Genomic DNA, 42,556 nt, shown 5'->3' with positions numbered 1-42,556 from the left:
CCCGCGGCGGGCGCTGTTTAAAAGGACGAAACGAGTTTCGTCCTGGGGTTTCGCCCCCCTCATCAGGCGAAAGGAATTTCGTCAAAGCCGACCTCCTCCCCGGCGATGACGAATACGGTCGATCTTCACCTCCTCCCGAGGATCGGCCAGCAAAACGACACCCGCCGGACCTCCTCCCCCGGCGGGTGTTGTTGTTTTCAGGGTCAGGCACTCTGAGGGGGATTTTGGGAGAGCCGTTTTGGCGGGACGTCCCTGTCGTCAGTCCAGCGCACCGCTTTCCAGCACGCCCCGTTTCTTCCACTGGCTCAGCGGAAAAATGTCCGGCGCGCCGCCCATCGCCGCATACCAGGAATCCACCACCCATTCGGTGCCCCGGCGGTCGCTGATCACCGCCGTCCAATGGGGATAGCGCCCATCGACAAACAGGCCTCGCGAGGCATTGTCCTCGACCTGGTGAAACCTGAGCAATTTTCGCTCGGCAAGGTAGACCAGCAGCGCATGCGTATTGGTCGCTTCGTCGACACAATCCATCTGGCCCCCGATGCGCGATGCACCGAATTCCGACTGCGGCAGATCGCGAACGCCGATGGCCCGGAAAATGCGCTGCTCGAAATAGCGGACAGCTTTCTTAACAGCGGAACGCTCGGCTTGGGGCGAACCCGCGCCCGCACGCAGGATGGAGCGGAAACGCGCGCCGTCGCCGGGGCCAAGCGCCAGCATCGTGCGATAGTTGCAGCTGTAGCCGTGGCATATGGGGATCCGCTTGGAGGCCGTCGCGGCCAGTTCGCCGGCGGCCGCTGATCCGCCCATGGCGATCACGACTGTCAGAAAGGTCGCTCTGGCAAATATCCCGAGGCTCCCGTCCATTCTCCAACAGTAGACGATTGCAGCACTTGGCGCCAACAGCGCGGCGACCTCGGGCGATTGCAATCGCAGCTACAAGCGACTATTTCGGCGCTCATGAACAAGAACCCCATTCACGTCATCGGCGGCGGCCTCGCCGGCTCCGAAGCCGCTTGGCAGGCGGCCGAAGCCGGCGTTCCCGTCGTCCTGCATGAAATGCGTCCCGTGCGCGGCACCGATGCGCACAAGACGGATGGGCTGGCCGAGCTCGTCTGTTCCAATTCCTTCCGTTCCGACGATGCGCAAACCAACGCCGTCGGCCTGCTGCACGCCGAAATGCGGCTGGCCGGTTCGCTGATCATGAGCGCTGGCGATGCCCACCAGGTGCCGGCCGGCGGCGCGCTTGCCGTCGACCGCGACGGGTTTTCGCAAGCGGTGACCAACAAGCTCGAAGCGCACCCGCTCATCACCATCCAGCGCGAGGAAGTGCCCGGTCTGCCGCCTGCGGACTGGGACCAGGCGATTATCGCCACCGGCCCGTTGACCGCACCTGGGCTCGCCCAATCGATCGCCGAAGTGACCGGCGCCGATGCGCTCGCCTTCTTCGATGCTATCGCACCGATCGTCCATTTCGACACGATCGACATGGACATTTGCTGGTTCCAGTCACGCTACGACAAGGTCGGGCCCGGCGGCACCGGCAAGGATTACATCAACTGCCCGATGGACAAGGAGCAGTACTTTGCTTTCGTGCAGGCGCTTGTCGATGGCCAGAAAACCGAATTCAAGCAATGGGAAGGCACGCCCTATTTCGACGGCTGCCTGCCGATCGAGATCATGGCCGAGCGCGGCGTCGAGACACTGCGCCATGGGCCGATGAAGCCGATGGGGCTGACCAATGCGCACAATCCATCGGTGAAGGCCTATGCCGTCGTGCAGCTTCGCCAGGACAATGCGTTGGGCACGCTCTACAACATGGTCGGCTTCCAGACCAAGCTGAAGCACGCCGAGCAGGTGCGCGTGTTCCGCACCATCCCGGGGCTCGAAAACGCCGACTTCGCCCGCCTCGGCGGCCTGCACCGCAACACCTATATCAATTCGCCGACGCTGCTTGACCATTCGCTGCAGTTGAAATCGCGGCCCGGCCTGCGCTTTGCCGGCCAGATCACCGGCTGCGAGGGCTATGTCGAAAGTGCCGCCATCGGCCTGCTTGCCGGGCGCTTTGCCGCCGCCGAGCGGCTGGGCCACGCGCCGGCGCTGCCGCCGATGACCACAGCCTTTGGCGCGCTGCTCAACCATATCACCGGCGGTCATATCGTTTCCGACGACGAACCGGGAAAGCGCTCCTTCCAGCCGATGAATGTCAATTTCGGCCTGTTCCCTCCGGTGGAAGCACCGAAATCCGAGGGAAAGCGCCTGCGCGGCAAGGACAAGACCGTCGCCAAACGGCGTGCAGTGACGTCGCGCGCGCTGGCCGACTGCCGCGAATGGCTGCGGCTACCTTCTCGGGCGGAAGCAGCGGAGTAGCGAGCTTTTCGGTTTGATTGAGCCGAGCAAACAGTGGGATTTTATCCTGCTTTATGCCGCATGGGAGCAATTCCATGGAATCCGCCGAGAAACTTTCCGTCACCGTGACGACGCATTCTCAGTCCCAGAACGGCCGCAAACCCTCACGGTGGGCATCGGAGCGGGAGATGCCTATGTCCTTGAGCTGATCGTCCGTCATCTCCAGCAGTACCAGCCGGCTCCGCCGACGATCGACCATGGTGCCGATCCACATGAAAAGCGATCTGACCACGCGGACGAGACGATTGACATAGGTCCTCCGACCTGATGGCCGCGCAGTCCGTAACTCAGCTTCTGCATAGTGAGTTGTGTCGATTGTATCCATTGTTTTCCGCCAATATCTGCGATTGTACCCTTTTTTTGCCAGACGTTTCATATGTATTGACTCATATTCCGGCGCAATATAGAAAATTGTTACCATGACAAGTTGGCTTCCAGATCTCACCACAGGCACCGGCCCGCTCTATCAGCGGTTGGCGGATTCCATTGAAACGGACATCGATCGGGGCGTGATCGATGCAGGGACAAAACTGCCGCCGCAACGGGATCTGGCATACGATATCGGCACGACCGTCGGCACTGTCGGCAGGGCTTACCAGCTGCTGCGGGAACGCGGACTGGTCAGCGGCGAAGTTGGGCGCGGGACCTATGTCCTGACGCAGCGCCCGGATGTCGCGAAGCCGGATTTCCTGGAACCCGTCGAGCAAGGCACGCGCTACTTCGATGCGCCTCGCGACAAACTGCGCCTCGACAGCACGGCCGCGCCCGACATTGGCCAGGGCGCCATTGTCGCCGATATGCTTTCGCGCACAACGCAGGACTACCCTCACGAGATTTCAAGCTACACGCGCGATTTCCCGGACCGCTGGTTTGAGGCCGGCAGAAGCTGGCTGTCGCGCAATTCCTTTCGCCCGACCGCGGATACCATCGTTCCGACGCTCGGCACCCATGCCGCGGTGATGGCAGCAATTGCAGGGCTCACCACTCCCGGCGACTATGTTGTCTTCGAGCACCTCACCTACTCGCAGATTTCCCGCAGCGCCGGCCTGATCGGGCGCCGGACCGCATTGGTGGCGGCGGACGACGAAGGCATCGATCCCGATGATTTCGAGCGCGTCTGTGCGCAAAAACATCCGAAAATAATGTTCCTGATGCCGACGGCCAAGAACCCGACATTGGTGACGCTGTCGGCAACGCGCCGCGAGGCCATCGCGCGCGTCGCCCGTCAATACAATGTCGTCCTGATTGAGGATGATCTCTATGGCGGCATGACAGACGACCCAACACCGTTGCTCGCCGAATATGCGCCGGAACGGACAATCGTTGCCGGCGGCCTGTCGAAATCGGTCGCGGCGGGTGTTCGTAGCGGCTGGCTAGCCTGCCCGCCGGCCTATCGCCACCGCATCAGGGTCGCCCACAAGATGATGACCGGCGGCCTCGCCTTCCTGCTGGCAGAGGTGGGCAGCCGGCTGGTGCTGTCCGGCCGGGCCAGCGAGATGCGCAAACGCAGCATTGCCGAAATCAGCGCGCGCATAGGGATCGTTCGCGAGACACTCGACGGCTTCGACTTCAAGGCGTTGGATAACGTGCCCTTCGTTTGGCTCACTTTGCCCGATCCATGGCTTTCCGGCACCTTCAAGCAAGCCTGCCTCGAGCATGGCGTGCTGATCGACGATGAGGACGAGTTCAAGGCGGGGCGCTCCGAACAGGTTTTCCATGGCGTCCGCTTTGGCGTGTCACAGCCCGAACGGCGAGAGGACTTAGCGCATGGTCTCGCGGTGATCAGGCGGCTTCTCGACGAGGGCCGTGCCGGCTACGACAGCTTCTCCTGAACCGGCTTGAAACCGGCGGGTCGAGTGGCGATCTTTCGCTACTTGCTGCCCCTGTGGCTATTCATCGTTTTCGTCGCTTGGTGGGGTGTATCGGCTGCAAAGCTTGCGATAAGACGGGACTCGATCCCAAGGATATAAATTGCCGCCCATGACCATTTCCAATTCCGCCCCGATCACTCCGGAACTTATTGCCGCGCACGGGCTGAAGCCCGACGAATATCAGCGCATCCTCGACCTGGTCGGTCGCGAACCGAGCTTCACCGAGCTTGGCATCTTCTCGGCGATGTGGAACGAGCACTGCTCCTACAAATCCTCGAAGAAGTGGCTGCGCACGCTGCCCACCACCGGGCCGCAGGTCATCCAGGGTCCGGGCGAGAATGCCGGCGTGGTCGATATCGGCGACGGCGACTGCGTCGTCTTCAAGATGGAGAGCCACAACCACCCCTCCTATATCGAGCCCTATCAGGGGGCGGCGACCGGTGTCGGCGGCATCCTGCGCGATGTCTTCACCATGGGCGCGCGACCGATCGCGGCGATGAACGCGCTGCGCTTCGGTGCGCCGGACCATCCCAAGACCAAACATCTGGTTGCCGGTGTCGTTTCCGGCGTTGGCGGCTACGGCAATTCCTTCGGCGTGCCGACGGTCGGCGGCGAGGTCAATTTCGACGCGCGCTACAATGGCAATATCCTGGTCAACGCCTTCGCGGCGGGGCTCGCCAAGACCGATGCCATCTTCCTGTCGGAAGCCAAGGGCGTCGGCCTGCCGGTCGTCTATCTCGGCGCCAAGACCGGCCGCGATGGTGTCGGCGGCGCGACCATGGCCTCGGCCGAGTTCGACGACAAGATCGACGAGAAGCGGCCCACCGTCCAGGTCGGCGACCCCTTCACCGAAAAATGCCTGCTCGAAGCCTGCCTCGAGCTGATGGCGTCCGGCGCCGTCATCGCCATCCAGGACATGGGTGCCGCCGGCCTCACCTGCTCGGCGGTGGAGATGGGCGCCAAGGGCGACCTCGGCATCGAGCTCGACCTCGACAAGGTGCCGGTGCGCGAGGAGCGCATGAGCGCCTACGAAATGATGCTGTCGGAGAGCCAGGAGCGCATGCTGATGGTGCTGCGCCCCGAAAAGGAAAAAGAGGCCGAGGCGATCTTCCACAAATGGGGCCTCGACTTCGCCATCGTCGGCAAGACCACCGACGATCTGCGCTTTCGCGTGCTGCACCAGGGCGACGAGGTCGCCAATCTGCCGATCAAGGACCTTGGCGACCAGGCGCCGGAATATGACCGTCCGTGGACCGAGCCGAAGAAGCCGGCGCCCCTGGCGGCCAGCGATGCACCTCAAGCGGACGTCCCCGAGGCGCTGCTGAAACTGCTTGGCGGACCCGACCTGTCATCGCGCCGCTGGGTATGGGAGCAATACGACACGTTGATCCAGGGCAATTCGCTGCAACTTCCGGGCGGCGATGCGGGCGTGGTGCGCGTTGAAGGTCATCCGACCAAGGCGCTCGCCTTCTCCTCCGACGTGACGCCGCGCTATTGCGAGGCCGACCCTTACGAGGGTGGCAAGCAGGCGGTAGCCGAATGCTGGCGCAACCTTACCGCCACCGGCGCCCTGCCGCTTGCCGCGACCGACAACCTGAATTTCGGCAATCCGGAACGGCCCGAGATCATGGGCCAACTGGTCGGCGCCGTGAAAGGCATCGGCGACGCCTGCCGCGCGCTCGGCTTTCCGATCGTCTCCGGCAATGTCTCGCTCTACAACGAAACCAACGGGCAAGGCATCTTGCCAACGCCGACCATCGGCGGCGTCGGACTGATCGCCGACTGGTCCAAAATGACGCGGATCGGCTTTGCCGCCGAGGGTCAGATGATCCTGCTGGTCGGCGCGCCGTCCATGTGGGGAACGCATCTCGCCCAGTCGGCCTATATGCGCGACATTCATGGCCGCACCGACGGCCCGCCACCGCCGGTCGATCTCGACCATGAAAAACGCGTCGGCGACCATGTGCGCGCCCTGATTGCGTCCGGCGTCGTTACATCAGCACATGATGTCTCCGATGGCGGCATTGCGGTCGCGCTGGCTGAGATGGCGATGGCGTCCGGCATCGGCGCGACCGTCCCGGGCCTGGTCGGGACCGATCCGATCCCGGTCTGGTTCGGCGAGGATCAGGGCCGCTACCTCTTGGCGCTGTCGATCGATCCGCAGAGCAAGGAATGGGACGCCATTCGCGAACAGCAGAGCAAGCTCGGTATCTTCGCGCCGTGGATCGGCTCGACCGGCGGCGGTGAATTGAAACTCGGCGCGGCGCGGGCGATCCCTGTCGTCGAATTGACCGCTGCCCACGAATCCTGGTTTCCTCGCTTCATGGCAAATGAGGTCGTGGACCCGTGATATGATCGAGTGGGGCTGTTTCGGCTTGGTTCATCCGCCATTTCGATCATATCTATGAGATCACGACCTGAACAAGGAATCCTCGCATGGCAATGGACGCGCACGACATCGAACGGCTGATCAAGGAAGGCATTCCGGACGCCAAGGTGACGATCCGCGACCTGGCTGGCGACGGCGACCATTATGCGGCCGAGGTGGTGGCCGAAAGCTTTCGCGGAAAAAGCCGCGTCCAGCAGCATCAGATGGTCTACGACGCGCTGAAGGGCAATATGGGCGGCGTGCTGCACGCGCTCGCCCTGCAGACCAGCGTGCCGGACTGAGTTTCCGCGTCCAACCCCTTCGTCACCTTTTCGCTGAGACGGCAATGATCGGCCCTGCCGGATAGTTTCCGCCGACGATCATCCTCTCGCCATTCGACAGCGCCGAGACTACGCCGTCGAAGAAAAGCGCGTTGGGGCAATGCAGCTCATCACGAAACAGGCGTGCAAAGCTGCCGAGACTGACTTGCGAGCGTGAGATCGCCAGCACCACCGTGTTTTCGTCACGCACGCCGACGCCGTTGCGGATGTAACGCGACGTGCCGTTCGCCTCGAAGCGGGGATGGAGCCGGCTGTCGATCACCAGCATCGGGCCGGACTGCGTGGCGAATGCCACATCCGGCTTTGCGGCGGCATAGGCGTTCGTTTCCATGATCGCCGCCTTGCCGTCGTTGCGGACCAGAAAAACGCCGTTCGGCTTCAGGAAGAAATTGCCCTCGCCGTCGGCGAGGTTGAGCGGCGCCACCTCGTGACCATTTTCGACGAGAAGGCCGACCGGCGCCATATCCTCATGATACATGCCGGCGTTCATGGCGAGCAGCACGGGCCGGCGCTTGCCCGACATCGCCTTGTCGAACTTTTCCAGCGAGCCGAAGGCTTTGCCGTCGTCGCCGGCGTGGAAGACAGCGACGTCGTAGCTGCGAAGATCGATCTCGCAGACGATGTAGGGAACCGCCTCGAAGCTAAAATCCCGGCATGGTCCGGGCAGCTCGCCGCCGACGGTGACAGACGGGTGCTCCGACGGCCAAAACCACCAGATCAAGGCCGTTGCGACAAGCAGAACACCAATCAGGATCGCCGCGCTATGTCGCCTTTTCATCGCTTCCCGGGGAAATAACTGGCCGATGCTCTTGGCCCAATATCAGGCCATCCTTTGCGCCATTTGCGTGACGAGGCGGCAAACGTCTTGTTTCAGGCAACCTATGGGTTTATTTGAAAGGGTATGTTTCGAGCCCGACTCCCGCGGGTATGAAAGGATTCTCTATGAGCGGTATCAACGACTACATCGACAGCGAAGTGAAGGGCAACGACGTCGTCCTTTTCATGAAGGGCACGCCCGGTTTCCCGCAATGCGGATTTTCCGGTCAAGTCGTGCAGATCCTCGACTACATCGGGGCCGACTACAAGGGCGTGGACGTGCTGACTTCGGCCGAGCTGCGGCAAGGTATCAAGGAATACTCCAACTGGCCGACGATCCCTCAGCTCTACGTCAAGGGTGAGTTCGTTGGTGGCTGCGACATTATCCGCGAGATGTTCCAGGCGGGCGAACTTCAGACGTTCCTCGTCGAAAAGGGCGTCAGCGTCAAAGGCGCCGCCTGAATTTGTTTGCGCATGATCCTTTCCGAAAATCGATCCCGGTTTTCGGGGTCATGCGCTAAACGCCGGGCCAGCCCCCACCTCGGCAACCTCCCCGGTATCGGGGCATAAGACGAATGAATGCGCCGGCGCGCCGGCGCTTTTTCGTTTGAAGATCGGACTTTGCCGTGGATCAGCATGCACAAGCGCCGCAACGGGCAAGCACCTTGCCTATTCCGCGCTGGGAATTCATCGCACTGTGCGCGGCGCTTATGGCGCTCAACTCGCTGGCCATCGATATCATGCTGCCGGCGCTTCAGCAAATCGGCGCCTCGCTGGGCGTGGAAAATGAAAACCACCGCCAGTATGTGATTGCCGCCTACATCCTGGGCTTTGGCGGCGGACAGCTCTTCTTCGGACCGATCTCTGACCGCTTCGGGCGCCGTGCTCCGCTCGTCGTCGGGCTGGTGATCTATGTTGCGGCAGCGGCTGCGGCGGCAATCGCCCCATCGTTCGCTATTCTTCTTCTGTGCAGGCTGGTGCAGGGCATCGGTGCGGCCGCCACGCGCGTCATCGCCGTCTCGATCGTGCGCGACGCGTTCGACGGCCGGCGCATGGCTGAGGTGATGTCGCTGATCTTCATGGTGTTCATGGCCATTCCGGTGGTGGCGCCAGGCATCGGCCAGTTCATCATGCTGTTTGCCTCCTGGCACTGGATCTTCATCACCATGGCGGCAGGCGCGCTGATCGTCTCGGCCTGGTCGCTGCTGCGGCTGCCGGAAACACTGCATCCCGAATATCGCCGGCCGCTGACGACATCGTCCGTCCTTGGCGGTTTCCGCATCGTGCTGACAAATCGCATCGCGCTCTGCTACGCCTTTGCCAGCACCTTCCTCTTCGCGGCCATGTTCGGCTTCATCGCCTCGGCACAGCAGATCTACGTCGATGTGTTCAAAGTCGGCGAGCTGTTTCCCGTCATCTTTGCCGGGGTCGCGGCGGTGCTTGCCTTCTCCAACTATCTGAATTCGCGTCTTGTCGGCCGCATCGGCATGCGCCGCCTCTCGCAGAGCGCGCTGCTCCTGTTTCTGGCCATCAGCCTCGCCTGGCTGATCGTTTCCATCCAAATGAAGATGCCGCTCTGGCTTTTCATCACCTTCTTTGCCTGCGCGATGTTCCCGTTCGGCGCCCTCGGCGCGAATTTCAACGCGCTCGCCATGGAGCCGCTTGGCCAACTGGCCGGCACGGCATCGTCCATTCTGGGGTTTATGCAGACCTTCCTCGGCGGCCTGCTCGGCACGCTGATCGGCCAAGCCTTCAACGGCACGGTGACGCCCTTGGCCGCCGGATTCTGCAGCGTGTCGCTTGGCGCATTGGTGATGGTGCTGATCGCCGAACGCGGCAAATTCTTCCAGCCGCAAAACCCGCCGGTTTAATGCACATTGCCGGACGCGCTTTAGGATGCACGCCCACTCGCTGCTGTGAAGCGAGGGAACAGCGTACGCCCTGCAATCGCACCACCCATGCTGTCCGAAACGGGCAGTGGCAGAGCCTTGTCGAGAGCATCGAGGACGGAAGCCACGAAGGCCCGGTTGAGGGCGCCATCATTCCCGAGACGGGAGTAAGTGGCGCGAGGCTTGCCGATAAGTGTGCCGTTTCGGCGAATTGAGAACTGCAGCGTCAGGGTCATGCCCGCGGTTCCGGGCGGCGGCTCCCAACAGGCGAAGATCGCGGAGAACATCTCGTTTATGGTGTCGATGGGAGCGGGACTGCGACATGCGCGTTCCTGCGATCTTGCCTCGTTCGGGCCGGCAACCAAGGCGAAGACAACGGCCAGTGCGCCAATTGCGGGCCGAGCTTTCATATCGGGTCTCCGGTTTCGCGCGAACAAATATAATTAACGAGCTTCGCATGAATCCCTTCAGACGCGACGCGCTTTTAGTGGCGCACCATCCCGGCGTCGACATTCAACGTCTGGCCGGTGATCCAGCGCGCGTCATCCGAGGCCAAGAACGACACCACATCGGCAATATGTTCCGGTTGCCCTTTGCCTTTCATCGCCTGCAGCATCTCGACGAAGCCGAACGCCTCGTTATGCGGGCTCGCTTTGACGCCGTCGCTCTCGATCAGGCCGGGCGTCACCGCGTTGGCGGTGATGTTGTATTTGCCGAGTTCTGTGGCCATCGCCCTGGTGAAGCCTATGACGCCACCCTTGGCCGCGACATAGGCCGCCATGTTCGGCGTCCCGGCAAAGAAAGTGTTGGAGGCGATGCTTATCACCCGGCCGGCCTTGCCCGCTGCACGCATCTGGTCCGTTCCTGCGCGGCTGACGATGAAGGTGCCGGTCAGATTGACGTCGATGATCTTGCGCCAATGGTCGAGATCGACATCGTCCCAGGCAATGAAAGGCACGATGCTGGCATTGTTGACCAGAATATCGATGCCCCCGGTCAGCACCTGGATCTCGGCGAAGAGTGCCTTGACGGATGCAGGGTCGGAGATGTCGGCGGCGATCGCCTTCGCTTTTCCGCCGATCGACGCGGCCGCCGTTTCGGCGCCTTCCGCGTTGATGTCGCTGACGATGACCGTCGCGCCATCGGCGGCCAAGCGCGCGGCGATCGCCTTTCCGATGCCTTGTGCGGCCCCGGTAACCAGGGCCGTCTTTCCCGCCAGCCGTTCAGTCATGACAACGCTCCCTCAATTTGTGAACTGGTGATTTTCGGCGTCGATAACGGCCAGCGCCGCGTCGATGCCTTTGCCGACCGCGAGTTTCTGGCCCAAGGAATTCATCGCGCCGCCAAGTGCCGTCAGCGCCGCGACCGCATAGATCGGCTGGGCGGTCGGGCCCATATGGCCGATGCGTGTCAGCTTCCCTAATGTTTCAGCACGGCCAGACGAAAACACCACGCCGTAGCGGGCGCGCGCGGCCTGGCGAACCGCCTTCTCATCGATGCCTTCAGGCGTCCGGACGGCGGTCGTGGTCGGCGACGCGATATTGTCGCTGGCGGCCCAGATCGACAGGCCCATGGCCGCGACACCTGCCCGCATGGCCTTGGCGGTGAGCGCGTGGCGCGCCCACACCGCCTCCGCTCCCTCATTGAGATAGAGGTCGAGCGCGACGTCGAGCCCGTTCATCTCCGCGACGGACGGCGTGAATGGAAACGGCTTGTCCTTCGACCACGCATGCTCCCAGTCGACGATGCTGAGCATCGACGCGCGCGGCGCCAGCGGGTTTGCCTTCATCTTGGCCCACGCCCGCTCGCTGACACCCATCATCGTGAGGCCGGGAGGCGCGCCCAGGCATTTGTTCGGGCCGGTGACGTAGATATCGGCCTTGCAGTCCTCCGGATGCGTTTTCATGCCGCCGAAGGACGAAACGGCATCGACGATCAGATAGGCGCCATGCGCCGAAACCAGCGCGCCGATTACGTCGATCGGGTTGATGGTGCCCGACGGCGTGTCATGGTGGCAGACGGAAACGATGGTGATTTCCGGATGCGCTTTCAGCATTGCCGCAACCGCCTGCGGATCGATCGCCTCGTTGTAGGGCACCTCGATTTCGAGCAGATGCGGCGAATAGCGCTTCGCCCAATAGCCAAATCCCTTGCCGTAGACACCGGAGGCAAGGTTGAGCACGACGTCGCCCGGCGTGATCAGGGAGGCTGCGGCCGCCTCCAGGCCAAGCACCGGCTCGCCATGAAGAATGACCGGCTTGTTCGACAGCCGCATCGCTTTCTGCGACTTGTCGACCACCCTCTCGTAAAAGAGCTGGAACGCCGGGTCGTAATCGTAGAGTACCGTGCGGCCGAGGCCGCGCAGTACGTCGGGATAGGCGTTCACCGGCCCTGCGGTCAGCGTGATGACCGGTTCGGCGTGTTCGAAATAGCGCATGGTCTTGTCTCCGGTCGGTGGCGATCAGCCGTAGAATTGCGTGCCGGTCTTGTAAGTTTTGAAGTTTTCCATGTCGTGCGAGTACATCAGCTCGGCGCCATAGTCTTCGGCCAGCTTCTTCACCTTGCGCATCGAGTTGACGCCCGCCACCGGGTCGATGTGGAAGGCCGCCTGGCAAAGCGTTTCAAGGCTCTTCTGCGTGTAGGCCGCATCGATAGTGAACATGATCGGCTTGCGCTTGGGAAACTCGACCAGCAGGCTGTAATGGCCGATCGAATGACCCGGCGTCGAGATCAGCTTGACGCCCCTGGCAAGCTCGACATCGCCCTCTACGCCCTCAAAGGTCGAGTTGGCCCGCGTCGTCCCTTCCAGCAATTGCGCGGTCGCGCCACGCGCTTCGGCAGCCTCGGCCGAGAAGCTCAGATCGGAATAGCCGAGATGCTCGAAAGGCTGGGGATTGCAGGCCTGCGGCACCTCGGTCCGGTGGCAGATCTTCCTGGCATGCGGAAAATACTTGTTGCCGCCGCAATGGTCGAAGTGGAAATGCGAGTTGACGACAACGTCGATGTCCTTCGGCTCGAGGCCGAGCAGCGCCAGGGCGCCGGGAATGGTCTGGTGCTTTTCCTGGATCGGCTTTTCGAAAGGCAGCACCTTCATGACGTGATCGTAGTCGTAGCCGGTGTCGATGAGAAACCGGCCCTCGGCATGCTCGACCAAGATCGAATAGACGGGAAAGCGCACCTCGCCGCCGGGGCCGCGATTCCAGAACACGTGATAGCCGTCGAGCACGAGCGAGCCGCCGTCGAGTAGGTAGACCTTGGTATCCGACATTTTTGTCTCCTCTTTTGGCGCGGGTCCCGTCCGCGCATTAACCTGTGATCAGCGCGCCCCGCGCTCGTATGGAATGCCGAGCGCTGCCGGCAGACTGGCTCGCCGGCCGAACAGCACCAGCATGACCATCACCGCCAGGAACGGCAGCATCTGGATGACGTCGGTCGGTATGTTGATGCCGGCTACCTGCATGGCCGTCGTCAGCGACAGGCAGACGCCGAACAGCAACGCGCCGAACAGCACCCAGACCGGGCGACCACGCGCCAGCATGGCCAGCACGATGCCGAGAAAGCCTGCGCCATTGGTGATGAAGGGAATGAACAGGCCGGCGCCGACATTGGCAAGAAAGGCACCGCCGAGCCCGGCCAGCGCTCCAGTCGTCAGCACGGCAATGGTACGAGTTCTGACGACGTCGATGCCAGCAACGTCAAGGGCTGCCGGCTTGTCGCCCGCGGCCTGCAGGTTGAGGCCAAGCTGCGTACGCCGGTAGATGTAGCCCATGGCGAAAACCAGCGCGACCGCCAGATAGACGATGAGATGCTGCCTGAACAGCGCTGGCCCGATGACCGGAATGGCCGACAGCAACGGAATGACGGTCACATCCACCGCCGGCAGGCGGGGGTAGCTGCGCGAAAACTGGAAATGGTGGAGCAGTGCCGTCAGGCCTTCAAGTCCCAAGGTCAGCGCAATGCCGATGACGATCTGGTTCAGCCCGATGCGCACGCAAAGCAGCGCCATGACCAGGGCCACGGCGATACCGCCGCCCGCGCCGGTGAGAAAGCCCAGCCACAGCGATCCGGAATAGAAGGCGCCGACGAAGCCGAGATAGGCGCCGGCCAGCATCATGCCCTCGATGCCGATATTGAGCACCCCGGCCTTCTCGGACATCTGTTCGCCGAGGCCGGCCAGCAGCAGCGGAATCGCCGCGGTGACCGCGCCAAACAAAAGCGCGCTGAGAAAGACTTCGCTGAACAGCCCGGTCATGGCTTCAGGCCTTTCGCGACTGGTTATAGCGGTGATCGATATATTCGGCGAGCGCGAGCACGATCAGCACGATGGAGACGAGCACCAGCGTGAAATGGTTAGGCACGCCGAGGCGGCGGGCAGCACTCTCGCCGCCGATCGACAGCACCGAAAGCAGGAACACGAAACCGATGGCGGCAAAGCCGTTCATGCGGGCGAGGAACACGACGGGGATGACAGCCAGCCCGTAAGCGGGGTTCCAGTCGGCGCGGACGTTACCCTGGACGCCGAGGATATCGACAGCCCCCGCAAGGCCGGCCAGCCCGGCCGAAATGGCGAAGACGGCAATGGTGAGCTTCGGCACGCCGAGCCCCGCATGGATGGCTGCGCGTGGGTTAGCCCCGACGATCCTCAACTTCAGGCCGAAGGCCGTGCGTGTCATCACCAGATGTACGGTGATGATCGCCACCAGTCCCAGAAGCAATCCGCTGGTGATGGTCGTGTCGAACAGGCGCGGCAGCCGGTCCTCGACCGGTAAGGTGCGGGTCTGCGGCACGGTTGTGCCCGGATCGCGAAACATCAGCTTGACCAGCACATTGGCAAGCGAGGTGCCAAGAAACGTCATCATCAGCGTGGTGATGATCTCGTTGACGCCTTGATAGGCCCGCAACAGCGCCGGCACCAGTGACCAGATCATCGCGACCACCATGGCAATGACGAATGAGCAGATTAGCGCCAGCCAGGCCGGCATGACCTCCACGAGAACCGGAGCGCTGGCCGCCGCCGTTACCGCGCCGAGCAGGAACTGGCCATCGCCGCCGAGATTCCACATGCCGGCGCGAAAGGCCACGATCAGGCCGGCGGCAAGAAACAGCAGCGGCGCCATGCGCGTCAGCGTCTGCTGAATGCCGAGCGGCGATAAAAGCCCTCGCTTGAGCACAAAACCATAATAGGCGAGCGGATCGACACCAACGGCAAGCAGGATACAGCCGGCGATGATCAAGGCGGCCAGTATAGGGCCGAGCGTCATCAGCAGCCGATGCTGGATGTCGCGGCGCGTAGCCATCGCAGCCGTGGCATCGAGTGCGGTTGCGCTGGTGGCTGGGGCGATGTCGATGCTCATGCGGCAAGTCCGATCATCAAGCGACCGATCTTGGTGCGGGCGTCGTCGGCATTCTCAACGGTGCCGACGAGCGACCCGTTCGAGATGACGGCGATGCGGTCGCACATGCTGAGCAACTCCTCGAGATCGGTGGAGATGAGCAGCACGGCAAGGCCGCGAGCCGCCGTATCGCGGATTCGCTGGCGCGAAGCCAATGTGTTGGCGAGATCGAGCCCGTAGGTTGGCTTGTTGAAGATCACCACTTTTGCGCCTTCGGCGAGTTCGCGCGCCAGCAGCACCTTCTGGATGTTGCCGCCGGAGAGCCGGGCAACCGGCGTTTTCAGGCTTGGCGTGCGCACGTCGTATTCGCGGACCAGTTGAGCGGCGCGCTTGTCAATTTCGGCGCGCTGCTCGACGCCTTTGCGCCAGAAGGGCGCCGCGCCGACCTGCTTGAGGAAGAAATTGATCGAGACCGGGAAGGTGCCGACCGTCCCCTCACCGAGCCGGTCGTCGGTCAGGTAGCGAAGGCCTCTCTGGCGACGTTCGCCGACGCTCAGCGCCTCGATGGGCGCTCCCTGCAGCCGCACCGAACCGCCCACCGTCGCACGCTGGCCGGCCAACGCCTCCGCCAGTTGCTTCTGGCCATTGCCGTCGATACCGGCGATGCCCAGCAGCTCGCCTGGACGGATGTCGAACGAAATCGACGACAGGCCCGGCGCATCGTCTGTCGGTGCAACGCCGAGATCACGGACTTCAAGCAAGGGAGCCGCTTCGGCACGGATGGTACGAACGGCACGCTCGGCCGCTTCCGGGTCGTCCTTCTGCTTGCCGAACATCAGTTCGACGATCTCCCCAATGATCGCCTGCTCGCCCAGCGCGCGAAACCGCTCGGGAGGAATCTCGCCGACCTTGCGGCCGAGTTTCAGCACCGAGATGCGATCGCCGAAGGCCGCCGCCTCCTTGAGCTTGTGGGTGATGAAGACGATCGCCAATCCCTGCTCGACCAGGCGGCGCATCAGCGCGCCCAGCTCATCAATGCCCTTCGGCGTCAGCATCGAGGTCGACTCGTCGAGGATCAGAAGTCGGCTGTTGCGCACCATGGCGCGCAGGATCTCGACCTGCTGCTGCTCACCGAGCGAAAGTTCGGACACCTTGGCATGCAGCTTAACCGTGATGCCAAGCGTTCTGGTGATTTCAGCGACACGCGCTTCCAACTCCTCGGTCTTGGGGCGCTGCCACCACGGCCCGCCCAGCAACAGGTTTTCCGCGACAGTCAGCGTCGGCACCAGCATCATGTGCTGGAATACGGTTCCGATGCCGAGCGCCAGTGCATGGCGGGGCGAAGTGATCGTGGTCGGCTCGCCGCCGACCAATATGCGCCCCTCGTCCGGCTGCTGCAGGCCCGACAGCATGCCGATCAAAGTGGATTTTCCGGCGCCGTTTTCGCCGAGCAGCACATGCACTTCACCTGGACGGATCGCCAGATCGACGCTGTCGTTGGCGACGACGCCGGGGAACCGTTTGGTCACGCCTTCAAGCGCGACGATGTCGCGCTTGGCGACCGACAATGAGGAAGCACTGCTCATAAAAGCCAAGGCCTTGAAAATATGAAATCGGTCCGGAGGGGCGAACGGATCGCCCCTCCGGCAGCCTGCTGTTAATCGCCTTACTGGGCGACGCTGGTCATCAGCGCCCTGACGGCGGCTGCATCATAGACCGGATCGACCTTGGTCTTGCCGGAAATGACGTCTTCGCGCAGCGCCTGGATCTCAGCCCAAACATCGTCCGGGATTGCAGCGGTTTTCAGAAGCTTGACCGAATCGTCCTTGAGGCCGATCGAGTAGCTCTTGGTGCCGAACGTGTCGGCCTTCAGGTCGGCGATCATCGCCGCATAGACCGGCTCGATGTTCCAGACCACCGACGACAGCAGGAAGCCTTTGTCGATCGGCGTCTTGTCGCCGATGACATCGATGAAATAGACCTTGCCGCCATCGCCGGCCTTGGTCGTCTCGACCGCCTGCAGCATGCCGAAGCTCGAGCCGTTGCCCTGGCCGAAGATGATGTCGGCGCCCGATGCGATCACGCTTTCGGTGACGCGCTTGCCGCCGGCCGCATCGCTGTAGGCGGCGGGCCCGATCACAGCATAGGTAACCTTGACGTCCGGGCTCTCGGCCTTCACCCCCTGCGCGAACGCCGCCGACTGCGAGTTCCACGACGGAGGCTCGCCGGACACGACGATGCCGACCGACTTGGAGCGCGACATCTTGGCCGCTAGACGGCCTGCAAGATACGCGCCTTCGTGACCGCTCAGCGTGTAGTCGGCGACGAGGCCCTTCTCCAGACCGGTCGGCGTATCGACGATCGCCACCGGCACCTTGGTTTCCTTGGCGATTTCGGGAGCCGAGGTGTTGTAGCCGCTGGCGTGAGCGATCAGCAGGCTGGCGCCGTCAGCCGCCAGTTCGCGCAATGTCGGCCGCACGTCGCCATAGCCGAGCCCCTGCGCCACGACTATCTCGACACCGGCAGCTTTCGCCGCCGCCTTGGCAGCGTCGATACCTTGCTGGTTCCAGCCATAATCGGTGCCTTCTTCGGGCGTCAGGATGGCAATGGACTTGACCTCGGCGGCAAGTGCATTACCGAGGAAGAGGCCGCTCAATATAACAGCGCTTACGCTGTTCTTCAGAAACTTAGACATGTTACCCTCTCTGTTCGGTTGACCCAAGATATTCTTATTGTTATTGCGCAAAAGCGAGGTAGACTGCCTGACCAATTGTATCAGGAGTTCAAGCAAGGTGGTTGTGCGGTACGTCCTTCCAATAACGCTGGCGTTCACCTCGTTCGCCAACGCGGTTGAATTGCGGCACATTACTGTGCGAACCGGCACCGACGGGCTCGATCCCGTGCCGCTGACGATTTCGAATGCGGGGCGCGAGGCGCTTTCCTGCAACGCCGACTTCGCCCACTGGTATTCGGCCACAATCGCCACCGCGGCGCCCGGCAGGAGCGCTCGTGTCGAGCTGTGGTTCGATCCAAAAACCGGGACGTTTGCGATCCTCAACGACAAGCGCGAGAACCTGCCCGTCGAGCGGCTGTGGTGCGGCCTGGTCGGCCACGCCTACACCACGCGGGTGCAGATCGCGCTCGACCGGGCCAGCGCCGCAAAGGGGCAAGTGGCCGTGACATGCGGCAGCGCGGACGGCAGGTTGGCCTGCCGGTAGACGCTGACTGTTTGCCACTTCAGACATCGCCCTGAACCTTTACTCTGCCGCCAGGAACTTGTCGGTGAAGACGTCGTCTGCCGACAGCGCCGTTTTGAGCACGCCCTGATCCGTCAGCGTCTTCAAGGTCTCTTCCCACTGGGCCTTCGTCATCCAGCCGAGACCGTGTTCCTTCGTCGCTGGGCTGTTGAACGTCGAGGCGATGTCGGCCTTGAGCTGGGCCAGCAGCACGTCCTTCTTTTCGGCATAGCCAGGAACGGCCTTCGCGGTGATCTCGGCGGCTTCTTCCGGATGGGCCGCGACATAGTCGAAAGCTTCCCTGTAGGCCTTCACGAAACGGCGCACGACATCAGGCTTGTCCTTGATCATCGCTTCAGAGGTGAACAACCCCGAGCCATAGGCTTTCCAGCCGTGATCGGCGCCGAGCATGATGCTCAGCGACCCCGGGCCGCCGGCCTTGGCTTCAAGTTCGGGCACTTCAGCGTCGAGATAGCCGACCACTGTCTGCACACGCCCGAGCAGTAGGTAGCTTTCGTAAGGCGGCGAAACGCTGTTCAGCGTCATGTCCTTCTCGCTCATGCCGTTGGCAGCCAGGAAGCCCCTGAAGAAGATGTAGGTCGATCCTGCCGGGTGGATGCCGATGGTCAGGCCCTTGAGGTCGGACGGCTTGGTCAGCTCGAGCGTCTTGGCGAGCGAGATGATGCCCAGCGGCGACTGCTGGTTGACCGCCGCCAGCGCCACGACGGGAACATTCTGCGACCTTGCCACGGCAAGCGTGGGGAGATCGCCGAAGCCGAATTCAGCGTTGCCGTTGCCCACCAGCCGCATGGCGTCGGGCGAGCCGGAGCCCTTGCGGACCTCGCTCACATCGATGTCATTCTTGGCGAAAAAGCCCTTTTCCTTGCCGACAAAGAACATGGCGTGATTGCCGCGCACTACCCAGTCGAGCTGGACGTTGACCGTGTCCGCCGCCAGCGCCGCATTCGAGAAGCCAAGCGCGCCGACAAACGCCGCAAAGGTGGCTGCCTTGATAAGAGAGCGTCTCAGCATTGTTTGTTCCCCTTGTTTGTTGGTTGTTCGAAAGTTCCTAGGCCTGGCTGAATTTCGGTGCCCACGGCACCACGACACGTTCGAGAATTTCGGCTGCGTAGTAGAAGGCGATGCCGAGTACGGAAACGAGCAGCAGCGCCGCAAAGACCAGAGGCGTATCGAGCTGGGTCGACGCGAACTGGATGACGTAGCCGAGCCCGTCCGAGGCTCCGGCAAATTCGCCGACGATGGCGCCGATGACGCTCAGGGTTGCGGCGATCTTGGTTCCGGACATCAGGCTCGGAAGCGAGTGGGGAACGCGGATCCTGAACAGGATCTGGGTCGGGCTGGCACCGACCGAATTCATCAGCGACAGAAGCGACCGGTCGACCGACTGCATGCCCGCCAGCATCGACAGCGTCACCGGGAAGAACGCGATGACCAGGATCAGACCGATCTTGGGTGCAAGCCCGTAGCCGAACCAGAGGATGAAGATCGGCGCCAGCGCAACTTTCGGCACGTTCTGGAACAACACGACGAGCGGGTACAGTGCGCGCCCTAGCCAGTCGAAACGCACGATGACGAGAGCAAGCGCAATGCCGACTATGACCGAGACAAGGAAGCCAAACAGGATTTCACCCGCCGTGACCACCGCCGCCTGCACGAGAACGTCCCATTGCGCGACCAGCGATTTCGCAATCTCGGATGGGGCAGGAACGATAAAGGAGGAAATGGAGAATATCCGCACCGCGGCTTCCCACAACACGACCGTCACCAGCAGAAGGATGACCGCCGGAAGCCAGCTGCTGGTCGCCGCGGTCCAGCCCGAAGCAGGCGGGGAGATATCGATGACGGGTTGCTTGCTCAAGACGCGCCTCCCGGCTGATGGCTGGAGCGCAGCATGGTCCGAAGCTGAAGCACCAGCCTGACGAATTCGGGGACTTCGGTCACGGAAGTGTCGCGCGGATAAGGCAACGGAATGTCCAGGCTCTGGGTAATGCGTCCCGGGTTGATTCCCAGCACATGAACCTGGCGCGACAAGTGAATGGCTTCGTCGATGGAATGCGTCACGAGGACGATCGTCTTGCCGGTCCGCTGCCATATCTCCAGCAGCGACTGGCCCATCGAATCGCGGGTGATCGCGTCAAGCGCGCCAAACGGCTCGTCCATCAGCAAGACCGCCGGATCGAGCGCCAAAGCCCGGGCGATGGCGACCCGCTGCCGCATGCCGCCAGACAGTTCATTGGGGCGCTTGTGGGCGGCATCGCCAAGCCCCACCAGCTCCAGCATCTCTTGTCCACGCGCCCGCAGAGCCGAGCGCGACATCGACTTGTCGGCGATGCCCAACAGCATCGAGGCATTGTCGACGGCATTTTTCCACGGCAGCAGATTGGCGTCCTGGAAGACGAGACCGATCATCCGTTTGCGCGCTGCTTCGCCTGGCGAAAGGCCCGCGATCGAAACGCTGCCGCTGCTCGGACTTACCAGCCCGGCCAGCACTTTGAGCAATGTACTCTTGCCACAACCGGACGGACCGATGAGGGAGACGAAAGACCCTTTTGGAACCGAAAGGTCGATGTCCCTAAGGATCAGCTGCCGGTTTTGATCCGCGCCCATGACGACCGAAACGCCTTTGGCGGAGATGAGGTCGTCGTGCCGGATGTGGGTCGGTCTGCCACCGGCGGGTCGAATGGTTTCAACCTGCATGGCTTGTCGTCCCATGCACATTCGCTGCTTGAACATCCGCCTTCACGGCGATGTTCCCGGCCCCATGCGCACAAGTGGCCAACCGGCAGAACTCCCCAACCCGGCTGCGCGCAACTTGTGCCATCGCCTACTCCCGGCCTTCGAGGATGCGGCGCACCGCGACGAGCTTGCGCGCCCGTTCGCCTTGCAGCGTCTTTATCTGCTCGGGCGTGTAGGAGAACATGCCCTCGCCCGACTTGATGCCGAACTTCGATGCACCGGTCTTCTCCAGAACCATCGGCGCGACATCATCCCGATTGGAGAGATCGGCGTTCAGGAACGACGAGACGGATTTGTAGATATCGAGGCCGGCCATATCGAGCAGCGCCATTGGCCCGATGACGGCGATCTTGTAGCCGATGCCCCAGGAGACGCAGGTATCGAGATCCTCCGGCTCGATGACGCCGCGCTCAACCAGATCGACCGCTTCGCGCAGCAGCGCATAGAGCACGCGGTTTTCGACGAAGCCCGGGACGTCCTTCTTCACCACCACCGGCAGCAGCCCGATCGAGCGGATCAGCTCGCGGATCGTCGCCACGGTTTCAGGCGCGGTCTTCTCGCCGCCGATCACCTCGATCATTGGAATGATGTGCGGCGGGTTCGACCAATGCATGCCGACCATCCGCTCAGGATGCGAGATATGGGCCTGCAGCTTGGTGATCGGAATACCTGAGGTGTCCGAGGCGACGATCACCGAAGAACCGATCAGCGGGTCGATGGCGCGATAGGTTTCGGCCTTGATGTCGATATTCTCAGGCACATTCTCGATGACCAGCTCCGCACCATGGACGGCCTCGGCGATGGTGTGCACGAAGCGCACCGTGCCGGCGCCCGCTGTCGGCGCCTCGATGTCGAGACGGTCCAGCACTCCGCCGGCAAGATCGAGCATGCCGCGGGCGCGTTCAATTGCAGCTTCGGAAATGTCGTACGCCGTCACGTCGAGCCCGCCGCGCGAAAGCCGCGCGGCGATGCCCGGACCCATCGTTCCCAGTCCGATGAGGGCGGCGCGCTTGATCATCATGCGGCCTTTGCGGGAGCTGCAGCGGTCGCCGCCTTGAAGGCCGGACGAGCGGCGATCGCGGCGACCCAGCGCTCCAGATTCGGCAGCGACGGCCGGTCGATCTTGAAGTCGATGCAGCGCTTCAGGATCGGCGCGCAGGCGATGTCGGCAATGGTCAGCTTGCCCAGCGCCAGGAAATCCTTGCCGGCCAGATGCCCGTCAATGATCTTGAGTTGCGCCACAAGGTCCTTCACCTGTTCCTTGTATTCGGCGGTCTGCTCTTCGGGCGTCAGCTTCGCGCCCTTGAAAGCGGCCAGATAACCGGGATTGACCGCCGCCAGCAGAAAATCCATCCAGCGCTCGACCTCGGTCTTTTCGGCAGGGGTGGCGCCGTTCAACTGCTCGCCGCCGGATGCCGCGAGATAGCGCAGGATGGTGTTGGACTCCCAGATCACGGTGTCGCCGTCGACCAGCGTCGGAACCTTCGACGTCGGGTTGAGTGCCTTGTATTCGGCAGTCTGGGTGTTTTCGAACTGGCGGCCGTAGTCCTCGCGCTCATATGGCGCGCCGAGCTCTTCGAGCATGAAGAGCACCTTTTGAACGTTGCCCGATGTCTGGCGTCCCAAAAGCTTGTACATGTCGTCTCCTCGATTGTGTCGTGGCCTACTTGCCGGCCGGCAGCGGCTTGTAGACGATGGCGTCCATTTCGATCTTGGTGTTGATGACGGCCTTTGCCTCGACGGTCGTGCGTGCCAGCACCGCGTCGCCGATGCCTTCGAGGAACGCCTTGTTGTAGCGGCCGAAGTCGCGCGTATCCTCGAGATACGTCGTTATCCGCACGACATCGGAGAGCGTTGCGCCCTCATCGGCAATGACGCGCGCGATGGTCTTCAGCGTCGCTAGCGTCTCTTCCTCGATCGTGCCGCTGATCATGTTGTTGTTCTCGTCCTTCGGCACCTGGCCGGAGACGAAAATGAAATCACCGGCACGCACCGCCGGATGAAACGGCAGGTTCGGATTCTTCTTGCCGACGGCGTAGTGACTGGCGGATTTTCGCGTGCTGTCGCTCAACCTGTCCCCCTAGAGAACGCTGGTTTCGATGATGTCGACGCCACGGATGCGGTCGATCAGGTAGACGATGCCGCGGTCGTCGATGGTGACGTCGTTGGAAGATGAGCGCTCGGCGCCTTCAGGCGCATCAGGCATGAAATGGCCGACCTCCTTGGGTGCGAACGGGTCGGCGATGTCGACCAGCCGCAGCCCCTGCGCGAACCATGCAAACGGAATGATGGTGCCCTTGAACCGCTCGGAAGGCTGATGGCATCCGGTCATCGGCGGTTGTGGTTCGCCATCCGGGTCGAGGCCTGGCACCTGGAAGGTCGAGATCGGCAGCGGGTTCGTCTCGTCGGTGATGTCGTAGATCCAGGTGAAGGCCGGCGGCGAAGGTCGGAGCTTGGCGACATCCTCGTCCGCCACCACCATGATGTTACGGCCCTTTAGCGGCTGCGGGATCGGCAGGCACGTATGCGTGGGATGCGGAAAACTCGGGCTCGAATTGATATGCGAGACAAGCTTCGGCTTCGAAATGTCCGAAATGTCGAGGATGAACAGGCCGTGATGCCAGTAGCTGACATAGAGCCGGTCGCCCATGCGCAGCGGATGGTGGCAGCGCGGCGTGACGTAGTCATGCCACGGGTATTCTTCACCGCCGCCGGTCCACTGACCCGGTATCCACCAGCGCCCGACCTCGACCGGGTTCACCGGATCGATCAAGTCGAGGATCATCACGATATTGCCGACATAGCCGTCGGCGGTTGGCGAAATATAGGCGTAGCGGCCGTCATAGTCGTAGCGATGCACGCCATGACCACCGGTCATCCACTTCGATATGAGCTTCGGCTCTGCCGGTCGTGTCGTGTCGTAGACTGCCAAGCCACCGCCGAATTCGGCCGGGCCCGCATCGCCGAAGCGCTCGTGGTTGATGATCATCAGACCGTCCTGGGCGCGCACCTTGTGCGAGTGCCAACCCGGCGGAACGTCGATCGTCGCGATCTTCTTCGGATTGCGCGGATCGGAAATATCGACCAGCGTCGTGCCGCTCGGCGGACGCATGTGGCCGATATAGAGAATGTTGCCGTCGACCCAGACCTGACCACCGCCCGGACAGTCGACATGGCCGATTTGCTTTGTGTTGAACGCCGAAACCAAATGCATACGCCCTTGCTGCTGAAACGTCTTTTTCGGCGTCCGCGCCACAGTGGCGGCGCGGACAGTTTCCGCTGCAAAACTAGACGATGCGGAGCAGATCGCCGGCCTGGTTGCGGCCCCAGCGCTTGTAGAGGAGCAGCGCCTTCTGGGTCGGCGCATCGGTCGCGCCGAAGAAGATGACCGGCTCGGACGAGGAGCCGTTGACGTGCTCGACCCAGGAACCACCGGGTATGGCGATCGTGTCGAACTGGTTCCAGTCGTAGCGCTTGCCGTCGATGATCGAATGGCCATTGCCGCGGAACGGCGCCAACAGCAGGCTGGCGGTCTCGCGCTGCGGCAGCGTCTTCTCTCCGGGCCGCAACATCTGGACGTAGAAGTTGATCGTGTGGAAGACCGGGCCGCCGGTGGTGGGGTCGACATAGTCGATGACGATGCCTTCGTGCGGGTCGCCGTCCCAATCCTTGTGGGCATCGAGGATCGCTTCCATCTTCTCCCAGCGATAGACATACATCGGCGACGACAGGCCACCGCCGCGCTTGTGATCGACGAAGCGCGGCATCAGGCCGCCCTCGCCGTAGATGCGCTGCGAATAGTCGCTCGGGAAACGGGCGGTCTGCACCTTTTTCTCGACTTCCTTGCCGTCGACCATCTCGGTGTATTTGTGGTCGAAATGCACGGCGTGCAGTGTCTCGACCAGCGGCAGGTCGAGAACCGAAAGGTTGACTGCCTGTTCGCCGCCAACCGTGCCGTGATTGTGCCAGGCGTCGTTCGGTGTCAGCACCATGTCGCCAGGGCCGAAAACCACATCCTCGCCTTCAACGCCGGTAAAGTTGCCTTTGCCGGTCAGGCCAAAACGGATGGCGCTCGGCGAATGCTTGTGCGGCGGCATGATCTCGTCCGGATCGTTCAGGCGGTAGGCGGTGTACATGGTGCTGACCGATGCGCGCTTGGGCGCAAGACCCGGATTGACCAGGATCAGCGAGCGGCGCTCGCTATCGTCCATGGTCACCAGTTCGGCGGCGCGCTGCAGCAGCGGCTCGATATCGGCATAGGACCAGACGAAGGGGATCGCCTTCGACGTCGCCATGAGCTGCTTGATCTCGTCGTGATCGACGCCTTCCGATGTCGCCCAGAACGGAAACATGTTCTTTTCGTAGAGGGCGTCATAGAGACCCTTCAGCGCGGCCTTCTTGTTGGTGACGGTAAGGTCTGCTGGTTGCGCCATGGACATGTCTGACACCTCTCTTCGCGAAGAAAATGCGTTTAACCAACTCAACCGTATTCGGATTGGTTTTGCTCGACAATCCCAAAACTGAGAATTTTTGAAGTTTTTGGTTGAGAGCTCTTCTGAAAGGCAAATGCCACGAAAAGCGGCAGAAAAACTCAGAAATGTGCGAGAAAACGGATAATTCGGCAGATGCAGATCAAGCTACCGCGGCCGTAGCAATTGCTCGGCGACCCAACCAACTCGAATTTTTCTTTCAACCAAAGGATTTTGGTTGAATGCCGGGCGCTACCGGTCAGGCGGCCATGCTTTGTTCGGCACGGCTGCGGATCAGGTCCGAGGCCTTTTCAGCGATCATGATGACCGCCGCATTGATGTTGCCGCAGACGAGGTCCGGCATCACGGAAGCATCCACAGCGCGAAGACCGGCAACACCGCGCACCCGCAGTTCGGAATCGACCACCGACCCGGTGTCGACGCCCATGCGACAGGTACCGCCGGGATGGTGCACGGTGATCGAGGTCTTGCGAATATGCTCATCGATCTCGTCGTCACTCTGGCATTGCGGCCCCGGAAAGAATTCCGAGGCGATAAACGGCGTCATCGACGGTTGGGCAGCGAGGTTGCGCGCCACGCGGAAGCCGGCGCGAAGCGACTGCCAGTCACGCGGCGAAGACAGGAAATTCTGGTGGATCAGCGGCGCCGCCGACGGATCGCTCGATGCCAGCTTCACGCTCCCTCTGCTCTCCGGCTGGACGGCGACGATGCGGGTCGCAAAACCATCGGCGAACGGCGCCTTGAATGGCGACAGGTAAGGCCATGCGGCAAGCGGTGCAGCGGTGAAAAGCAGCTGGACGTCCGGCAATGGCCGGCTTGCATCGCTTTTCAGGAATGCCACGACCCCGCCTGGCACATCGCCAGAAAAGCCCTTACCGGTGAGATAGGTCTTGACAAAATCCAGCCCGATACGATCGGCCCGCATCATTTTAAGGAATGGTCCCGGCTGCTTGCGCCGATACATCAAGATCACCGAAACATGGTCCTGCAGGTTCTTGCCGACCTGCGGACGGTCGACTTTCGTCTCGATGCCGTGCGCGGCGAGCTCGTCGCTATCGCCGATCCCCGACAGCATCAGCAGCTGAGGCGTATTGATGACGCCGCCGGCAAGCAGGACCTCACGCCGCGCCAAAACCTGGTGGGTAGCGCCGCCTCTGGTATAGGCTATGCCGGTCGCGCGCCCATCCTTCAGCAGGATCCGCGTCGCCAGCGCGCCGGTCAGCACCTTGACATTGCTGCGGCGCATGGCGGGGCGCAGATAGGCGGACGCGGTCGAACACCGGCGGCCGTTTGCGATCGTCATCTGCAGGCGGCCAAAACCTTCCTGCATGGCGCCATTATAGTCGTCGGTCTGGGGATATCCCGCATCCCGGCTGGCCGCGGCGAAAGCATCGATCAGCTCGTCCTTGTAGCGGCAGAACTGGGTGTTCAGAGGACCGCTGCCGCCGCGATAGTCGCTCTCACCCTTTTCCCAGCGCTCCTGCTTCTTGAAATAGGGCAGCACCTTGTCGAACGACCAATCGGTGAGGCCGCTGGCTGCCCAGCGATCATAGTCGCCGCGATTGCCACGCACATAGGCCATGGCGTTGGTGGAGGAGGAGCCGCCGATGACCTTGCCGCGCGCGCATTCGACTTTACGCCCGCCGACATTGGCCTCCGGCTCGCAGAAATACATCCAGTCGTGACGGCGCTCGGTCAGGATCTTGCCCCAGCCGAGCGGGATGTGGATCATCGGATCGCGATCCCAATCCCCGGCTTCCAGGAGCAGCACGGAAACATCAGGATCTTCGCTCAGGCGGTTGGCAAGCACGCAACCGGCCGACCCGGCTCCGACAATGACATAGTCAAATGTTTCCCCAAACGGCATGCACAGTCCTCGGGAGAAGGACGGCCCCACCGAGATGTGAGCCGTCAAAGAAACAACTGCCGCACTCAACCATCGCGCAACTGGTGTTGTCAACCACCCGGCGCAGATGTAGATTGGTTGAGTTGGTTGAATGCCGTGTTCATCGATTCCACGTCACAATGTGATATCGGGACGTTGAGTCGGCGGCTGCCGATCAGACAGGAGATTTGGTTTTGAACGCATTCGAGCCGCAGATCGTACCGTCGGACCTCGACGACATCATTGCAGCGGTCCGCCGGTTGCAACAGGGTGGCGGCAAGCTGCCTTCCGAGCGTGACCTTGCCGAACATCTGAACGTGAAGCGCCACCAGCTTCGCAAGGCGCTCGAGGTGCTGCGTCAGTCAGGCGATTTGAAACCGGCGCGCGCCAGGCGTGCGCCAACCGCCTTGCCCCGATATGGCGAGGAGCTTGTCAGGGTAACCAATCCAATCGAGGTTCTGGAATTGCGCCTGCTGATGGAGCCGGGCCTCGCCCGGCTGGCATCGCTGCGCGCCTCCTCGTTCGAGACCGCCCGGATCATCGATGCAGCCACAACGCCGGAGAATGCCTCGTCGGGCGCGGTCGATTTCGCATTTCATTCCGCCATCGTTGCTGCCGCCCGCAACCATCTTGCCGCCGAATTCTACAAGATGCTGCGCCAGGTCGGCGTCGATGCGCGGGTGAAGATCGCACGTACCGCGGCACCCACCTGCCCCAAGCGGATCGCAGAGCGCGACGGCGAACATCGCCTGATTGCCGAAGCAATTTCGCAGCGTGACCCCGAAGCAGCCGAGGCGGCCATGCGCGCGCATTTGCTGTCCGTGCAAAGACGGATCACGGAACGATCGAATGCCGGCGCCTTTGCCGCATAAGCGTGTTTTCCTATTAGCCAGACAGCCTGCGCGGGGTCTTCAAAAGTGAAACGTCATTTCGACGTGCTGGTCGTCGGCGCGGGATCTGCCGGCTCGGTTATAGCTAGCCGGCTAAGCGAGGACAGATCCTGCCAGGTCGGCCTGATCGAAGCCGGGATGATGCCGTCCGATCCCGATATCGCCGACCCGCTGAAATGGACGGTGCTGCAAGGCCGCACCTATGACTGGGCCTATCGGACAGTGCCGCAACCCTTTACCGCAAACCGCGTGCATGAATGGCCACGCGGAAAGATCGTCGGCGGTTCGAGCTGCCTGCATGCCATGGCCTATGTGCGTGGTCATCCCGATGATTTCGAACCCTGGGCGGCAGCCGGCGGCGAGCGCTGGTCCTTTTCGGGCTTGTTGCCGGGCTTTGTCCGCAGCGAAGCTTTCACCGCCTTCGATGCGCCGTCGCGCGGCCGCAGCGGACCGTTGGATATTTATCTGCCGGATACGGAAGTCAGCCCCGTCGTCCGCGCCTATATGGCCGCCGGACAGGCTATGGGGATCCCCGTCCTGACCGACCACAACAGCGGCGAGCTGGCCGGCACGAGCCCCAATTCGCTGAACATCCGCGCCGGCAAGCGGCTGAGCGTCGCCGATGCCTATCTGCCGCCGGAGGTGATAGAGCGACCGAACCTCGCTCTGCTCACGGCCCACGAGGTTGAGCATCTCGTGCTGAAGGGCCAGCGGGCCACGGGTGTGGCTGTCGTGTGCGACGGGGAGAGCATGACGATCTCCGCCGACAGGATCGTTCTTTGTGCCGGCGCGCTGTCCTCGCCGCTCATCCTCATGCGATCGGGCATCGGCGATGCGGATACGCTGAAGCAAGCGGGGATACGCTGCCTGGCCGACCGACGCGATGTCGGCCGCAACCTGCAGGACCATCTGCTGGTCCTTGGAAATGTCTACAGCACCAAAAAACCGCTGCCGCCGTCGCGCCTGCAGCACTCGGAATCGCTGATGTACCTGCACGGCAGCGATCCGACCCGTTCGACGGGAAGCCCCGATATCGTGCTCGCCTGCGTCGTCGCTCCATCAGCCGCAGAGGGTCTGAGTGCCCCGCCCTATGGCCGGCTTTCACGATTCTAAGCGGCGTCACCCATCCGACCAGCCGTGGGCGCATCGCACCGAGCGGGCCGGGCCGAAACGATGCACCCATCATCGACCCGCATTATCTCGAAACCGAACACGACCGGGCGGTTTTCCGGTTGGCATTGAAGACGGCGCGCACGATTGGTCATCATGCAGCGCTCGACGAGTGGCGCGACGTGGAAGTCCTGCCGGGATCGCCGGTGCGGTCGGACGCCGATCTTGACGCTTTCATCGCGAGCGCTGCCTCCACACATCATCATCCTGCCGGCACGTGCAGGATGGGCGGGGATGCCGATGCAGTCGTCGACCCGGATTTGCGGCTGAACGGCTTCGACAACGTCTTCATCGTCGACGCGTCAGTGATGCCGACGATTCCGAGCGGACCGATCAATGCCGCTATAGTCGCCATCGCGGAAACCTGGGCGTCAGCTCCGCCTACGCATGACCGGGAAAATCGGAATGGTATCGAGCGCAACTCGGGCTAATCGAGATGGGTCGGGCGTGGCCTGAACCGAATCGATGCCGAACGGCCTATTCCGCCCAGAGCTCGCGGCGCAGTTCGCGCCAGCTTTCTTCGTCCGGTGCGACAAGAAGGCCACCTCCGACATGCGAAGGCAGATAAGCGCTGCCGTCGAAACGCGCCGCGTAACCACCTGCCTCGGCATGGATCAGCACACCGGCCAGATGATCCCACGGCATCAGCTTGTTGTAGACGACGAAGTGGGCGTGGCCGCTCGCCAGCAGGCGGTATTCGTGAGCCGCGCAGCGATAGCCGAACCGCGATAGGGATTTCGTCTGGTTGCGCGCCAGCCGTGACCGTTCCGGCTCGGGCATGTATTGCCAGGAAACCGCGCCGGTCATCTGCGAGATCGGTGCAGGCTCGGCGACATGCACCTTCTCCAGAGTGCCATGCGCATGCCGTATATGGCTGCCAGCGCCCTTGGCGCCGATCAGCCAGTCCTTGCCGACGGGATCGTGAATGATGCCGGCGACGGTCTCGCCCTTCACCACGACGCCGAGCATGACGCCGAACAGCGGCACGCCGGAGGCGAAATTGAAGGTGCCGTCGACTGGATCGACGACGAAGGCGAGATCGGCGTCGCCGAGACCATGGAGCAGCGCCGGATCGTCGGAGCATGCCTCTTCGCCGATGATCATCGCCTGGGGATAGCGCTCACGCAGCCTGACGGTGATGAGCCGCTCGGCATTCACGTCGGCCTCCGTCACAAGGTCGGCTGCCGAGGTTTTCTGGCGGACGTCGCCCTCATCCAGCCGGCGAAAACGCGGCATGATCTCGGCAATGGCGGCGTCGGACAGAAGGGTGGCAATCCAGTCGATCGCGGTATCGTCAAATGTCATCGGGAGCGTCTTGCCTTGTGGTGAGGGTCTCGTTGAGGGCGGCGAAATCGAACAGCTTTCTGTCGAGCAGATGCGAGGGCCGCACATTGGTCATGGCGTGGATCATCGTGTCTTTGCGGCCGGGCATGCGCTTTTCCAAGTCGTCGAGCATCACCTTCATCGCGTTGCGCTGCAAGCCATCCTGGCTGCCGCACAGATCGCACGGGATGATCGGGAATTTCATGGCGCCGGCGAATTTTTCGAGATCGGCCTCGGCGCAATAGGCGAGCGGCCGCAGCACCATGACGTCGCCGTCGTCGTTGAGCAGTTTTGGCGGCATGGCTGCGAGCCGGCCGCCATGGAACAGGTTCATGAAAAAGGTTTCTAGTATGTCCTCTCGGTGGTGTCCGAGCACCAGTGCCGAGCAACCCTCCTCCCGCGCGATGCGGTAGAGATGGCCGCGCCTGAGCCGCGAGCACAGCGAGCAATAGGTGTTGCCCTCGGCGATCTTGTCGGTCACCACCGAATAGGTGTCCCGATATTCGATGCGGTGCGGAATGGCATATTTATTCAGATAGTCGGGCAATATGTGTTTTGGAAAGTTCGGTTGGCCCTGGTCGAGATTGCAGGCCAACAGCTCGACCGGCAGCAGCCCGCGCCATTTGAGGTCGAGCAGCAAAGCGAGCAGACCGTAGGAATCCTTGCCGCCCGACAACGCGACGAGCCAGCGATCACCTGAAATCGCCATCGAAAAATCGTCGATCGCCTGACGGGCGAGACGCAGCAGACGTTTGCGCAGCTTGTTGAACTCGACGGAGGACGGCACATCGGCAAACAGCGGATGAAAGCCGCCTGCGGCATCGGCAATCGGTTCAAGTGCTTTGGCGTCTGGCAGCATGTTCATGGCGCGTCGGCCTCAAAATCCTTGTTGCTGCCCGGATTAGCGCATCGGCCCGAAAATCGAAATCGATTTTCGGATGCCAAAAGAAAAGGCCGCCTCGACGGCGGCCTTCGGTGGTATTGCAGACGCTGAAATCGATCAGCGCGAATAGAATTCGACGACCAGGTTCGGTTCCATCTGCACGGCGAATGGAACATCCGACAGGCCGGGGATGCGCCCGAAGGTCGCGGTCATCTTGTTGTGGTCGACTTCGATGTAATCAGGCACGTCGCGCTCGGCCAGGCCTACCGATTCCAGGACGATCACCAGCTGCTTCGACTTTTCGCGCACTTCGATGACGTCGCCCGGCTTGCAGCGGTACGAGCCGATGTTGACGCGCTTGCCGTTGACATTGATGTGGCCGTGATTGACGAACTGGCGAGCGGCAAAAATGGTCGGCACGAACTTGGAACGGTAGACGACCGCGTCGAGACGCGACTCGAGCAGGCCGATCAGGTTCTCCGAGGTGTCGCCCTTGCGGCGATCCGCCTCTTCATAGACCTTGCGGAACTGCTTTTCCGAAACGTCGCCGTAGTGACCCTTCAGCTTCTGCTTGGCACGCAGCTGCAGGCCGAAATCGGAAAGCTTGCCCTTACGGCGCTGGCCGTGCTGGCCGGGACCGTATTCGCGCTTGTTGACTGGGGATTTCGGGCGGCCCCAGATGTTTTCGCCGAGACGGCGGTCGATCTTGTATTTCGCGGATTCGCGCTTGCTCATCGCATTCCCTTTCAAAACAGTACACCCGGAACCTCATGGTCCGGGTGAAGGAAACGCGCCCTCCTCTGGCCCCCGTTTTCGAGACCTGACAGGGTTTTCCCACGCAACGCGGCGGAAAGCCCACGGGACACGTCATTTTACACAAGACTGGGAAATAGAGCGCTTCCCAAACGTCTTGCGCACATAAAGAAACCACCGGGCGTTGCGGCCCGGTGTTGGTGGGTTGATTAAACGGAGATTTAAGCGGTGTCAAGCTTGCGGCTGGCGTCGATGATGGCAGGCGGATACGGTCCTCGACGTTGAATGCGGTGCCGGATGTGGCGGGGGTCTACGCCAGCGGCATTGGGAAGGGACTGGAGCAAGAGGAGCCTGAATTTATATGAGGAAGTTCTTCCTTACGTTGGCGGGTGCAGCGGTGCTGGTCGGCTCGATGGCGATCGCGCCGGAACCGGCCCAAGCCAGGTATTGGCATGGGCACGGGCACGGGCACGGGCAAATCTGCCGAATCGTGGTTAAGAAAAAAGTGGTGTGGCGGCATGGTCATCGCAAGGTCATACGCTACAAGGTACGGCGCTGCCATTCGCGCTGGTAAGTCTGGCTTCGGCCTGAGGGGAACGTCTCCGACACATCAATGTCAAAGCCCGCGGTTTTCGACCGCGGGCGTTTGATTGGTCACCGTGGGATCGGACCGATCGCCCTGCGGATGCGGCAAGTCGGACGCGCGGCGGGCTAGTGCTTCGATTTCTTCTCCGGCAGACCCTTACGCTTGGTCTCGGCGAATTCCTCGAGCTGCTTTTCGCTCATGGATTTGTACATTCCCTTCGAAGGGCCTTTGAGCTCGCTCTTCTTGGTCTCGCCACGCTTGGCGGACAAAGCCGCGCCGGCGGCTTTCTGCTGGGCCTTTGATGTGGCTGGCATGATCGTTTCTCCTGTTGCAATAGGAAGGAAACGTGTCGGTCCGGGTGATGTTCCCAGGTATCAGGAAATCGCCAGCCCAAACCCCTGCATCAGGCGGCGAGTCGGGAAATCAACCCGCTTTGAGGTGAAGACAGCAAGATCGGCGCCTTCCGGCAACGCCTCGCCGCGAATCCTGACCTCGGTCTCCGCGAGCAGCGTGAGCGCCCGCCGCGCGATCGCCTCGGCGGGATCGAGCCAATCGACCGGCCAAGGTGCCGTCTTGCGCATGCGGTTGGCAAGAAAAGGATAGTGAGTGCAGGCAAGCACGACGATGTCGGTCCGCAGCGCATCATGTTCAACGAAGCACGGCCCGATCTCGGTGCGCACGGCCTCTTCGTCGACAAAGCCCTCACGCATATAGACCTCGGCCAGCCCCGCCAGACTGTCGCTGCCAACCAGGCGGACGTGGCATTTCTGAGCCCATTTGCTGATCAGGTCGCGCGTATACTGGCGCCTGACGGTGCCGGGCGTCGCCAGCACCGAGACCAGCCCGGAGCGCGTGCGTTCCGCCGCCGGCTTGATCGCCGGCACCGTGCCGACGAAAGGATGGCCGGGAAATCTTTCGCGCAACGCATCGATGACCAGCGTCGAGGCGGTGTTGCAGGCGATGACCGAAATGGCCGGCGAAAACCGGTCGAGCAACTTGCCGAACAGCTCCAGAACATGTGCCCTCAGCGCCGGTTCTTCCCAAGCGCCATACGGGAAAGCCGCATCGTCGGCGACATAGACGAAGCGACGATCGGGCATCAGCACGCGCGCCTCACGCAGCACCGTCAGGCCGCCGATGCCGGAATCGAACATTAGGATCGGGCGAGCACTTGCGGGATCGGTCATTGTCATTGATTGCGAGAAAAGACTGGGATTAGGAGAAAAGACTGGGATTACGAGAGAAGGCTAGGACCACGGCAGGAAGATGGTCACACATCCGAGGCTCCATCATTCTGAAATGATGGAGCCTACCAAATAACATTCGGTTACTCGCGGTTAGCCTAGTCTTTGTCTGCCTTCGCGGCGCGTGCCGCCGCCGCAGGAAGCCGTCTTGGATCATCGCCCGGCGATCCGTCGCCGCGTGGCATGGCCGGCGAAAACCGGTCCAGCGATGATATTATGCCGCGCAGCACCTTGAGTTCCGGCTCGGCAAAGCCGGCGCGCGTCAGCACCGCGCGCAGATTGTCGACCATCTTCGGCTTCTTCGGCGCCGGGCGGAAATAGCCGCGCGCTTCGAGCGCGCCTTCCAGATACGCGAACAGGCCGTGCAATTGCTCCTTGGTCGCCGGCATCATGTCAGGGCTGGAAAAATTGGTTTCCGTTTCATCTTCCAGGCCCGACTTCATCCATTCATAGGACATCAGCAGGGCCGCCTGGGCGATATTGAGCGAGGAGAATGCGGGATCGACCGGGAAAGTGACGATCTCGTCGGCCAGGCCGACCTCGTCATTGTAGAGCCCGAACCGCTCGCGGCCGAACAGGATGCCGGTGCGCTGTCCGGATCGTTGGCGCACTCTCAGCGCCCTGCCCGCTTCGACCGGCCCGCGCACCGGCTTGAAATTATCGCGCGCGCGCGCCGTGGTAGCGAAGACGAAGTTCAGGTCGGTAACCGCCGAGGCCAGATCGTCAAAGACCGTGACGGCATCGATGACATGGTCGGCGCGGCTCGCGGCAGCGCGCGCCTTTTCGCTCGGCCAGCCGTCGCGCGGATTGACGAGGCGCAGTTCGGACAGGCCGAAATTCGCCATGGCGCGCGCGACCATGCCGATGTTCTCGCCGAGCTGCGGCTCAACCAGGATGATCGCCGGGCCTGCGGCAGGAGGGATGTCGTTGCTGGCTTGCATGATGTCAATGAACTGCTGTTTGCGGCATTTCAGCGTCCCCTGCCACATCCGGCCGCGAAAATGAAGCTTTCGCGGAGAACGCCCAAACGCCACGGTCAAGCCAACTAGCGCGGATCGCCGTTTGCGCGGCCAAAAATGCTTTGATATACGGGCGCATCCCCGGCCGAAAGCCATGCGGGCAAGGCCGTTTCGATCCCCAACAATGAGGCATTCTTTCCATGGCGAAGATCAAGGTGGCGAACCCGGTCGTCGAACTCGACGGCGACGAGATGACCCGCATCATCTGGCAGTTCATCAAGGACAAGCTGATCCACCCCTATCTCGATCTCAAGCTTGAATATTACGACCTCAGCGTCGAGCACCGCGACGCCACCAACGACCAGGTGACCATCGATTCGGCAAATGCCATCAAGAAACATGGCGTTGGCGTGAAATGCGCAACGATCACGCCCGACGAGCAGCGCGTCGAGGAATTCAAGCTCAAGAAGATGTGGAAGTCGCCGAACGGCACGATCCGCAACATTCTTGGCGGCACCATCTTTCGCGAGCCGATCATCATGAAGAACGTGCCGCGGCTGGTACCCGGCTGGACCAAGCCGATCATTGTCGGCCGTCATGCCTTCGGCGACCAGTACCGCGCCACCGACTTCCGCTTTCCCGGCAAGGGCAAGCTGACAATCAAGTTCGTCGGCGAGGACGGCGAGGTGATCGAGCATGAGGTGTTCGATGCGCCGGCGGCCGGCGTCGCCATGGCAATGTACAATCTCGACGAGTCGATCCGCGAATTCGCCCGCGCCTCGCTGAATTACGGCCTGCTGCGCAACTACCCGGTCTACCTCTCGACCAAGAACACCATTCTCAAGGCCTATGACGGCCGCTTCAAGGACATTTTCCAGGAAGTCTACGAGGCTGAGTTCGAAGCCGAGTTCAAGGCGAAAAAGATCTGGTACGAACACCGGCTGATCGACGACATGGTCGCCTCCAGCCTGAAATGGTCGGGCGGCTATGTCTGGGCCTGCAAGAACTATGATGGCGACGTGCAGTCGGACACGGTGGCGCAAGGTTTTGGCTCGCTCGGCCTGATGACCTCGGTGCTGATGACGCCGGACGGCAAGACGGTGGAGGCGGAGGCCGCGCATGGCACCGTCACCCGTCACTATCGCCAGCATCAGAAGGGCGAGGAAACCTCGACCAATTCGATCGCCTCGATCTTCGCCTGGACGCGCGGCCTCACCCATCGCGCCAAGCTCGACGACAATGCCGAGCTGAAGCGTTTTGCCGAGACGCTGGAAAGGGTCTGCATCCAGACCGTCGAGGCCGGCTTCATGACCAAGGACCTGTCGCTGCTGATCGGTCCCGACCAGCCTTGGCTTTCGACCACCGGCTTCCTCGACAAGATCGACGAGAACCTGCAGAAGGCGATGGCCTGACGGCCAAACGAGATGAACAAGCCCGTCGTCTACGGGGCGGATTACAGCGTCTATGTGCGCATCGTCCGCCTCGTGCTCGAGGAAAAGGGCATCGATTATGAGCTTGTGCCGGTCGATGTCTTCGCAGCGGACGGCATTCCCCGCTGGTATTTCGACCATCACCCGTTCGGTCGCATCCCTGCCTTCGAGCATGACGGGTTTCGGCTTTACGAGACCAGCGCGATCACCCGTTATGTCGATGAGGCTTTCGACGGGCCGGCGCTGCAACCGGCCGATGCTCGACACCGCGCAACCATGAACCAGATCATCGGCATGCTCGACGCCTATGCCTATCGGGCCATGGTCTGGGATGTCGCCGTCGAGCGGCTGGAGAAGACGGCGCCTGACGAGGCTTTGATCGCCGCCGGACTTCGGCAGGCGAGAACGGCACTACAGGCGCTCTCATCGCTGAAAGCCGAGGGGCCATGGCTGTTGGGAGCGGAGCTGACGCTCGCCGACCTGCACGCCGCCCCGATCATCGGCTATTTCGTCAAGGTTGCCGAGGGTCAAAGCCTGCTGGCGGAGTTTGCCGACATCCACGACTGGTGGACCCGCATAGCTCAGCGTCCAAGCTTTTCCCGAACTGAAAAGGCAGGCTGAGGCAAATGGCAGTTGCTCATTCGGGAAGGTAGATTTCCGCCTTCATGAAGGTTTTCGCACGACCTACGATCAGCACGCGATCTCCAGCTAGGTCACACAGCAAGTGCCCGCCGCGCTGCGAGCATTGGAATGCCGACAGATGCGCCTTGCCGAGTTTTTTAGACCAGTAAGGCACCAGTGTCGCATGAGTGGAGCCAGTTACCGGATCCTCGGGAATGCCCGCTCCAGGCACGAAATAACGCGAGACGAAATCATGGGCTCGCCCAGGCGCGGTAATGACCAGGCCAAGAGGATGAAGGGTTCCGATCCTGAGCAGATCGGGAACGAATGACCATATGGATGCCTCGTCGGCAAGCTCGACAAACAGGTTTTCGAAATTGCGGAAGCTCGAAACCGTGCCCAGAGGAAATATCTCTTGCAACGCCAGCGTTAACTTCCCTCCGAGCGGCTGCGGCGGAAAACACGGCAGATCGAGCTGGTAGGCACCTTCCCGCTGGGAAACCCGTAACTCACCCACCCGCGTGGCAAAGGCCATGTCGCCAGGCACATTGTGTTCCGCGGCCAATACATGGGCGGTCGCAAGAGTAGCATGGCCACAGAAGTCGACTTCATGAACCGGCGTGAACCAGCGCAAATCCCAACTCTCGCCATTCGGCCGCGCAAACGCGGTTTCAGCAAGATTGTTCTCGTTTGCGATTGCCTGCATCACATCGTCCGATAGCCAGTCCTCCAAAATGAGAACGGCAGCAGGGTTCCCTTGGAAAGCCCGTTCGGCAAAAGCGTCGACTTGATACATGGTCAACGTTGCCACATCATCCCCGCTGCCACTTCGGCCTCGCGTTACTGGTGCAGGTTCACGCAGCTTCCAGCGCCGCCTTCACCGCAGCAATCGCATCCTCGGCCTTCGAGGCATCCGGGCCACCGGCCTGGGCCATGTCAGGCCGGCCGCCGCCGCCCTGCCCGCCCAATGCCGCGGACGCCACGCGCACCAGATCGACAGCGCTGAAGCGGCTGGTCAGGTCGTCTGTGACGCCGACCACGACGCTCGCCTTGTTGTCCTCACCGGCGCCAACGAAGACGACGATCCCGGAGCCGAGCGACTTCTTGCCGGCATCTGCCAACGGCTTCAAATCCTTCGGCGAGACGCCGGAGACCGCCTTGCCGAGAAAACCGACACCGGCAATGGTTTCGTTTTCCGCAGGCACACCGGCTGGCGAGCGGTCGCCCAGTGCCAGCTTCTTGCGCGCTTCGGTCAGTTCTTTCTCGAGCTTCTTGCGCTCGTCCAGCAGCGCTTCGACACGCGCCGGTACGTCGGCCGGCGAGATCTTCAACGCCGCCGCAGCCGCCTTCAGCCGCTTGTCCTGCTCGTCGAGATGCCTGCGCGCAGCCTCGCCGGTTAGCGCCTCGATGCGGCGCACGCCGGCGGCGACAGCGCTGTCCGACACGATGCGCACCAGACCGATATCGCCGGTCGCCCTGACATGCGTGCCGCCGCAGAGCTCGACCGAATAGGGCCGGTTGGCCTTGGCGCCATGCAAGCCCGTGCCCATCGAAACAACGCGCACTTCGTCGCCATACTTCTCTCCGAACAGCGCCATGGCGCCTTCGGCAATGGCATCGTCAACCGACATCAGCCGCGTGGTGACCGGGCTGTTCTGGACGACGATCTCGTTCGCCATCCGCTCGACCTCTTCGAGCTCGTCAGGCGAGATCGGCTTGTTGTGCGAAATGTCGAAGCGCAGACGCTCGGGCGCGACCAGCGAGCCCTTCTGTGCGACATGGGTGCCCAGCACCTCGCGCAGCGCTTCATGGATCAGATGCGTCGCGGAATGGTTCGCGCGCAGCCTGGAGCGGCGCGCATGGTCAACCTTCAGCTCGACGGTCGCGCCCGTGTTGACCGTGCCGTTGACCACCTTGCCGAGATGCACGAAAAGCCCATCGGCCTTCTTCTGCGTATCGGAGATCTCGATCGAGAACCCTTCGCCTGAAATGAGGCCGGTATCGCCCATCTGGCCGCCGGACTCGCCATAGAATGGCGTCTGGTTGACGACCACGGCAACCGCGTCGCCCTCGGCGGCACTGTCAACGGTCTTGCCGTCCCTGACCAGCGCCTGGACGATGCCTTCCGCCTGCTCGGTCTCGTAGCCGAGGAACTCGGTGGCGCCGTTCTTTTCGCGCACCGGGAACCACACCGTTTCGGTCGCGGCCTCGCCGGAACCAGCCCAGCTCTTGCGCGCCTCGGCCTTCTGCTGCTCCATCGCATTGGTGAAGCCGGCAAGATCAACCGAGATGCTGCGCTGACGCAGAGCGTCCTGCGTCAGATCGAGCGGAAAGCCATAGGTGTCGTAGAGCTTGAAGGCTGTCTCGCCATCGAGCATGTCGCCGGCACCCAGCTTTTCCGTCGCCTCCGAAAGCAGGCCCAAGCCGCGCACTAGCGTCTTGCGGAACCGCGTCTCCTCCAGCTTCAGCGTCTCGGTGATCATCTGTTCGCCGCGCACCAGTTCCGGGTAGGCCTGGCCCATCTCGCGCACTAGTGCCGGTACCAGGCGCCACATCAGCGGATCGCGGGCACCGAGCAACTGCGCATGGCGCATGGCGCGGCGCATGATGCGACGAAGCACATAGCCGCGGCCTTCATTGGACGGCAGCACGCCGTCGGCCACCAGGAAGCAGGACGAACGCAAATGGTCGGCGATCACGCGGAACGATCCGACGGTGTCCGCATCCGGACCGCGGCCGAGCGCGGACGACGCAGCCTCGATCAGGTGACGGAACAGGTCGGTTTCAAAGACGCTCTCCACCCCCTGCAGGATGGAGGCCATGCGCTCCAGGCCCATGCCGGTGTCGATCGACGGGCGCGGCAGGTCGATGCGCTCGTCCTTCGTCACCTGTTCATACTGCATGAACACCAGGTTCCAGAATTCGAGGAAACGGTCGCCATCTTCCTCGGGGCTGCCGGGAGGGCCGCCCCAGATGTGCTCGCCACGGTCGATGAATATCTCCGAGCACGGCCCGCAAGGTCCGGTGTCGCCCATTGCCCAGAAATTGTCCGAGGTCGGAATGCGGATGATGCGATCGTCGGAAAAGCCGGCGATCTTCTTCCAGTAGCCGGCAGCCTCGTCGTCGGTGTGATAGACGGTGACCAGCAGCTTGTCCTTCTTCAGCCCGAACTCCCTGGTGATCAGGTTCCAGGCAAGCTCGATGGCGCGCTCCTTGAAATAGTCGCCGAACGAGAAATTGCCGAGCATCTCGAAGAAGGTCAGGTGGCGCGCGGTGTAGCCGACATTGTCGAGGTCGTTGTGCTTGCCGCCGGCGCGAACACTCTTCTGAGCCGTCGTGGCACGCGAATAGGGTCGCTTTTCCAGGCCGGTGAAAACGTTCTTGAACTGCACCATGCCGGCGTTCGTGAACATCAGCGTCGGGTCGTTGCGCGGCACCAGCGGGCTCGACGCGACGACCTCGTGACCCTCCTTGCGGAAATAGTCGAGGAATGTCGACCGAATCTCGTTCACGCCACTCATGAATAATACTGCCTTTTAGCTTTTAGAGAGAGCCGTCGGCCCGGCCGACGGCAAATGGACATGGCCTTTTAGCCGCCGCGTTGCACCCTGTCCAGAAACACGGAATTGGGCCAATTTGCGGTGCTTGCCGGTCATCTCGGCGCCACCGCCGAAACGCAAACCGCCGGCGCTAGGCCGGCGGTTCGAAAACGCAACAATACAGAACTCGATTACATGAGCTGCAGGTGATGAGCAGGAATTATGGCCAAACTCCGGCCACCGCCGAAGCCTTACATGGCGCCGGCTTCGTCCTCGAAACCATCGTCTCCGCCTTCGGAACCACCATTTTCGAGGAACTTCTCGGCGATCAGCCCGGCATTCTGCCTCAGCGCCAGTTCGATCTCGCGCGCCGTGTCGGGATTATCGCGCAGGAACAGTTTTGCGTTTTCGCGGCCCTGGCCGAGACGCTGCGAATTGTAGGAGAACCAGGCGCCCGACTTTTCGACCACGCCGGCCTTGACGCCGAGGTCGACCAGCTCGCCGGTCTTGGACACGCCCTCGCCATACATGATGTCGAATTCGACCACCTTGAAGGGCGGCGCCAGCTTGTTCTTGACCACCTTGACGCGGGTCTGATTGCCGACGACCTCGTCGCGGTCCTTGACCGAGCCGATGCGGCGAATGTCGAGGCGCACCGAAGCGTAGAATTTCAGCGCGTTGCCGCCGGTCGTGGTCTCGGGCGAACCGAACATGACGCCGATCTTCATGCGAATCTGGTTGATGAAGATGACCATGGTGTTGGAGCGCGAGATCGAGGCGGTCAGCTTGCGCAGCGCCTGGCTCATCAGCCGCGCCTGCAGGCCTGGCAGCGAATCGCCCATCTCACCCTCGATTTCGGCGCGCGGCGTCAGCGCCGCGACCGAATCGACTACCAGCACGTCAATGGCTCCGGAACGCACCAGCGTGTCGCAGATCTCAAGCGCCTGCTCGCCGGTATCGGGCTGCGAAATCAGCAGGTTTTCGAGATCGACGCCGAGCTTGCGGGCATAGACCGGATCGAGCGCGTGCTCGGCATCGACGAAGGCGCAGATGCCGCCCTTCTTCTGGGCCTCGGCTACCGTGTGTAGCGCCAGCGTCGTCTTGCCCGAGCTTTCCGGCCCGTAGATCTCGACGATGCGGCCGCGCGGCAGGCCGCCGACGCCAAGCGCGATGTCGAGGCCAAGCGACCCGGTCGGCACCGTTTCGATCTCGACGACCTGCTCGTTTGCGCCGAGCCGCATGATCGAGCCCTTGCCGAAGGCACGCTCGATTTGCGACAGCGCCGCATCCAGAGCCTTTGATTTATCCACTGCTTTGTCCTCTACAAGCCGCAAAGAATTCTGAGCCATGATACATCACCCCTTGGTCGTCAATGAAGGCCGGACAATCCGTAATCCTTATTAATTTGTACCTTTTTTGTTCTCATCTGACAAGAGGAGTCAAGCGATTGAAAAACAAACAATATCCGGATTCGTTCTTTTTTTGTTTCGTGTTTTCACCCCCGGCTGTATCCCGCTTCCTCGGCAGGATCGTGCTGGGATCTTCCGAATCGCGCCTCCGGTTGCCGGGTTCCGCCGGACAACCTAGTCTCCACCTGGCAACAGCAATGGTCTCCTCGCCGGCATGATGAAGTCGCCGACAATCCTGGCCGTAGGCGGCGCCTATATAGATCGGCGCGGCCAGGTTTCGGGCACTTTCGTGCCGGCGGCGTCGAATCCCGGCACGATGCGCGAGGCTGTCGGCGGCGCCGTCTTCAATGCGCT

Annotated in this window: 41 protein-coding genes and 1 pseudogene; 13 read left to right on the top strand and 29 right to left on the bottom strand. The window is 62.1% G+C overall.

Features of this window, described 5'->3' with window-relative positions; translation table 11 throughout:
* Positions 1-258 precede the first annotated feature (258 nt).
* Positions 259-810, bottom strand: a complete 552-nt coding sequence (locus E5W87_RS01485) for a hypothetical protein (protein ID WP_292393282.1) — start codon at positions 808-810, stop codon at positions 259-261.
* Between the two features lie 150 nt (positions 811-960).
* Between E5W87_RS01485 and trmFO the strand changes: the two genes are divergently transcribed.
* The gene (trmFO, locus tag E5W87_RS01480) at positions 961-2,370 is read left to right on the top strand and encodes a methylenetetrahydrofolate--tRNA-(uracil(54)-C(5))-methyltransferase (FADH(2)-oxidizing) TrmFO (RefSeq protein ID WP_292393279.1); all 1,410 of its coding nucleotides are present in this window, start codon (positions 961-963) and stop codon (positions 2,368-2,370) included.
* A gap of 118 nt (positions 2,371-2,488) precedes the next feature.
* On the opposite strand, the gene E5W87_RS01475 is transcribed toward trmFO, so the two are convergent.
* The gene (locus E5W87_RS01475) at positions 2,489-2,734 is read right to left on the bottom strand and encodes a DUF1127 domain-containing protein (protein ID WP_292393277.1); all 246 of its coding nucleotides are present in this window, start codon (positions 2,732-2,734) and stop codon (positions 2,489-2,491) included.
* A 94-nt stretch (positions 2,735-2,828) separates the two neighbouring features.
* On the opposite strand from E5W87_RS01475, the gene E5W87_RS01470 reads away from it, so the two are divergent.
* The 3 genes from E5W87_RS01470 (at position 2,829) to E5W87_RS01460 (ending at position 6,950) form a co-directional block, all read left to right on the top strand.
* Positions 2,829-4,241, top strand: coding sequence for a PLP-dependent aminotransferase family protein (locus E5W87_RS01470; RefSeq protein ID WP_292393275.1), 1,413 nt, complete (start codon positions 2,829-2,831; stop codon positions 4,239-4,241).
* A 148-nt stretch (positions 4,242-4,389) separates the two neighbouring features.
* The gene (gene purL / locus E5W87_RS01465) at positions 4,390-6,630 is read left to right on the top strand and encodes a phosphoribosylformylglycinamidine synthase subunit PurL (protein WP_292393273.1); all 2,241 of its coding nucleotides are present in this window, start codon (positions 4,390-4,392) and stop codon (positions 6,628-6,630) included.
* An 86-nt stretch (positions 6,631-6,716) separates the two neighbouring features.
* Positions 6,717-6,950, top strand: a complete 234-nt coding sequence (locus E5W87_RS01460) for a BolA/IbaG family iron-sulfur metabolism protein (RefSeq protein WP_023674714.1) — start codon at positions 6,717-6,719, stop codon at positions 6,948-6,950.
* A gap of 22 nt (positions 6,951-6,972) precedes the next feature.
* Here the strand turns inward: E5W87_RS01460 and E5W87_RS01455 are convergent, their stop codons facing one another.
* Positions 6,973-7,767, bottom strand: a complete 795-nt coding sequence (locus E5W87_RS01455) for a phosphodiester glycosidase family protein (RefSeq protein ID WP_292393270.1) — start codon at positions 7,765-7,767, stop codon at positions 6,973-6,975.
* Between the two features lie 164 nt (positions 7,768-7,931).
* Between E5W87_RS01455 and grxD the strand changes: the two genes are divergently transcribed.
* Positions 7,932-8,267 carry a Grx4 family monothiol glutaredoxin gene (gene grxD / locus E5W87_RS01450; RefSeq protein WP_029353656.1) on the top strand — a complete coding sequence of 112 codons (336 nt, stop codon included), beginning with the start codon at positions 7,932-7,934 and terminating at the stop codon, positions 8,265-8,267.
* A 164-nt stretch (positions 8,268-8,431) separates the two neighbouring features.
* Positions 8,432-9,676, top strand: coding sequence for a multidrug effflux MFS transporter (locus E5W87_RS01445; RefSeq protein WP_292393268.1), 1,245 nt, complete (start codon positions 8,432-8,434; stop codon positions 9,674-9,676).
* Between the two features lie 20 nt (positions 9,677-9,696).
* Here the strand turns inward: E5W87_RS01445 and E5W87_RS01440 are convergent, their stop codons facing one another.
* From E5W87_RS01440 to E5W87_RS01405, 8 genes are all read right to left on the bottom strand, one after another.
* Positions 9,697-10,104: a hypothetical protein gene (locus E5W87_RS01440; protein WP_292393266.1), complete on the bottom strand. Its 408-nt coding sequence runs from the start codon at positions 10,102-10,104 to the stop codon at positions 9,697-9,699.
* A 74-nt stretch (positions 10,105-10,178) separates the two neighbouring features.
* Positions 10,179-10,925 (bottom strand): SDR family NAD(P)-dependent oxidoreductase, encoded by a 747-nt coding sequence (locus E5W87_RS01435; RefSeq protein WP_292393264.1) that lies wholly within the window; start codon positions 10,923-10,925, stop codon positions 10,179-10,181.
* Between the two features lie 12 nt (positions 10,926-10,937).
* A complete protein-coding gene (gene ppaT, locus E5W87_RS01430; RefSeq protein WP_292393262.1) occupies positions 10,938-12,131 on the bottom strand; it encodes a pyridoxamine--pyruvate transaminase in 1,194 nt (397 codons plus the stop codon).
* 24 nt (positions 12,132-12,155) lie between these two features.
* Positions 12,156-12,962, bottom strand: a complete 807-nt coding sequence (locus tag E5W87_RS01425) for a 4-pyridoxolactonase (RefSeq protein WP_292393260.1) — start codon at positions 12,960-12,962, stop codon at positions 12,156-12,158.
* Positions 12,963-13,010: 48 nt separating this feature from the next.
* Positions 13,011-13,946 (bottom strand): ABC transporter permease, encoded by a 936-nt coding sequence (locus E5W87_RS01420; protein ID WP_292393258.1) that lies wholly within the window; start codon positions 13,944-13,946, stop codon positions 13,011-13,013.
* 4 nt (positions 13,947-13,950) lie between these two features.
* Positions 13,951-15,048: an ABC transporter permease gene (locus E5W87_RS01415; protein ID WP_292393256.1), complete on the bottom strand. Its 1,098-nt coding sequence runs from the start codon at positions 15,046-15,048 to the stop codon at positions 13,951-13,953.
* Positions 15,045-16,613 (bottom strand): ABC transporter ATP-binding protein, encoded by a 1,569-nt coding sequence (locus tag E5W87_RS01410; RefSeq protein ID WP_292393254.1) that lies wholly within the window; start codon positions 16,611-16,613, stop codon positions 15,045-15,047. The genes E5W87_RS01415 and E5W87_RS01410 overlap by 4 nt, the downstream gene beginning before the upstream one ends.
* An 80-nt stretch (positions 16,614-16,693) precedes the next feature.
* Complete coding sequence (locus E5W87_RS01405; RefSeq protein WP_292393251.1) at positions 16,694-17,722, bottom strand: BMP family protein; 1,029 nt, start codon at positions 17,720-17,722, stop codon at positions 16,694-16,696.
* Between the two features lie 103 nt (positions 17,723-17,825).
* Here E5W87_RS01405 and E5W87_RS01400 point away from each other — a divergent pair, with 103 nt between their 5' ends.
* A complete protein-coding gene (locus tag E5W87_RS01400) occupies positions 17,826-18,245 on the top strand; it encodes a hypothetical protein (RefSeq protein WP_292393249.1) in 420 nt (139 codons plus the stop codon).
* Positions 18,246-18,284: 39 nt separating this feature from the next.
* On the opposite strand, the gene E5W87_RS01395 is transcribed toward E5W87_RS01400, so the two are convergent.
* The 9 genes from E5W87_RS01395 to E5W87_RS01355 form a co-directional block, all read right to left on the bottom strand.
* Positions 18,285-19,295: an ABC transporter substrate-binding protein gene (locus E5W87_RS01395; RefSeq protein ID WP_292393248.1), complete on the bottom strand. Its 1,011-nt coding sequence runs from the start codon at positions 19,293-19,295 to the stop codon at positions 18,285-18,287.
* Positions 19,296-19,332: 37 nt separating this feature from the next.
* Entirely contained in the window at positions 19,333-20,142 is an 810-nt protein-coding gene (locus tag E5W87_RS01390) for an ABC transporter permease (protein WP_292393246.1), read from the bottom strand.
* Positions 20,139-20,981, bottom strand: coding sequence for an ABC transporter ATP-binding protein (locus E5W87_RS01385; protein WP_292393244.1), 843 nt, complete (start codon positions 20,979-20,981; stop codon positions 20,139-20,141). The genes E5W87_RS01390 and E5W87_RS01385 overlap by 4 nt, the downstream gene beginning before the upstream one ends.
* Positions 20,982-21,108: 127 nt before the next feature.
* Positions 21,109-22,038, bottom strand: coding sequence for a 5-formyl-3-hydroxy-2-methylpyridine 4-carboxylate 5-dehydrogenase (gene fhmpcd1 / locus E5W87_RS01380; RefSeq protein ID WP_367118786.1), 930 nt, complete (start codon positions 22,036-22,038; stop codon positions 21,109-21,111).
* Positions 22,038-22,658: a glutathione S-transferase family protein gene (locus E5W87_RS01375; RefSeq protein ID WP_292393240.1), complete on the bottom strand. Its 621-nt coding sequence runs from the start codon at positions 22,656-22,658 to the stop codon at positions 22,038-22,040. Before E5W87_RS01375 ends, fhmpcd1 begins: the two co-directional genes overlap by 1 nt.
* Before the next feature lie 25 nt (positions 22,659-22,683).
* Positions 22,684-23,091 (bottom strand): RidA family protein, encoded by a 408-nt coding sequence (locus E5W87_RS01370; RefSeq protein WP_292393238.1) that lies wholly within the window; start codon positions 23,089-23,091, stop codon positions 22,684-22,686.
* Positions 23,092-23,100: 9 nt separating this feature from the next.
* Positions 23,101-24,234 (bottom strand): hypothetical protein, encoded by a 1,134-nt coding sequence (locus E5W87_RS01365; RefSeq protein WP_292393236.1) that lies wholly within the window; start codon positions 24,232-24,234, stop codon positions 23,101-23,103.
* A gap of 73 nt (positions 24,235-24,307) precedes the next feature.
* Complete coding sequence (locus E5W87_RS01360; protein ID WP_292393234.1) at positions 24,308-25,453, bottom strand: cupin domain-containing protein; 1,146 nt, start codon at positions 25,451-25,453, stop codon at positions 24,308-24,310.
* Between the two features lie 295 nt (positions 25,454-25,748).
* Positions 25,749-27,377, bottom strand: a complete 1,629-nt coding sequence (locus tag E5W87_RS01355; protein ID WP_292393231.1) for a choline dehydrogenase — start codon at positions 27,375-27,377, stop codon at positions 25,749-25,751.
* A 212-nt stretch (positions 27,378-27,589) separates the two neighbouring features.
* On the opposite strand from E5W87_RS01355, the gene E5W87_RS01350 reads away from it, so the two are divergent.
* Genes E5W87_RS01350 through E5W87_RS36005 form a run of 3 tightly spaced genes read left to right on the top strand, consistent with a single transcriptional unit; the run spans position 27,590 to position 29,886 of the window.
* Positions 27,590-28,267, top strand: a complete 678-nt coding sequence (locus tag E5W87_RS01350; protein ID WP_292393229.1) for a FadR/GntR family transcriptional regulator — start codon at positions 27,590-27,592, stop codon at positions 28,265-28,267.
* Positions 28,268-28,312: 45 nt separating this feature from the next.
* A complete protein-coding gene (locus E5W87_RS01345) occupies positions 28,313-29,398 on the top strand; it encodes a GMC family oxidoreductase (RefSeq protein WP_367118784.1) in 1,086 nt (361 codons plus the stop codon).
* Positions 29,329-29,886 (top strand): GMC oxidoreductase, encoded by a 558-nt coding sequence (locus E5W87_RS36005; protein ID WP_367118785.1) that lies wholly within the window; start codon positions 29,329-29,331, stop codon positions 29,884-29,886. The genes E5W87_RS01345 and E5W87_RS36005 overlap by 70 nt, the downstream gene beginning before the upstream one ends.
* Positions 29,887-29,932: 46 nt before the next feature.
* Here E5W87_RS36005 and E5W87_RS01340 read toward each other — a convergent pair whose 3' ends face one another.
* From E5W87_RS01340 to E5W87_RS01315, 6 genes are all read right to left on the bottom strand, one after another.
* Positions 29,933-30,760 carry an inositol monophosphatase family protein gene (locus E5W87_RS01340; RefSeq protein WP_292393227.1) on the bottom strand — a complete coding sequence of 276 codons (828 nt, stop codon included), beginning with the start codon at positions 30,758-30,760 and terminating at the stop codon, positions 29,933-29,935.
* Positions 30,750-31,643, bottom strand: coding sequence for a tRNA 2-thiocytidine(32) synthetase TtcA (gene ttcA, locus E5W87_RS01335; protein ID WP_292393225.1), 894 nt, complete (start codon positions 31,641-31,643; stop codon positions 30,750-30,752). The genes E5W87_RS01340 and ttcA overlap by 11 nt, the downstream gene beginning before the upstream one ends.
* 135 nt (positions 31,644-31,778) lie before the next feature.
* Positions 31,779-32,396, bottom strand: coding sequence for a 30S ribosomal protein S4 (gene rpsD / locus E5W87_RS01330; protein ID WP_095489591.1), 618 nt, complete (start codon positions 32,394-32,396; stop codon positions 31,779-31,781).
* Positions 32,397-33,125: 729 nt separating this feature from the next.
* Entirely contained in the window at positions 33,126-33,314 is a 189-nt protein-coding gene (locus E5W87_RS01325) for a DUF3008 family protein (protein ID WP_095490797.1), read from the bottom strand.
* Positions 33,315-33,374: 60 nt separating this feature from the next.
* Positions 33,375-34,187, bottom strand: a complete 813-nt coding sequence (murI, locus tag E5W87_RS01320) for a glutamate racemase (protein ID WP_292393222.1) — start codon at positions 34,185-34,187, stop codon at positions 33,375-33,377.
* 155 nt (positions 34,188-34,342) lie between these two features.
* Positions 34,343-35,185 carry an RNA methyltransferase gene (locus E5W87_RS01315; RefSeq protein WP_292393220.1) on the bottom strand — a complete coding sequence of 281 codons (843 nt, stop codon included), beginning with the start codon at positions 35,183-35,185 and terminating at the stop codon, positions 34,343-34,345.
* Positions 35,186-35,403: 218 nt separating this feature from the next.
* Here E5W87_RS01315 and E5W87_RS01310 point away from each other — a divergent pair, with 218 nt between their 5' ends.
* A complete protein-coding gene (locus E5W87_RS01310; RefSeq protein WP_292393219.1) occupies positions 35,404-36,615 on the top strand; it encodes an NADP-dependent isocitrate dehydrogenase in 1,212 nt (403 codons plus the stop codon).
* Positions 36,616-36,627: 12 nt separating this feature from the next.
* Positions 36,628-37,254 (top strand): glutathione S-transferase family protein, encoded by a 627-nt coding sequence (locus tag E5W87_RS01305; protein ID WP_292393216.1) that lies wholly within the window; start codon positions 36,628-36,630, stop codon positions 37,252-37,254.
* A gap of 16 nt (positions 37,255-37,270) precedes the next feature.
* Here the strand turns inward: E5W87_RS01305 and E5W87_RS01300 are convergent, their stop codons facing one another.
* From E5W87_RS01300 to recA, 3 genes are all read right to left on the bottom strand, one after another.
* Positions 37,271-38,050 (bottom strand): PhzF family phenazine biosynthesis protein, encoded by a 780-nt coding sequence (locus E5W87_RS01300; RefSeq protein WP_292393214.1) that lies wholly within the window; start codon positions 38,048-38,050, stop codon positions 37,271-37,273.
* Between the two features lie 58 nt (positions 38,051-38,108).
* Entirely contained in the window at positions 38,109-40,775 is a 2,667-nt protein-coding gene (alaS, locus tag E5W87_RS01295) for an alanine--tRNA ligase (RefSeq protein WP_292393212.1), read from the bottom strand.
* 269 nt (positions 40,776-41,044) lie between these two features.
* Positions 41,045-42,142: a recombinase RecA gene (gene recA, locus E5W87_RS01290; protein WP_008875470.1), complete on the bottom strand. Its 1,098-nt coding sequence runs from the start codon at positions 42,140-42,142 to the stop codon at positions 41,045-41,047.
* A gap of 274 nt (positions 42,143-42,416) precedes the next feature.
* Between recA and E5W87_RS01285 the strand changes: the two are divergent.
* Positions 42,417-42,556, top strand: a pseudogene (locus E5W87_RS01285) (carbohydrate kinase); the annotation flags it as partial.

This window comes from Mesorhizobium sp., assembly GCF_004962925.1.
In the GTDB taxonomy this organism is placed as follows: Bacteria; Pseudomonadota; Alphaproteobacteria; order Rhizobiales; family Rhizobiaceae; genus Mesorhizobium.
The sequence above is the reverse complement of the archived record's forward strand: the minus strand, read 5'-3'. Positions and strand labels throughout refer to the sequence as shown.

Coding starts and splice junctions, on each gene's coding strand:
- fhmpcd1 (WP_367118786.1), bottom strand. CDS start 22,038: ATGATCAAGCGCGCCGCCCTCATCGGACTGGGAACGATGGGTCCGGGC.
- E5W87_RS01325 (WP_095490797.1), bottom strand. CDS start 33,314: ATGCCAGCCACATCAAAGGCCCAGCAGAAAGCCGCCGGCGCGGCTTTG.
- alaS (WP_292393212.1), bottom strand. CDS start 40,775: ATGAGTGGCGTGAACGAGATTCGGTCGACATTCCTCGACTATTTCCGC.
- E5W87_RS01410 (WP_292393254.1), bottom strand. CDS start 16,613: ATGAGCAGTGCTTCCTCATTGTCGGTCGCCAAGCGCGACATCGTCGCG.
- E5W87_RS01300 (WP_292393214.1), bottom strand. CDS start 38,050: ATGTATCAAGTCGACGCTTTTGCCGAACGGGCTTTCCAAGGGAACCCT.
- rpsD (WP_095489591.1), bottom strand. CDS start 32,396: ATGAGCAAGCGCGAATCCGCGAAATACAAGATCGACCGCCGTCTCGGC.
- E5W87_RS01355 (WP_292393231.1), bottom strand. CDS start 27,377: ATGCCGTTTGGGGAAACATTTGACTATGTCATTGTCGGAGCCGGGTCG.
- E5W87_RS01395 (WP_292393248.1), bottom strand. CDS start 19,295: ATGCTGAGACGCTCTCTTATCAAGGCAGCCACCTTTGCGGCGTTTGTC.
- E5W87_RS01455 (WP_292393270.1), bottom strand. CDS start 7,767: ATGAAAAGGCGACATAGCGCGGCGATCCTGATTGGTGTTCTGCTTGTC.
- E5W87_RS01360 (WP_292393234.1), bottom strand. CDS start 25,453: ATGGCGCAACCAGCAGACCTTACCGTCACCAACAAGAAGGCCGCGCTG.
- E5W87_RS01375 (WP_292393240.1), bottom strand. CDS start 22,658: ATGTACAAGCTTTTGGGACGCCAGACATCGGGCAACGTTCAAAAGGTG.
- E5W87_RS01415 (WP_292393256.1), bottom strand. CDS start 15,048: ATGAGCATCGACATCGCCCCAGCCACCAGCGCAACCGCACTCGATGCC.
- E5W87_RS01440 (WP_292393266.1), bottom strand. CDS start 10,104: ATGAAAGCTCGGCCCGCAATTGGCGCACTGGCCGTTGTCTTCGCCTTG.
- ttcA (WP_292393225.1), bottom strand. CDS start 31,643: ATGAACATGCTGCCAGACGCCAAAGCACTTGAACCGATTGCCGATGCC.
- E5W87_RS01385 (WP_292393244.1), bottom strand. CDS start 20,981: ATGCAGGTTGAAACCATTCGACCCGCCGGTGGCAGACCGACCCACATC.
- E5W87_RS01475 (WP_292393277.1), bottom strand. CDS start 2,734: ATGGATACAATCGACACAACTCACTATGCAGAAGCTGAGTTACGGACT.
- E5W87_RS01435 (WP_292393264.1), bottom strand. CDS start 10,925: ATGACTGAACGGCTGGCGGGAAAGACGGCCCTGGTTACCGGGGCCGCA.
- purL (WP_292393273.1), top strand. CDS start 4,390: ATGACCATTTCCAATTCCGCCCCGATCACTCCGGAACTTATTGCCGCG.
- E5W87_RS01405 (WP_292393251.1), bottom strand. CDS start 17,722: ATGTCTAAGTTTCTGAAGAACAGCGTAAGCGCTGTTATATTGAGCGGC.
- trmFO (WP_292393279.1), top strand. CDS start 961: ATGAACAAGAACCCCATTCACGTCATCGGCGGCGGCCTCGCCGGCTCC.
- E5W87_RS01425 (WP_292393260.1), bottom strand. CDS start 12,962: ATGTCGGATACCAAGGTCTACCTACTCGACGGCGGCTCGCTCGTGCTC.
- murI (WP_292393222.1), bottom strand. CDS start 34,187: ATGACCGATCCCGCAAGTGCTCGCCCGATCCTAATGTTCGATTCCGGC.
- E5W87_RS01365 (WP_292393236.1), bottom strand. CDS start 24,234: ATGCATTTGGTTTCGGCGTTCAACACAAAGCAAATCGGCCATGTCGAC.
- ppaT (WP_292393262.1), bottom strand. CDS start 12,131: ATGCGCTATTTCGAACACGCCGAACCGGTCATCACGCTGACCGCAGGG.
- grxD (WP_029353656.1), top strand. CDS start 7,932: ATGAGCGGTATCAACGACTACATCGACAGCGAAGTGAAGGGCAACGAC.
- E5W87_RS01460 (WP_023674714.1), top strand. CDS start 6,717: ATGGCAATGGACGCGCACGACATCGAACGGCTGATCAAGGAAGGCATT.
- E5W87_RS01340 (WP_292393227.1), bottom strand. CDS start 30,760: ATGACATTTGACGATACCGCGATCGACTGGATTGCCACCCTTCTGTCC.
- E5W87_RS01485 (WP_292393282.1), bottom strand. CDS start 810: ATGGGCGGATCAGCGGCCGCCGGCGAACTGGCCGCGACGGCCTCCAAG.
- recA (WP_008875470.1), bottom strand. CDS start 42,142: ATGGCTCAGAATTCTTTGCGGCTTGTAGAGGACAAAGCAGTGGATAAA.
- E5W87_RS01470 (WP_292393275.1), top strand. CDS start 2,829: ATGACAAGTTGGCTTCCAGATCTCACCACAGGCACCGGCCCGCTCTAT.
- E5W87_RS01310 (WP_292393219.1), top strand. CDS start 35,404: ATGGCGAAGATCAAGGTGGCGAACCCGGTCGTCGAACTCGACGGCGAC.
- E5W87_RS01305 (WP_292393216.1), top strand. CDS start 36,628: ATGAACAAGCCCGTCGTCTACGGGGCGGATTACAGCGTCTATGTGCGC.
- E5W87_RS01315 (WP_292393220.1), bottom strand. CDS start 35,185: ATGCAAGCCAGCAACGACATCCCTCCTGCCGCAGGCCCGGCGATCATC.
- E5W87_RS01420 (WP_292393258.1), bottom strand. CDS start 13,946: ATGACCGGGCTGTTCAGCGAAGTCTTTCTCAGCGCGCTTTTGTTTGGC.